This window comes from Rhodoplanes sp. SY1, assembly GCF_046000175.1.
In the GTDB taxonomy this organism is placed as follows: domain Bacteria; phylum Pseudomonadota; class Alphaproteobacteria; order Rhizobiales; family Xanthobacteraceae; genus Rhodoplanes.
In genome coordinates, this window is record NZ_JBEOMB010000003.1 from 1 (window position 1) to 47493 (window position 47493).

Annotated in this window: 31 protein-coding genes and 2 pseudogenes; 11 read left to right on the forward strand and 22 right to left on the reverse strand. The window is 69.6% G+C overall.

The features are described 5' to 3' along the window. The 3 genes and pseudogenes from ABTU92_RS01025 to ABTU92_RS01035 form a co-directional block, all read right to left on the reverse strand. Window positions 1–195, reverse strand: a pseudogene (locus ABTU92_RS01025) (IS481 family transposase); the annotation flags it as partial. A gap of 593 nt (window positions 196–788) precedes the next feature. Then, window positions 789–1659 (reverse strand): annotated as a pseudogene (istA, locus tag ABTU92_RS01030) (IS21 family transposase); the annotation flags it as partial. 1074 nt (window positions 1660–2733) lie between these two features. Continuing rightward, window positions 2734–3714, reverse strand: coding sequence for an NAD-dependent epimerase/dehydratase family protein (locus tag ABTU92_RS01035; protein WP_408086793.1), 981 nt, complete (start codon window positions 3712–3714; stop codon window positions 2734–2736). A gap of 584 nt (window positions 3715–4298) precedes the next feature. Here ABTU92_RS01035 and ABTU92_RS01040 point away from each other — a divergent pair. The 5 genes from ABTU92_RS01040 to ABTU92_RS01060 all read left to right on the forward strand — a co-directional run bounded on the left by ABTU92_RS01040 (window position 4299) and on the right by ABTU92_RS01060 (window position 10432). Further along, window positions 4299–5387 (forward strand): MraY family glycosyltransferase, encoded by a 1089-nt coding sequence (locus ABTU92_RS01040; protein ID WP_408086795.1) that lies wholly within the window; start codon window positions 4299–4301, stop codon window positions 5385–5387. A gap of 608 nt (window positions 5388–5995) precedes the next feature. Beyond that, complete coding sequence (locus tag ABTU92_RS01045) at window positions 5996–6595, forward strand: NAD-dependent epimerase/dehydratase family protein (RefSeq protein WP_408086797.1); 600 nt, start codon at window positions 5996–5998, stop codon at window positions 6593–6595. A gap of 59 nt (window positions 6596–6654) precedes the next feature. Then, on the forward strand, window positions 6655–8025 hold the full coding sequence (locus ABTU92_RS01050) for an O-antigen ligase family protein (protein WP_408086799.1): 1371 nt from the start codon (window positions 6655–6657) through the stop codon (window positions 8023–8025). Continuing rightward, window positions 8025–9008: an NAD-dependent epimerase/dehydratase family protein gene (locus tag ABTU92_RS01055; RefSeq protein WP_408086801.1), complete on the forward strand. Its 984-nt coding sequence runs from the start codon at window positions 8025–8027 to the stop codon at window positions 9006–9008. Before ABTU92_RS01050 ends, ABTU92_RS01055 begins: the two co-directional genes overlap by 1 nt. Continuing rightward, window positions 9005–10432, forward strand: a complete 1428-nt coding sequence (locus ABTU92_RS01060) for a glycosyltransferase (RefSeq protein ID WP_408086803.1) — start codon at window positions 9005–9007, stop codon at window positions 10430–10432. The genes ABTU92_RS01055 and ABTU92_RS01060 overlap by 4 nt, the downstream gene beginning before the upstream one ends. A gap of 120 nt (window positions 10433–10552) precedes the next feature. On the opposite strand, the gene ABTU92_RS01065 is transcribed toward ABTU92_RS01060, so the two are convergent. From ABTU92_RS01065 to ABTU92_RS01090, 6 genes are all read right to left on the reverse strand, one after another. Further along, window positions 10553–11506 carry a TorF family putative porin gene (locus ABTU92_RS01065; RefSeq protein ID WP_408086805.1) on the reverse strand — a complete coding sequence of 318 codons (954 nt, stop codon included), beginning with the start codon at window positions 11504–11506 and terminating at the stop codon, window positions 10553–10555. A gap of 398 nt (window positions 11507–11904) precedes the next feature. Beyond that, window positions 11905–14313, reverse strand: coding sequence for a malate synthase A (gene aceB, locus ABTU92_RS01070; protein ID WP_408086807.1), 2409 nt, complete (start codon window positions 14311–14313; stop codon window positions 11905–11907). 28 nt (window positions 14314–14341) lie between these two features. Beyond that, window positions 14342–15058 carry a histone H1-like repetitive region-containing protein gene (locus ABTU92_RS01075; RefSeq protein ID WP_408086809.1) on the reverse strand — a complete coding sequence of 239 codons (717 nt, stop codon included), beginning with the start codon at window positions 15056–15058 and terminating at the stop codon, window positions 14342–14344. 454 nt (window positions 15059–15512) lie between these two features. Further along, window positions 15513–16850 (reverse strand): glycolate oxidase subunit GlcF, encoded by a 1338-nt coding sequence (glcF, locus tag ABTU92_RS01080; RefSeq protein ID WP_408086811.1) that lies wholly within the window; start codon window positions 16848–16850, stop codon window positions 15513–15515. 7 nt (window positions 16851–16857) lie between these two features. Beyond that, window positions 16858–18090 carry an FAD-binding protein gene (locus ABTU92_RS01085; RefSeq protein WP_408086813.1) on the reverse strand — a complete coding sequence of 411 codons (1233 nt, stop codon included), beginning with the start codon at window positions 18088–18090 and terminating at the stop codon, window positions 16858–16860. A gap of 253 nt (window positions 18091–18343) precedes the next feature. After that, a complete protein-coding gene (locus ABTU92_RS01090) occupies window positions 18344–19837 on the reverse strand; it encodes an FAD-linked oxidase C-terminal domain-containing protein (protein ID WP_408086815.1) in 1494 nt (497 codons plus the stop codon). Between the two features lie 191 nt (window positions 19838–20028). Here ABTU92_RS01090 and ABTU92_RS01095 point away from each other — a divergent pair, with 191 nt between their 5' ends. Further along, the gene (locus tag ABTU92_RS01095) at window positions 20029–20400 is read left to right on the forward strand and encodes a c-type cytochrome (protein WP_408086816.1); all 372 of its coding nucleotides are present in this window, start codon (window positions 20029–20031) and stop codon (window positions 20398–20400) included. A 302-nt stretch (window positions 20401–20702) separates the two neighbouring features. Then, window positions 20703–21533 (forward strand): universal stress protein, encoded by an 831-nt coding sequence (locus tag ABTU92_RS01100; RefSeq protein ID WP_408086818.1) that lies wholly within the window; start codon window positions 20703–20705, stop codon window positions 21531–21533. A gap of 293 nt (window positions 21534–21826) precedes the next feature. On the opposite strand, the gene ABTU92_RS01105 is transcribed toward ABTU92_RS01100, so the two are convergent. The 3 genes from ABTU92_RS01105 to ABTU92_RS01115 all read right to left on the reverse strand — a co-directional run bounded on the left by ABTU92_RS01105 (window position 21827) and on the right by ABTU92_RS01115 (window position 24877). After that, entirely contained in the window at window positions 21827–22114 is a 288-nt protein-coding gene (locus ABTU92_RS01105; RefSeq protein ID WP_378478367.1) for a DUF6455 family protein, read from the reverse strand. 149 nt (window positions 22115–22263) lie between these two features. Continuing rightward, entirely contained in the window at window positions 22264–22929 is a 666-nt protein-coding gene (locus ABTU92_RS01110) for a TetR/AcrR family transcriptional regulator (protein WP_408086821.1), read from the reverse strand. Window positions 22930–23191: 262 nt separating this feature from the next. After that, window positions 23192–24877: a thiamine pyrophosphate-binding protein gene (locus tag ABTU92_RS01115; protein WP_408086823.1), complete on the reverse strand. Its 1686-nt coding sequence runs from the start codon at window positions 24875–24877 to the stop codon at window positions 23192–23194. Window positions 24878–25192: 315 nt separating this feature from the next. On the opposite strand from ABTU92_RS01115, the gene ABTU92_RS01120 reads away from it, so the two are divergent. Continuing rightward, on the forward strand, window positions 25193–26629 hold the full coding sequence (locus ABTU92_RS01120; RefSeq protein WP_408086825.1) for a TolC family outer membrane protein: 1437 nt from the start codon (window positions 25193–25195) through the stop codon (window positions 26627–26629). A 64-nt stretch (window positions 26630–26693) separates the two neighbouring features. Here the strand turns inward: ABTU92_RS01120 and ABTU92_RS01125 are convergent, their stop codons facing one another. The 4 genes from ABTU92_RS01125 to ABTU92_RS01140 form a co-directional block, all read right to left on the reverse strand. Further along, window positions 26694–29855, reverse strand: a complete 3162-nt coding sequence (locus ABTU92_RS01125) for an efflux RND transporter permease subunit (RefSeq protein ID WP_408086827.1) — start codon at window positions 29853–29855, stop codon at window positions 26694–26696. A gap of 166 nt (window positions 29856–30021) precedes the next feature. Beyond that, on the reverse strand, window positions 30022–31260 hold the full coding sequence (locus tag ABTU92_RS01130; RefSeq protein WP_408086829.1) for an efflux RND transporter periplasmic adaptor subunit: 1239 nt from the start codon (window positions 31258–31260) through the stop codon (window positions 30022–30024). A gap of 17 nt (window positions 31261–31277) precedes the next feature. After that, window positions 31278–32525 (reverse strand): efflux RND transporter periplasmic adaptor subunit, encoded by a 1248-nt coding sequence (locus ABTU92_RS01135; RefSeq protein WP_408086831.1) that lies wholly within the window; start codon window positions 32523–32525, stop codon window positions 31278–31280. Window positions 32526–32958: 433 nt separating this feature from the next. After that, window positions 32959–34254: a carbohydrate porin gene (locus tag ABTU92_RS01140; RefSeq protein ID WP_408086833.1), complete on the reverse strand. Its 1296-nt coding sequence runs from the start codon at window positions 34252–34254 to the stop codon at window positions 32959–32961. 572 nt (window positions 34255–34826) lie between these two features. Between ABTU92_RS01140 and ABTU92_RS01145 the strand changes: the two genes are divergently transcribed. Genes ABTU92_RS01145 through ABTU92_RS01155 form a run of 3 tightly spaced genes read left to right on the forward strand, consistent with a single transcriptional unit; the run spans window position 34827 to window position 39222 of the window. After that, the gene (locus ABTU92_RS01145; protein ID WP_408086835.1) at window positions 34827–35840 is read left to right on the forward strand and encodes an efflux RND transporter periplasmic adaptor subunit; all 1014 of its coding nucleotides are present in this window, start codon (window positions 34827–34829) and stop codon (window positions 35838–35840) included. Further along, window positions 35840–38920 carry an efflux RND transporter permease subunit gene (locus tag ABTU92_RS01150; protein WP_408086837.1) on the forward strand — a complete coding sequence of 1027 codons (3081 nt, stop codon included), beginning with the start codon at window positions 35840–35842 and terminating at the stop codon, window positions 38918–38920. Before ABTU92_RS01145 ends, ABTU92_RS01150 begins: the two co-directional genes overlap by 1 nt. Continuing rightward, window positions 38917–39222, forward strand: coding sequence for a DUF3240 family protein (locus ABTU92_RS01155; RefSeq protein ID WP_408086839.1), 306 nt, complete (start codon window positions 38917–38919; stop codon window positions 39220–39222). The genes ABTU92_RS01150 and ABTU92_RS01155 overlap by 4 nt, the downstream gene beginning before the upstream one ends. Here the strand turns inward: ABTU92_RS01155 and ABTU92_RS01160 are convergent, their stop codons facing one another. The 6 genes from ABTU92_RS01160 to ABTU92_RS01185 all read right to left on the reverse strand — a co-directional run bounded on the left by ABTU92_RS01160 (window position 39223) and on the right by ABTU92_RS01185 (window position 47375). Then, window positions 39223–40140, reverse strand: coding sequence for a hypothetical protein (locus tag ABTU92_RS01160; RefSeq protein ID WP_408086841.1), 918 nt, complete (start codon window positions 40138–40140; stop codon window positions 39223–39225). It lies immediately after the preceding gene. 196 nt (window positions 40141–40336) lie between these two features. Further along, window positions 40337–41194 (reverse strand): metal ABC transporter permease, encoded by an 858-nt coding sequence (locus tag ABTU92_RS01165; RefSeq protein ID WP_408086843.1) that lies wholly within the window; start codon window positions 41192–41194, stop codon window positions 40337–40339. Then, window positions 41191–42060: a metal ABC transporter permease gene (locus ABTU92_RS01170; protein WP_408086845.1), complete on the reverse strand. Its 870-nt coding sequence runs from the start codon at window positions 42058–42060 to the stop codon at window positions 41191–41193. The genes ABTU92_RS01165 and ABTU92_RS01170 overlap by 4 nt, the downstream gene beginning before the upstream one ends. Before the next feature lies 1 nt (window position 42061). After that, window positions 42062–42970, reverse strand: coding sequence for a manganese/iron ABC transporter ATP-binding protein (locus tag ABTU92_RS01175; protein WP_408086847.1), 909 nt, complete (start codon window positions 42968–42970; stop codon window positions 42062–42064). Window positions 42971–43016: 46 nt separating this feature from the next. Further along, a complete protein-coding gene (locus ABTU92_RS01180; protein ID WP_408086849.1) occupies window positions 43017–43967 on the reverse strand; it encodes a metal ABC transporter substrate-binding protein in 951 nt (316 codons plus the stop codon). A 270-nt stretch (window positions 43968–44237) separates the two neighbouring features. Beyond that, window positions 44238–47375, reverse strand: a complete 3138-nt coding sequence (locus ABTU92_RS01185; RefSeq protein WP_408086851.1) for an efflux RND transporter permease subunit — start codon at window positions 47373–47375, stop codon at window positions 44238–44240. Between the last annotated feature and the right edge of the window lie 118 nt (window positions 47376–47493).

The following is a 47493-nucleotide window of genomic DNA, read 5'->3' on the forward strand; positions in this document are numbered from 1 at the left end:
TTCCGGATGTCGCTTGACAGGGATTGCGAGGCCCCATCCGGCGTCCGAGGTCGTGGTTCTCACCCGCCATTCCGCCACCGTCGTGCGGCTGAGGCCGTATTGTCGGGCGAGGGAGCTGGTCTTCTCTTGCGACGCTTGGAGCTCGGCTCGAACTCGCGGCGTTGTGCGGGCGCTCCCGTGAAGAACGTCTGCCATAGCGAATCCTCCCCTTCTCGGGTCAAGAATACGCCACGACTCTCCGGGACTGAACACGTAGCGCAGCCCGAGTGAAATGGACCCGGGAATTCGGACCAGGGCGAAAGTTGGAAGTCTGCCGCCCCGTTAGGTAACCGGAGCAGGCCATGACGAAGAGAACGAGACGGAAGATCGACGCAGGGGCCGAAAGCGAAGTTTGCGCTGGAGGCGATCCGCGAGCAGGCAACGGTGGCCGGCCTGGCGCAGCGCTACGAGGTCCATCCCAACCAGGTTTAAGCCTGGAAGGAGCAGCTTCTGGACAACGCGGCGCGGGCGTTCGACCCGAGCGTGGGTGTGGACGCCGAGAAGGTCGCGCAGAAGGCGGTCGACGACCTCTACGCGAAAAACGGCCAGTTGACGGTGGAGCGGGATTTTTTAGCCAGGAGGTCCGGCAGACGAGCGCGGCGGACCGGCGAGAGATGGTCGATCGCGGCGACGAGACGCTGTCGATCCGGCGGCAATGCGCCCTGCTCGGGGTGGCGCGGTCGAGCGTCTATCGGCCCGAGCGGCCGGCCGACGACAACGATCTCGCCCTGACGCGGCGGATCGACGAGCCGCTTCTCGGCGAAGGCCTCGATGACGACGCGCTGGGTGGTGGCGTACAGGCTTGCGTTCGCGACGCCGTCGAGCCACTGCCGAAGCTGCGCGTTGAGATCGTCGAGATTGCGGAACGAGCCGGCGAGGAAGAAGTCCTCGCGGATGTAGCGGAACGGCCGCTCGACCTTGCCCTTGGTCTGGTCGATACGGCCGGCAGGCGCGTGGCTGGAAGCCGTAGTGGCGGGGGAGATCGAGAAGACCGCGGTTGTAGACCACCAGGCCGTCGGGATCCTCGCCGGTCACCGCGGTCTTCATACGATCGTAGAGGATCTCGCGCGGCCCCCCGCCGATTGCTGCGAGCGCCGCCATGTGACAGCGCAGCACGGTCTGCAGGTCCTGGTGGATCACGAACCGCGCCCAGATCAGTCGCGAGAAGCCGAGCTCCAGCGAGAACAGCCAGACGATGCGGGTGATGCCGGGCTCGTCCGTGAAGGTCACCTCGAAGCGTGCCAGGTCGACCTGGCCCTGCTCGCCGGGCGGCGTCTCGAAGCGGACCTCGAACGGCTTCAGCGGCGCCGGCCGCAGGTCCCGAATCGCCCGCCTCACGGCCGTGTAGCTGCCGGCGAATCCCCGTTCACGCAGCTCCCGCCACAGCCGGACGGCGGTCAGCGCCGGAAAGGCCGCCAGGCGCTCCCGCAGGTACGCCAGGAACGGATCGGTGCTGCGGGCCTGCCGCTGCCGCGGCCCGTAGGCGGGCGGCTCCAGGCCGCGGGCGATATAGCGGCGGACCGTCTTGCGGTCGAGGCCGAGCTGGCGGGCGATGGCAGTGACCGTCAGGCCCTGCCGGTGAAGGTCCACAATCATCATGAGTTCCCCGAGTGTGACCACCGTGCCGGTCCCTCCCGCCAAGGGGACCAGCATCGGCGACAACCGCGCCACCCGGCCTCCCGGGGCATGCCCCGGGAGGCCGGGCGGAACGACGAAACTGGGGAAAATTCGACGCCCACAAATCGGGAGGATTCAACGCCCGGTCACAGCCGACGACCATGTCCGCCGGCGCCGCCGCCCCGTGATCACCTCGACCCGCCGGTAGCGCTCGCCTTCGTGACTGTCTTGATGCCTGTCATTATCCATCGCGACACCTCGCATCGGTCCTGCCGACACGACCGTCTACGATGCCCCAGACGCCTGCGACGAGGTGGGCCGCTCACGCCGGCTACGATAGATCTGGAAGGCCCGCAGGTTCGGCCCGACCGGCGAGCCGGCGGCATGTCGGTCGACGCCTCGGCGCGGAACGGCCGGCGGCAGCACGGACACAGGCCGCGATGAAGCGTGACGCGGGTGACGTCCGGCGCGAACTTCGGAAGCTCGATGTGGTCATAGGCGTGGAACGCGTTCTACAGCACGCCCGACACATCGGTCCCGCAGCGCTCCGCCAGAATGTCGCGCCGGCGGGTCGGGTTCGGATAAAGGGCCGGTGCGCCCCGGGGTGCGAGCGGCCCGACCCTTGCTCGTGGTCGGGTCTACATGCCGGGTCACCAGGGCGATCGTCTCGGCTTGCCCCCAGAACCAGCTGGATCAGCGCGTCCTTGTCGAGCGACTCAAGAGCCTCGCGAGTCATCCAATCCTTGAATCAGCACCCGCACATCCTGTCAAAGATCGTCTCCAGACGCGCCTGCAGCGATTAACCCGTGAGCAATTGCCGCGCAAGTTCCGGACCCGCAGGCCAGCAACGCGCAGCACGATCTTGTCGAGATCCTCTTCATCCACTTCGCCGCAAACCAAAACCCAAACCTGTGTTGACCATCGTTCCAGCCCAAAGCGTCGATCACCTTCCCGACCGAATAAGCCAAAGGGTTTTATGTTTTTAGCGAGACGAACGCGACGTCAAACCACCGCCTTAAGCAAAACTTAATTCAATACATTTCCGAACTCGCTCGCAGGATTCTTCTCAAAGATCAACTAAATGTCGCTTATTTGACGCCGCGCCTCTTCCAAGGCCTCTAAGCGTATCCAATCATAAGTCAATCGAATCCCCTCCTGCAGCGATGTTTTCGCTTTCCATCCCAGCGCCTCGATTTGTTCGGAGCTGAAGCGGCGATACTGGACACCGGTTGGCCCTCCTGTAAAACGCGGCTTAATCGTCTTTCCTGCAATTTTCGCAATGACCTGTACTAGTTCATTAATTGTAATGTATTCGCAGGTTCCAATGTTTACTGGCGCGCCTACATCCGATCTCATGATAGCTATTATTGCATCTACGGCATCTTCCACAAAAACAAAATTACGCACTGCAGTTCCGTTTCCGAACACGTTGATCGTGTCGCCGTCGTTGGCGAGAGCGATTTTCCGACAGAGTGCGGCAAGTGAGTTCTCGCGACCACCTTTCCACTCATTTCCCGGACCATAGCAGTTCTGAAACCTGCCGATGCGCGTGTTGGCGCCGAATCGTTTCTGGAAAGCCGACACGACGCGCTCAGAAAATAGTTTTTCCCAACCAAAATCATTGTCCGGCATCGCCGGATAGGCGCTATCTTCCCGAAGCTCTGGCTCCATCCTTGACATATCACGGTACACGGCGACAGAAGATGGAAAGAAGTAACGAGAAACATGCGCTGTCGCTGCGGCGCTGATCATATTTAAATTGATGAGAGCATTAGTGGTTAAAACAGAATATTCTTCGGATTCAATGAACTCTATCCCACCCATTTTCCCTGCAAGCTGATAAACTTCTTTTGGCGAGTAGTTGCCGATTCGTAGCGCTCGCGCGCAATCGATTGGGTCCTGCAAGTCAAGCAATAAGTAGTCGTCGGCAGCCGTCTCTCCGTGAGCTGGAAACCTTACATCAACTCCCCTTACCCAATAACCATCTGATTTGAGGCGATTAACCAAATAATTCCCTATGAAGCCGCCTGCTCCACAAACCACAGCAATATCTCTCATCGATCTCTCGCGCTCGGGCTTGATCGGGCCCAACTATGTGAGTCCAAGCAGACTCAGTGGGTTTCTGGATCGCTTGCTTTATACGACCGATTTACCCGACGCAGCAACGATCCGAGCTAACGCTTGACTCAGAAGCTGCGAGCACCGCCGAGGTCGGGCTCATTTGCACGGCTGATCGGGCTGTATGGTAATGTTGCGAGGGTTGAGACCGCCAGTTGGGGGACGTCATCCGTGACCGCTAGCGCCGACCCGCGTAGTTCCTCCGGCATGTCGTTGGTGAGGTCGTCAGCCTTGAATTCAGCGATGCTGGTTGGGCCAGCGCCTCGCAATGCGAAGTGTCCGGTGCGCCAACATAGCCAAAGCGGACAAAGGCGATTCTCGCATTTTTGTCACCTACTCACCAGGCCGAAACTGGCCAATCTTAGCCGATATCGCTCTGTTGCTGCAACACAAGGTGATCGGCCGCACAGTCGCTGGGCGATGGACATTTCCCCCTCCCACCGGTAGTTCTCCCTCGGTCGAACGTGCCTGCACGTCTGCGGCGTCTCGACAGCGGTCGTGTGAGCCTTCGATCGAGTGGACTAATGGAACCGGCGATCCCGCCTTGGCAGCTTTCGACCGCACCGGGGGTCGGCGTCATGGGCGTCCTCGGGGCCGCGGCACTGACCGCCGGCCTGATCCTGGTGTTGTTCCCGCTGATGCGCCGCTATGCACTGGCGCGCCCTAATGCGCGCTCGTCGCACACCATCCCCACGCCCCAGGGCGGTGGGATCGCCGTCGTCGCGACCACCCTTCTGGTGACGGTCGGGGCCGCGACCTGGTTCGGCGTCGCGCCCTGGACCGACGAGCAACTCCTGGTCGTGACGGGAGCGACGCTGCTCCTCTCGGTCGTCGGGCTGGTCGACGACATCCGTCCGATCCCGCCGGGCCCCCGCCTGCTGCTCCAGGCGATCACGGTCAGCGCCGTGGTGGCGATTCTGCCCGAGCATCTCGACCTCGTGCCGGCGGTGCCGCCCTGGATGGAGCGCGCCGGGGTGGGCTTCGGCCTGCTGTGGTTCCTCAACCTGTTCAATTTCATGGACGGGTTGGACTGGATGACGGTCGCGACCGTGGTGCCGATCACGACCGGCCTCCTGGTCCTCGCCGCCGTCGGGGCATTGCCGCCGCTCGGCGGCCTGGTGGCACTCGCGCTGCTCGGGGCGACGCTCGGCTTCGCGCCGTTCAACAAGCCGGTCGCGCGGCTGTTTCTCGGTGACGTCGGCAGCCTGCCGATCGGCCTCCTGATCGGCTGGCTGCTGGTCATGCTCGCCGCCCGCGGGCATGTCGCGGCCGCCATCCTGCTGCCCCTGTACTATGTCGCCGACGCGACCCTGACGCTGATGCGCCGGCTGGCGCGCCGCGAGCGCGTGTGGGAGGCGCACAAGACCCACTTCTACCAGCGCGCCGTGACGGCCGGCATGTCCGTGCCGCAGGTGATCGGCCGCGTGCTGGCGACCAACACGGCGCTGGCCGTCGCCGCCGTCGTCACGGTGCTGGCCGACCGGACCGCCATCAGCGTCGCCGCCCTCGCGGCCGGCTCGGCCGCAGTCGCGACCCTGCTCCTCGGCCTGTCCGGCGAGCGACGCCCGGCCGAGCAGAGACGCGCGGCCGACGCCGCCGACAACGCGCAATGATCCGTCCCGCCGCGGCGTGCTTCCCGGACCCGTGCCGGCCGATCGACGGTCCGCATGCGGCCCCCGCCGGCCCGGCGCCCGCAGGCGCGGGCCGGGATCGCCATCCCTCGAACGGTCGCTCTTGATGCTCTATCTCGCCTGCCTGCTCGTCACGCTCGTCATGGTCGTCTCGATCACGGTGATCGGGCGACGCATCGCGGCGCTGCTGCCGGAGCAGCACGCCGCGATCGGCCGCTTCGCCCTCGCGCCGGTGCTCGGCCTCGCCGCCGTGACCTTCTACGCGACCCTGCACGGGTGGCTGTGGCCGTTCACGCTCGCAACGACGGCGCTGCCGCTCGCCGCCGCCGTGCTCATCTGCGCATGGTGGGAACGGGATCGCCGCACGCTCGTTGTCGATCTCGCGACGATCGCGGCCGTCACCGTGATCGTCCTCGACCGTGCTGATGCCGCTCCTGCGGTTCGACACCTACGATCCGTTCAACGACACCTTCACGAATCTGATGCACGGCCAGTGGCTGCAGAGCCACGCCTTCTCGGAGACGGCGTCCGACTAGGGGCAGCTCCCGGCGCTGACCCAGGTCCGCCTCTATCAGAACGCCGGGCACCGCATGGGCGCCTCGTTCGTCCTCGCCTTCGTCCAGGCGGCCTTCGACGTCCCGTGGTCGTATCAGGTCTATCCGGCCGTCGTGTCGGTCGCCCTCGCGATCGACAAGGTCGCGATCGAGAAGGAGCTGATGCAGCACGGAAACGCGATCAGCTTCCGGCTCGCGACCGTGTTCGGCATGTCGCCGCGCATGCGCATCGACCTGCTCGTCAACGACTTCACCTACCGGGCCGTGCACGACCGCTTCGTCGTGCTGTTCGAGAGCCACTTCAAGCGCAACTACATCCATGTGCGCGACGTCACCCGCGCCTTCCTGCACGGCATCGTGAACTTCGACGCCATGAAGGGCCAGATTTACAATGTCGGTCTGTCGGAGGCGAACATCTCGAAGTTCGAGCTGTGCCAGCGCATCCAGACGCTGATCCCGAGCTTCGTCTATCTCGAGGCGCCGGTCGGCAAGGATCCGGACCAGCGCAACTACATCGTCTCCAACGCCAAGATCGAGGCGACCGGCTACGCGCCCGCGGTGTCGCTCGACGCCGGCCTCGCCGAGCTGATCAAGGGCTACCGGATGGTCAAGAACACCCGGTACGGGAACGTATGAGCGACAGGTCCATCCTGTCGCGGCATTCGGCGATGTGACTCCGGGGCGGGAGGGGAGGCGTGGCTCCATTGATCGGACGGCTGGCGGCCCGGGGACGGCCGTTCCTCGCCGACGCCGATGCGCTCCGCCGCCGCGTGGCGGACCGGCACGGTGCGTCCGTGCTGATCGCCTGCTTCACGGCGCTGTTTGCCGCGATGTTCCTGACGAACAGCTACTCGACCCCGCGCAACGCCTGGCTGGCGCTGGTCCTGCCCGCGGCGATCCTGATCGGCGGCCCCTACTGGCGCGAGGCGATCCGCTCTTCCCGGATCCTGTGGGCGGTCCTCGTCTATGCGGTGACGCTCCTGCTGCCCGTCGTCCTCGATCCGAGCGGAACGCTGCCGGCCGGCGGGTTCCCGATGGCCTCGCTGCAGCTCGCGCCGAGCGCCTCGTTCGGCGCGTTCACGGGAGCGTTCCTCAGGAACGCGCTGTTCGTCCTCCTCTTCGTGACGGCGACGGGGCTCCTGGTCGCGCGAGGCCCCGCGCGCTGCGAGGATGCGGTGCTCGCCTGCGCGGCGGTCGTCGCGACGAGCGCCGTGATCAACGTCGCGGTGTTCGTGAGCACGCTGCCGACCTGGCACGATCTGTCGGTCGTCCGCCTGATCGCCACCCGCGGCACCCCGAGCTACACGAACTCGACCAACATCAGCGCGACCTACGCGCTCTTCCTCGTCGGCAGCGTCGCGGTCGCCGCGGTCGGGCAGGTCGCCCCCTGGAAGCGCGTCGTCGCCGTGGTGGTCGCCGCCGGGCTGCTGCTCGGGGTCGCAGCGACGCAGTCGCGCAGCGCGCTGGCGGGCGGCGCCGCCGGGCTCCTCGTCGTCCTGATCGTCGCCGGCCCGGTGGCGCGGTGGATCACGCTCGCCGTGGTCGTCGCCCTCGTCGCGACGGTCGCCGTGCATCCGGAGCTGCAGGCGCTGGTGCTGAGCCGGGGCGCGAGCGATCGGCCGGAGGTCTGGTCGAGCTATCTCGACATGCTGTCGTGGTCCCCGTTCCTGGGCTTCGGCGCTCGGGCGGATCTCCGGATCGTCCTGCAGAACGGGATGGTGCTGGACCAGGCGCACAATCTGTTGCTCAACGCGCTGCTGCGCGGCGGGATCCTGGCCTTTGCGGCCCTGGGCTTCGTGATGGCGGCCGGCGTCTACTGGGCCCGCGCATGGCGGCGGCACGGCGGCAGCGCCGTGCCGCTGAGCATGATCGTCGCGATGATCACGTTCGGGCAGGTCGACTACGCGCTCCTGATCACGCCGCCGGCCTGGCCCTGGATGACGTTCTGGTTCCCGGTCGGCCTCTGCCTCGGCGCCGAGGTGTGGACGAGGGCGCGGCGCTCGGGCGCGCCGCTCGATCGGCCCGACACCGCGCCATCCTGCCCGGTCGAGCGGGTGGCCGGCTGATGCGCATCCTGGTCACCGGGGCGTCGGGATTCGTCGGCCGCGGGCTCGTTCCGGCGCTGGTCCGGGCCGGACGCGTCGTCCGGGCGGCGTCGCGCGATCCCGCCGCCCTGCCGCCCGGCGCTTCGGTCGAGCCCGTCTGTCTCACCGATCTCGCCGCATCGGTCGACTGGTCGCCGCTGCTCGACGGCGTCGACGCGGTCGTCCATCTCGCCGGCATCGCGCATCGCACCGGCCTCGCCGGCGACGACTACGACCGGGTCGTCCGCGCCGCCACGGCGGAGCTGGCCCGTGCCTGCGCGGAGCGGGCTCGGCATCTCGTCTTCGTGTCGTCGATCGGCGCCCAGGCCGGCTCGGCCGCCGCCCATGTCGTGCGCGAGACCGATCCGCCGCGCCCCGTCACGGCCTACGATCACGCCAAGCTCGCCGCCGAGGCCGCCGTGCGAGACGCCGGCGGCCCGTTCACGGTGCTGCGTCCGGTGCTCGTCTATGGCCCGGGCGTGAAGGGCAACATGGCGCTCCTGATGCGGATCGCCGCGTCGCCCTGGCCGCTGCCGTTCGGCGGCTTCGAGAACCGCCGCTCGCTGGTCGCCCGCGACAACCTCGCCGAGGCGATCGGCTTCTGCCTGGCCGCGCCGGCGACACGCGGCGAGACCTACGTGGTCGCCGACCGCGAGGCCCTCACGCTCGCCGAGATGATCACGATTCTCCGCGACGCCTGCGGAAGGCCGGCGCGGCTGCTTCCGGTTTCGCCGCCGCTGATCGCCGGTTTGCTGCGCGCGACCGGGCGCGCCGCGACGTGGGACCGCATCGGCGGCTCCCTGGTCGTCGACCCGGCCAAGCTCCTCGCCGCCGGATGGCGGCCCCTGATCGACACGCCGACAGGCCTTGCCGCCATGATGCGCGACCGTCTCGCCGCCCGCCCGTCCGATCCCGGACAGGCGCCGCCGTCCTCTCCTCCGCCGCGGAGCCTGCCCGAGCGATGACGCCCGACGCGCCTCGACACGGCCGTGTCCTGTTCGACTTCTCGACCTCGCTGCGGTGGTCCGGGCCGCCGGTCGGCATCATCCGCGCCGAGCACGAGCTGGCGCGCTTCGGGCTCGACCACGTCGCAGGCTTCGGGCCGGTCGCCTACGACCACGACGCCCGCGCGTTCCGCACGGTCAGCCCGGCCTATGCGCGGCTCTTCCTCGAAGCCGATGCGAGGCTCGATCTGCTCGGCCTCATCGATCCGTCGAAGCGTCACACGATCGACCGCGTTCCGCCGCGCGCCCGCTCCGCGGTGCTCTGGCTCCTGCAGCTTCGCCGCAAGATCCTGCAGACCCTGGAGCGCCGCCGCCTCACGACGGACGATCCCGCCGAGGCCGCGCGGCTGGAGCGGCTGCAGCAGCGCGTGATGTCGAAGCGGCACCGCAAGCTGTTGTTCGGACCGGACGGCCGCCGGCGCCCCTTCGTGCCGGTCGATCTCGTGTGGCAGAAACCGGTCGCCTTCACGCCCGACGACGTGCTCGTCTGTGCCGGCGCCGGCTGGGCCTTCGGCGACATCGGCGTCCTCGCCGAGCGCAAGCGGCAGGACGGGTTCCGGCTCGTTTGCCAGTGCTACGACATCATCCCGATCCTGTTCCCGCAGTTCTACAACGCCCGCGATGCGGCGTTTCGCGACTACATGGAGGCGATGTTCGGGCTCGCCGATCTGGTCGTGGTCAACTCCGAGAAGGTGCGCGAGGACACCATCGCGCATTGCCGGGCGAAGGGGATCCCTCTGGAGGAGATCACCGTGGTGCCGCTCGGCGCCGATTTCTCGCGCTGGTCCGAGCCGCGCGGCGGCACGTTGCCGAGCGGGCTCGAGCCGGGCGGGTACGCGCTCTATGTCAGCACCATCGAGCCGCGCAAGAACCACCGGATGCTGCATGGCGTCTGGCGTCGGCTGGTGGCGGACGGCGTCGTCGCCGCGAACCGCTTCAAGCTGCTCCTCGTCGGCCGTGAGGGCTGGCAGGTCGACGACCTGATGGCCGAGCTGGCCGACGACACCACGACCGGCGGCTCGCTCGTCCACTGCGCCAATCTCGACGACGCGACCATGGCGGCGCTTTATCGCCATGCCGCCTTCTGCTGCTATCCCTCCTTCTACGAAGGGTTCGGGCTGCCGATCCTGGAGTCCTTCCACTTTGGCAAGGCCGTGCTCGCCTCGAGCGGTGGATCGCTGCCCGAGGTGGTGCGCGACTTCTCGCCCTGCCTCGATCCGTCCGACCCCGAGGCGTGGTACCAGGCGCTGCGCCGCTGGATCACCGATCCGCAAGCCCGCCGCCCCTACGAGGAGCGGATCGCCGCGTCGTTCGAGTACCGGAGCTGGACCGACGTCGCAGCAGCGTTCTACGGGCTCGTCGAGGCGCAGCGCGTCGAACCATAGACCCGAGAACCGCCGGCCGCCTGCCCGTTCGGACGCCGCCTCATACCAACGGCCCCGAGGCCCGATAAAAAAAGGGCGGCGCCGAAGCGCCGCCCCGAGGCATTCGATGGAGGAAGAGACTTACTTCAGATTGCTGCCGTAGGTCAGGTCGGCCTTCAGCGAGATCACGTAGGCCTGACCGCACCACTTCGAGCCATAACCGCCGGGGTTGAGCACCGGGATGATGTTGCTCGGGCTGTAGCTGGCGCCGAAGTCGCTGGTGATCGCGTTGCACTCGCCCTGGCTCAGGTCGGTGTCGTAGTAGCGCAGATCGACCGTGAAGACGTTCCAGGTGAGGCCGACGCCGACGTTCCAGGTGTTGTAGTCGGGCAGGCGGAGGTTGCCGTAGAAGGCGTCGGTGGTGCCGAGCCAGTAGCGCCCGAACTCGCCCGAGGCGTAGAGGCCGAAGCCGGTCGGCAGCCAGTTCGACGGCGCCGTCAGCTTGAGGGTGGCGGCGGCGTACTGGGCGTCGAAGCCGAAGTTCAGCCAGTTGTCGTCGTAGTAGAACTGGCCGCCGATCGCCACGTTGTCGTTAACGGTCCAGGTCGCCTTCGCGTAGTACTCGAGGAAGCTCAGGTCGTCCTTGATGACGTTCCCGTTCACCGGCAGGCTCGGATAGCACAGGCCCGGCGAGAACGTGCTGTTGTAGCACTCGCCCTTCGGATAGTAGTAATACCAGATACCGAAGTCGAACGCGACCGGGCCGAAGGTCGGCCGGATGCCGCCGTAGATGTCGATCTCGGCGGTGGCGCGGTTCGAGAAGTCGATGCTCCAGCCGGCGACGCCCGCATACAGCTGCAGGTTCGGGTTGACGTTGTAGCGCGGCTCGAAATACGCGTTGACGGACGGGCCGTTGTTCGACTGCGAGATGCCGCGGAAGATGTAGTTCGAGTAGATGCCGGCGCCGAACGCCACGTCCCACGGATTGGTGACGACCGGCGCGACGATCTTCGGCGCCTTGACGGGCATGTCGGCGGCGAGCGCCGAGCCGGTCAGGCCGAGAGCGGCAATCGTTGCCAGAGCGATCTTCTTCATGTCGAGCCCCCTTATCCCCCTTGCGAGACGCACCGGGCTGCTGCGCTCGCCTGAACCCCACTTTTCCCTGCCCCCGACTTCCCCAAGGCGGGAGCAGATCGTGATTTATAAACTCACACGGGATGGTCGCGCGGCAAGGTAAATCGCGCGGCAATTGCCGCTTAAATAGGCAATCTAATACGGTTCATGACAGGCGTTGCCGTTCTGCCACAATGCGGCCGCACGACCTGTCCTCGGGGAGGATTTTGCTAGTCCGATCAGGCAGGCGGGCCGTTTATGACGGATCAGGACACGGGCCGGACAACGGCGAAACCGTGTCGACACGCGCGTTCCGGCGAATCGAAAAAGGGCCGCCCGAAAGGGGCGGCCCTTTGAATCACGACAGCCGGTCGCCCGGTTCAGGCGAGCAGCTGATAGGCCGGGACGGTGAGGAAGTCCTCGAACTCCGGCGCCAGCGAGAGGCGGCGGAACAGCTCGATGGCCTCGGGGAAGCGGCCGGCGTCGTAGGCCTCGGCCCCGAGCTCGCCGCGCACCCGCTCCATCTCCTCGCCCAGCGCCTTGTCGAAGAGCTCCGGCGTCACCGTCACGCCGTTCTCCAGCACGGCGCCGTACTGCAGCCACTGCCAGATCTGCGCGCGCGAGATCTCGGCCGTCGCCGCGTCCTCCATCAGGTTGTAGATCGGCACCGCGCCGCGGCCGCGCAGCCACGCCTCGATGTACTGCACGCCGACCCGGATGTTGAGGCGGAAGCCCTCCTCGGTCTTGCTGCCCTCGTGGAGTCGCAGCAGATCGGTCTGGCCGACCTCGACGTCGTCGCGCTGGCGGTCGACCTGGTTGGGCTGTGGCATCAGCCGGTCGAACACCTCCTTGGCCACCGGCACTAGGTCCGGATGGGCAACCCAGGTGCCGTCGTGGCCGTCGTTCACCTCGCGCTCCTTGTCGGCCCGCACCTTGGCGAAGGCCGCCTCGTTGGCCGCCGGATCGCCCTTGATCGGGATCTGCGCCGCCATGCCGCCCATCGCGAAGGCGCCGCGGCGGTGGCAGGTCTTGATCAGCAGGAGCGCGTAGGCGCCGAGGAACGCCTTGCCCATCACCACTTGGCCGCGGTCCGGCAGCACGTAGTCGGGGCGCTTCGCCAGCTTCTTGATGAAGGAGAAGATGTAGTCCCAGCGCCCGGCGTTGAGGCCGGCCGCGTGGTCGCGCAGCTCGTAGAGGATCTCGTCCATCTCGAAGCCCGCCGGCAGCGTCTCGATCAGCACCGTCGCCTTGATGGTGCCCTTCGGGATGCCGAGCTTCTCCTGGGCGTGGAGGAACACGTCGTTCCACAGCCGCGCCTCGAGATGCGACTCGAGCTTCGGGATGTAGAAGTACGGGCCCGAGCCCTTGGCGAGCAGCGCCTTGGCGTTGTGGAAGAAGTAGAGGCCGAAGTCGAACAGCGAACCCGACATCGGCTCGCCGTCGACCGTGACGTGCTCCTCGAGCAGGTGCCAGCCGCGCGGCCGGATGATCAGCACGGCCGGGTTGTCGCCGATCGCGTAACGCTTGCCCGAGGTCTCGTCGGTGAAGTCGATCTTGCCGTCCCAGCGGTCGCGCAGGTTGAGCTGGCCCTCGATGCAGTTCGACCAGGTCGGCGAGTTGGCGTCCTCGAAGTCGGCCATGAAATGCGTCGCGCCCGAGTTGAGGGCGTTGACGATCATCTTGCGGTCGACCGGACCCGTGATCTCGACGCGACGGTTCTGCAGGTCGGCCGGGATCGGGCCGACTTTCCAGTCACCCGAGCGGATCTCCGCCGTCTCGGGCAGGAAGTCGGGCAGCTCGCCGGCGTCGAAGCGCGCCTGGCGCTCGGCGCGCGCCGCGAGCAGCTCGCGGCGGCGGCCGTCGAAGCGGCGATGCAGCTCGGCCAGGAAGGCGAGCGCGCCCGGCGACAAAATCTCCGGATAGCGCGGCCCCATGCGGCCCTTCACGACGACGCCCGGAACGGCGCCGCCGCGCGCCCGCGGCCGCTCGGCCCGCGGCTTCTTCTCGGACGGACGCAGCGCCGAGGCGGGCCTTGGCGCGGGCTTGAGCGCCGACGCCGCCGCATCGGCGACGGTCGCGACCACCCGACGCACCGCGCGCTTGACCCGACCGGCGGCGCGCTCGCGGGCGATGTCGAGGCTCGACATCGCCGCCGGCGCTTCGGCGGGCTTCTTCGCAGCCGGGGTCTTCGCGGCCGCCTTGGCGGGCTTCGCCGCGGGCTTGGTGGCGGGCTTGGTGGCGGGTTTGGCGGCGGGCTTGGCGGCCGATTTGGCGGCCGGCTTCGTCACAGGCTTGGCCGACGCGGTCGGCGCCTTAGACGGCTTCGCCGCGGCCTTCACGGCCCCCTTCGGAGCCGCCTTGGCGGCGACCTTGGCAGCCTTCGGAGCCACCGGCTTGGCCGACTTGCCGGCGGGCTTCACCGCCGCGCGCGTCGCAGCGCGCGCGGCCTTTGCCGGCTTTGCAGCCTTGGCGGTCTTGGCCGACGTCACCGGCCGCGATGCCTTCGCAGGCTTCGCCGGCTTGGCGGGCTTCGCGACCTTGGCCGCAGGCTTCACGGCTCGCTTCGCCGGCTTGCTCGCCTTGACCGGCTTCGCCGGCTTGGTCGCAGTTGCCGGCTTTGCCGGCTTGCTGGTCTTGCCGGCACGGCTCCCGGCCGTGGCCGCCTTTGTGGCGGATATCTTGGCGGCTGTCTTGCGCGTCTTGGGCTCGGCGGCAGCCGCGCCTTTCGCCGCCTTGGCGCCCTTCGCGCCCGTCTTCTTCTTCATCGGATTCCGGGATGCCTTGGCCATGGGACCTCTTCGTCGGCCTTCGTCTCGTTCAGGGACTCGGTTGATCGATCTCGCCCGCGACCGCGGCGGCGGCGACGGACGGCGGGGGAACGCTCACGTCGGACGAGGCCGGCGTGGCGATGTCGGCCGGCGGCGTCGGCGCCGGACGACGAACGATGCGGCGCGGCTTCGGCGCCGATTTCGTGGCGGTCGGCTTGGCAGCGGCCGGCTCGGCGGCGGCGGGAGCCGGGGCTTCGGCGGCCGGAGCGGCGACGGGCGCGGGAGCCGGGGCCGGCGCGGCGACGCGCTTACGGACCGCGGCCTTCGCAGCGGGCTGCTTCGCAGCAGGCTTCTTGACCGGGGCCTTCTTGGCCGTGGGCTTCTTGACGGCGACCGGCTTCTTCGCGGCCGTCTTGCTGACGGCGGTCTTCCTCGAGGCGGCCTTCTTGGGCGCGGTCGCCTTCGCGGCGGCCTTGCGGGCAACGGTCTTCTTCGCCGCGGGCTTCTTGGCAGCCGTCTTCTTCACGGCCGGCTTCTTCGCCGCGGCCTTCTTCGCGGCCGGCGCCTTCGCGGTGGTCTTCTTGGCGACCGGCTTCTTCGCCGCGGTCTTCTTGGCCGCCGTCTTCTTGGCGGCCGGCGCCTTGGCGGCGGCCTTCTTGGTCGTCGCGCTCTTGGTCGCGGCGGCCTTGGCGGGCTTGGTGGCGGACTTGGCGGCAGGCTTCTTGGCCTTGGCCTTCGGCGCGGCCTTCTTCGCGGTCTTTGCCATGTGGGATGCTCCCGATCTCGACTGGGCTCGACGTTACGGCGACGGATTGGCCAGGATCATCGAACACCGAGAAGAACCGTGCGGGGACGCGGACGACGTCGCGGCGCTCCTGTCGGGCACACCGGATTCGACCATTCCGCGATGCTCCATGGCCATCGGCGCTGAACCCCGATCGTCCGACCGAGGCGAGGGCTCGGTGTGCGCGACCGGGAGTGCGAAGCCCGCGGCGATCCGTGAGAGGAGCCGACGTCGTCGGCAGATGACCGCATCGGGCGCGTTCTTCTCGATAGTCACGATCTTGCGCTCGCGCAACCGATTCGCCAACCGAGCCGCACGCTTTTCATGTCATGTCGGACGTGAGCTGACGGCAGCGCGCGCTCCATCTTTCACGACGACACCGCGCTTGCAACGCCTTTCGTGCGATGTCTCGCCCGCTGCGTGACGATCGCGATCGTCACGCAGGCCGCGTCCGCGGCGATGCGCCGCCCGCACCGGTGCCGGCGAGCGCCGCCGGGCGCGGGCCGCCGGTGGCCCAGTCGACGAGCTCGACCGGGTGCACGACCGGGATCGCGGTGGCGCCCGCGAGCTGCGTGATGCAGCCGATATTGCCGGCCGCGATCACGTCCGGCGCGAGGCTCTCGAGGTTGCCGATCTTGCGGTCGCGCAGGCGGTCCGACAGCTCGGGCTGGAGGATGTTGTAGGTGCCGGCCGAGCCGCAGCACAGGTGTCCCTCCGGAACGTCGCGCACCGTGAAGCCGAGCCGTGCCAAGACCTCCTTGGGCTGCCGCACGACCTTCTGTCCGTGCTGCAGCGAGCACGGCGCCTGGTAGGCGACCGTGAGGGCCGGCACCGGCGCGCGCGTCACGTCGCTTAGGCCGTGCAGCACCTCCGACACGTCGCGCACCTTGGCCGCGACCCGCGCCGCCGTGTCGGCGAAGGCCGGGTCGGTGCGCAGCATGAAGCCGTAGTCCTTCATCGTGGTGCCGCAGCCGGACGCGGTCGAGACGATCGCGTCCAGCCCGTCGCCGTCCAGCTCCGCCGCGAACGCCGTCACGTTGGCGCGCGCCGCGGCGAGCGCGTGATCCTCGTCGCCCATGTGGTGCGTGACCGAGCCGCAGCAGCCTTCGCCGGCCGGCAGCACGACGTCGAAGCCGTGCCGGGTCAGTACCCGGAAGGCGGCGGCGTTGATGTCGGGCGACAGCACCCGCTGGACGCAGCCGGACAGAAGCCCGACGCGGCCGCGCCGCGTCCCCTCGGCCGGGAACACCCGGCCCGAGGGCGCCGGTGCCGGCAGCAGGCGCGCCGGCGCGAGCCGCAGCATGGCGGCGACGCGCGAGAACCCGGCGCGGGCGAGCAGCGGCGCCAGCGGCTTGCCGAGCGTCGCGGCGGCGCTCGCCAGGCGGAACAGCCGCGGGTTCGGAATGCTGCGGGCGAGCAGCATGCGCAGCAGCCGGTCGTGCCAGGGCCGCCGATAGGTGTCGGCGATGTGGGTGCGGGCATGGTCGACGAGGTGCATGTAATGCACGCCCGACGGGCAGGTCGTCATGCAGGAGAGGCACGAGAGGCAGCGGTCGATGTGCTTGGCCTCCTCGGGCCCCGCCGGCCGGTCGGCCTCCAGCATGTCCTTGATCAGGTAGATGCGGCCGCGCGGGCTATCGAGCTCGTCGCCGAGCAGCACATAGGTCGGGCAGGTCGCCGTGCAGAAGCCGCAATGGACGCAGGCGCGGAGGATCTTGTCGGCCTCGGCGATGGCCGGATCGGCCAGCTGGGCGAGAGAGAACTCGGTCCTCATGACGCGCTCACACCCCCGCCCACATCCGCCCGGGGCACAGCACGCCGCGGGGATCGAAGCTCTCCTTGACCCGCCGGGTCAGCACCGCGAGCGGTCCCGGCTGCGGCTCGAACACGTCGACTGCGGCGCGCACCGCCGCGGGCGCACGGATCAGGGTCGCGTGGCCACCGCAGCGGGCCGTGGCGGTGCGCACGGCCGCCGCGCCCGCGTCCGCGGACGGCGCGACCGCCGCCCACACGAGCCCGCCGGCCCAGTCGAAGAGAACCTCCGCGTCGGTCGCGGCGGCGATCAGGGCGGCGACCTCGGCGCCGCGCGACGGCGCCGTCGAGATGCGCCACACCGGCCGGTCGGCCTCCGGCGTGCCGGAGGAGCGGAACGGCGTGACGTCACGCACGGCCGTCCACAGGGCACGCGAGGCCTCCACGGCGAGGCCCTCGCGGGCGCCGTGCGCGGCGAGCAGGCCCAGGAGCCCGTCGCGGCGATGGGCGACCGACGGCGCGACGCCCTCGAGCCGCAGTGCCGTCACGGCACGGCCGTCCGGCAGGCCGGCGACGCCGGTGCGCCCCGCGACGCCGGCCGGCAGATGGGCGGCGCCCGACACCTCGAAGGGTGAGCCCATGGCGGCCGCCATGGCGGCGACGGCCGCCTCGGGCGACAGCCCGAGGACCAGCACGCTCGCCTCGGTCTCGGCCCGCGGGAGGGTCTTGATGGTCACGTCGGTCAGCGCCGCGAGGGTGCCGAAGGAGCCGGCCATCAGCTTGGAGAGGTCGTAACCGGTGACGTTCTTCACCACCCGGCCGCCCGCCTTGAACGTCTCGCCGCGCCCCGACACGGCAACGAAGCCGAGGAAGTGGTCGCGCGCCGCCCCCGCCTTGATGCGCCGCGGGCCGGACAGGTTGGTCGCCAGCACGCCGCCCAGCGTCCCCTCGCCCGGCGCGCCGCCGAGCAGCGCGGAAAAGTCCATCGGCTCGAAGGCGAGTTCCTGGCCGTTCTCGGCGACCAGCGCCTGCACGGCGGCGATCGCGGTCCCGGCGCGGGCCGAGAGAACCAGCTCCTTCGGCTCGTAGAGCGTGATGCCGGCGAGACCGGACAGGTCGAGCGTGGCGTCGGTCTGGGCCGGCCGGCCGAGCGCCCGCTTGGACCCGCGTCCGACGATCTCCAGGGTCTTGCCGACGCCGAGCGCCCAGCGCACGGCCTCCTCGGCCTCGGCGGCATCGCGGGGAGCGAGGGGGGCGGTCATGGTGCCCTTTCTCGTTCGTTTGCCATTCCCGGATCGGGCATGTGCGTTCCCTCTCCCCGCGCGCGGGGAGAGGGTGGCTCGGACCGAAGGTCCGAGTCGGGTGAGGGGGCGCCTCCGTATCCACGAGAGGCCACCTCACCCGACATCCGCGCTGGACGCGCGAATGTCGACCTCTTTGGCGCGGCAAGAGCCGCGCCCCCGCGCGCGGGAAGAGGTGACGGCAGCGGCGCGAGGCGAAGCGGCCCGACCGGCATCAGAACCTCGGGATGTCGGGAAACGGCAGCTTGCCGCCGGAGACGTGCATGCGGCCGAGCTCGGCGCAGCTGGACAGCTCCGGAAACACCTTGCCGGGGTTGAGAAGGCCCTTCTGGTCGAAGGCACATTTGAGCCGCTGCTGGTGGTCGAGATCGACCTCCGAGAACATGGTCGGCATCAGGTCGCGCTTCTCGACCCCGACGCCGTGCTCGCCGGTGAGCACGCCGCCGACCTCGACGCAGAGCCGCAGGATGTCGGCTCCGAACGCCTCGGCGCGGGCGAGCTCGTCCGCGTCGTTGGCGTCGTAGAGGATCAGCGGGTGCAGGTTGCCGTCGCCGGCGTGGAACACGTTGGCGCAGCGCAGCCCGTACTTCTCCGACAGCTCGCGGGTGCGCTGCAGGACATAGGGGAGCTTGGCGCGCGGGATCGTCCCGTCCATGCAGTAGTAGTCGGGCGAGATGCGGCCGACCGCCGGGAACGCCGCCTTGCGGCCGGCCCAGAACAAGAGCCGCTCCTCCTCGGAGGCCGACACCCGCACCGTGACGGCGCCGCAGTCGCGCGCGATCCCGGATACGGTTTCGACCAGGTGGTCGCACTCGGCCCGCGGCCCGTCGAGCTCGACGATCAGGATCGCCTCGACGTCGAGCGGGTAGCCGGCGTGGACGAACTCCTCGACGGCCGCGGTGGCGAGCCGGTCCATCATCTCCATGCCGCCCGGGATGATGCCGGCCGCGATGATCTTGCCCACGCAGTCGCCGGCCGCCTCCGGGGTCTCGAAGCCGATGAGCAGCGCGCGCGCCGTCTCCGGCTTCTGTAGGATGCGCACCGTGACCTCCGTCACCACACCCAAGAGTCCTTCGGAGCCGGTCACGACTCCCAAGAGGTCGTAGCCGCCGGCGTCGAGATGGCTGCCGCCGAGCCGCACCACCTCGCCGGTCATCAGCACCATCTCGCAGCCGAGCACGTTGTTGGTGGTCAGGCCGTATTTGAGGCAGTGCACGCCGCCCGAGTTCTCGGCGATGTTGCCGCCGATCGTGCAGGCGATCTGCGACGACGGGTCGGGCGCGTAATAGAAGCCGGCGTGCTCGACCGCGCGGGTGATGGCGAGGTTGGTGACGCCGGGCTCGACCACGGCGACGCGGTCGGAAAAGTCGATCCGCCGGACCTTGCTGAACTTGCCCATGCCGAGCAGCACGCCGTCGCCGAGCGGCAGCGCCCCGCCCGACAGCGAGGTGCCGGCGCCGCGCGGCACCACCTTGACGCCGTTGTCGAAGCAGAACCGCAGCACCTGCGACACCTGCTCGGTGGTGCTCGGCAGCACCACGACCAGCGGGAGCTGTCGATAGGCGGTCAGCCCGTCCGATTCGTAGGGCCGCATCTCGCGCGTCGTGGCGATCACCCCCTCGCCGGGCACGATCCGTCGCAACGCCGCGACGATCTCGTCGCGGCGCGCCAGCACGGCCGCGTCGGGCGCCGGCATCCGCACGCTCATGGGGATCCTCCCAGTGATCCTTGTTCTCGTTGGATCCACTCTACAGCCAATTGACCGGCGGCGAACAGGACCGGCATGATCGCACCGGCCGCACCCTGGTGCCGGCCTCGCAGTCTTCCATTCTCGTGTCTCGCCCGGCGCCGGACCAACACGCGCCGTCCCGGGCGACCCGTTCATTCAGGAGTAGAACTTTGGATATCCGTTCGATCATGGTGGCGACGGCCGCGTCCGCGGCCCTCGTCGCGGCGACCACGGTGGCGCCGGCCCAGGAGGCCCCGAAGGCCTTCGCCCAGTGCAAGGCGTGCCACAAGGTGGAGGCCGGCAAGAACGGCGTCGGTCCGTCGCTGTTCGGCATCTACGGCGGCAAGCTCGGCCAGGTGGCCGGCTTCAAGTACTCCGACGCCCACCTGAAGTTCGCCCAGCAGACCGTCGACGAGGCGTTCCTGACCAAGTACCTGGCCGACCCGAAGGGCACGATCCCGGGCAACAAGATGGTGTTCGCGGGGCTGAAGAACCCGGACGACGTCAAGGCCGTGATCGCCTATCTCAAGACCGTGAAGTAACCCGACCAGGCTGCCGCGGCCGGTGCCCCCGGTGCCGGCCGCGGCGCCCCCCCCGATCGACGCGAGGCGCGCCTACGCCACGCGCGTGACGCTCCGAACGCGAGCGCCGTCGCGGCCGGCGGCGGCGCCCAACCCGCGATTGATGGTCGCGGCGTGCCGTCCTAGGCTCCGGGGCGAAGGGCTTTGACCCCCGTCAACATCGGCCCCTGCCCGCCTTCTAGCATCGACAGCTGAAACGAGAGCCCCTGCAACGAGAGGACGCCGGCCGGCCGGGACCGGTCCGCGCGTCACGGGAGTGAAGCATGATCAAGGACATCGTCGTGAACCTCGCGCTCGTCGCCGACCACGATCCGGCGGCGGCCTTCGCGCTCTCGATCGGACGCACCTTCGGGGCGCATGTCACCGGGGTGGTGTTCGTCTACGACCCGGTCATCTCGCCGAGCATCATGGACGGGGTGTCGGCCGAGTGGATCGACGCCCAGCGCGACGAGAGCCTGACGATGGCGCAGACCGCGATCGCGCGGTTCGACCGGGCGGCCGAGCTCGCGGGCGTCCAGGCCGGCCACCGAATCATCGAGGCGACGCTCGGCGGCGCCACCGACATGTTCGGCCGCATCGCCCGGCGCTTCGATCTCGCCGTGGTCGGCCAGCGCGAGCCCGACCGGATGTCGCCGGCCGACCTGTTCGCCGAGGGCGCCCTGTTCGAGTCCGGCCGGCCGGTCGTGATGGTGCCCTACATCCAGAAGGCCGGCCTCGCGCTCGACCGCGTGCTGATGTGCTGGGACGGCAGTCGCACGGCGGCCCGCGCGATGGGCGACGCCCTGCCCTTCCTGGCGCGCGCCGCCCAGGTCGACGTGGTGATCGTCGCCACCGGGCGCTCGAAGAGCGACGAGATCCCCGGCGCCGATGTCGGCCACCATCTCGCCCGCCACGGCATCAAGGTCGACGTCAAGCGCATCGTCGCCGAGGACGTCGACGTGCCCAACACGATCCTGTCCTATGCGGCCGACGTCTCGGCCGACCTCATCGTGATGGGCGGCTATGGCCACTCGCGGCTGCGCGAGTTCGTGCTCGGCGGCGCGACGCGCGGCATCCTCGGCTCGATGACCGTGCCGGTGCTGATGTCGCATTGAGCGCGGCGTGTCGCATGGAGGCCGGCGCCCGCCCGCCCCGGCCGCGATCGACCTGCCCCGGACGAGGCCCATCAGGCCACCGGCTTGATGGGCCGCAGAGCCTGGGCCCAGAGCCACAGAGTTCCGCGTCAGCGCGATCATCGTTTGGCCGCGCTGTTCCGTGCGGCCCTTGGGTTCCGGCTCGCGCTGGCGCGCGTCCGGAACACGGGCGTGTGCAGCAAGGGCAGATACACGGCCCGAAAACACGACGCCCGGCGCGAGGCCGGGCATGTCGTCGACGCGGGAACGCGCGCTCAGTGCACCGTGTGGCGGCGCGGCGGCAGGACCGCCTGGTCGAGGGCGAGGCCGTCGAGGCGCTCGGCATAGGGGCAGAAGGCGGGCGCGCGGCTGACGGCGACCGGTGCGCGGGCCAGCCAGTCGCTGCACAGCTCGGCCGAGCGGCAGGCCTGGCAGGAGCGGATGACGCTGCCCAGCGTGCGGCCGAAATAGCTGTCGACCTCCTCGTCGCACTCGATCCCCAGCCGTTCCATCATCTCGCCGATGTTGGCGGAAAATCGGTCGAATCTGTCGAAATCACGCATCGTCGTCTCCGCGGCGCGGCATCGTTCGGCCGGCACCGTGGGAATACTGGATTGTCCGGACTCGACCGTCCTTGATCTTTGGCAACCGGGTTTTTGATCTGCAGCAAACGCCCTGCCGTCCCCCGCCGCGGTATCCAGGGACGGAGGGGTCAGGCGGCGTCCTCGGCCGGCCACGGCGCCTGGACCACGAGGCCGCGGGCGCGCGCGTCGACCACACCGAGCGCCCGCAACACCAGCAGCACCACGGCCTGGACGGCGTCGCGCTGCTTCGCCGGATCCGCGTCGACCGAAGCGGCCGGGCCGATCAGCGCCTCGACGAGCGCGCCGAGAATCGCGTCGGCGGCGATCCGCACGTCCTGCTCGGGCAGCCGGCCGGTGGCGATCGCGGCCTTGATGCAGCCCTCGATCACGCCCGTGATGGCGCGCCGGCAGGCGAGCCGCTGCGGCTCGATCTCCGGCTCGACCGGCTCGGCCAGCACGGCGAAGACGAGGCGGCGCTGGCGCAGCGCCCGGCCGGCGAAGCTCGTCACCGCGGCGGCGAGCCCGGAGAGCGGCCCCGGCGCGGCGCCGGCCGCCTTGGCCATGGCGGCGACCTCCTGCTCGCTGACCTGCTCGAGCAGCGCGGTGACCAGGTCCGCCTTGGCCGGGAAGTAGCGATAGACCGTCCCGGCCGCGATGCCGGCGCGCTCGGCGACCGGCACGATCTGCACGCCGACGAGCCCCTGCGCACTGGCGACGGCGCGGGCCGAGGCGAGAATATCGTCGCGGCGGGCGGCCAAGCGCTCGATGACCCGTTCGGTGCGGCGGTAAGGCATGGTGTCGGGTCTCGGGCGATGATTTTTGCAGAACAAGATATGAGTCGAGATTCAGACCCTGCCGCGCCGGGCCCGGTCATGCAAGCGAAACCACGCCGGCCGTCGCCGTCTCGGGGACGACCCGGAGACGGCGACGGCAATCGCTTCACCCTCCGCTCATGCCCGCGAAAGCGGGCATCCAGAAGCGTCGTACCGTGTCACCCTGGGTCCCCGCCTGCGCGGGGACGAGCGGCCCCGTGCGCGATCGTCGCAGCCGAAATGGCTATGCGCCCTGGGCGGCCAGCGCCTTCGCGCGGATGCCCTGGAGCGTCGCGGTCGGCGTGATCGCCTCCGGGTCGATCTTCAGATGCAGGATCGCCGGCAGCCCGGACTCCTGCGCGGCCCGGAAGGCCGGCGCGAACTCCGCCGTCGCCGCGACCGTCGCACCGAACCCGCCGAACGCCCGCGCATAGGCGGCGAAGTCGGGATTCTTCAGCGTGGTCGCCGAGACGCGGCCCGGATACTCGCGCTCCTGATGCATCCTTATGGTGCCGTAGATGCCGTTGTCGCAGACCAGCACGATGATCGGCAGGCCGTACTGGACAGCGGTCGCGAGCTCCTGCCCGTTCATCAGGAAGTCGCCGTCGCCGTTGATCGAGACGACGGTGCGGTCCGGATGCAGCCGCTTCATCGCGACGGCGGCCGGCACGGCGTAGCCCATCGAGCCGGAGATCGGCGCCACCTGGGTGGCGAAGCGGCGGAACCGGTAGAAGCGGTGAATCCAGCCCGCATAATTGCCGGCGCCGTTGGTGACGAACGAGTCCGCCGGCAGGGTGTCCCGCAGCCACAGCATCACCTGGCCGAGATTGACGCCGCCCGGCACCTCGGTCGGGGTCTCCGACCAGGCGAGGTAATCCTCATGCGCGGCTACGGCGGCACCGGCCCACGGCACACGATCGAGCGGCGCGAGCCCCGCGGCGGCGGCCGCGAAGGCCGCCGGCGTCGCGTTGATGGCGAGATGCGGCCGATAGACCTTGCCGAGCTCCTGCACGCCCGGATGGACGTGCACGAAGCTCATCTGCGGACCCGGGATGTCGATCAGCTCGTAGCCCTGCGACGGCAGCTCGCCGAGCCGCCCGCCGACCAGCAGCACCAGGTCTGCATCCTTCACCCGCGCCAGCAGCTTCGGGTTCGGCCCGATGCCGAGGTCGCCGGCGTAGCAGGGATGCAGGGCGTCGAAGAGATGGGCGCGGCGGAACGTCGTGGCGACCGGCAGGTCGAAGCGCGTGGCGAAGTCGGCGATCGCCCGGCAGCCCTCCGCGGTCCACCGGCTGCCGCCGAGCAGCATCACGGGCCGCTGCGCGCCCGCGAGCATCTCGCGCAGCCGGGCGAGATCGGCCGCGCCGGCCGCGATGTCGACCGGCGCGAAGGGCGGCGCCGGCGGCGCCGCGATGCGCTCGACCAGCACGTCCTGCGGCAGCGCCACGACCACGGGGCCGGGCCGGCCCGCGGTCGCCTCGTAGAAGGCGCGCGAGACGAGCTCCGGCATGCGGGCCGGATCGGTGATCTCGACCACCCACTTCGCCATGCCGCCGAACATCGCCCGGTAATCGACCTCCTGGAACGCCTCGCGCTCCTTCTGGTCGCGCCCGACCTGACCGATGAACAGGATCATCGGGCTCGAATCCTGCTGGGCGATGTGGATGCCGGGCGAGGCGTTGGTGGCGCCGGGGCCGCGCGTCACGAAGCAGACGCCGGGCCGGCCCGTCGCCTTGCCGACCGCCTCGGCCATCATGGCGGCGCCGCCTTCCTGCCGGCACACCGTGACGGCGATGTCGCGATCGTGGAAGGCGTCGAGCACGGCGAGATAGCTCTCGCCGGGGACACAGAACACGTGCTGCACGTCGTTGACGACGAGCTGGTCGACCAGCGCTTCGGCGGCCGTGCGCAGATTGCCTTGCGGACGCATGTGAGAACTTTCCCGGGATGGGGGCGACGGAGGCCCGGCACGCCCCGCGGGCGTGCGAGGCGATCTTCGCGGCCGGCGCGGAGCTGTCAACGGCTCCCGTAAGCCGGGTGTAAGTCGCTGCCGCTAATACGTCTTTCGATGCGGCCTTCCGGTCACGTCGGTGTGGATTCGCGACGCGACCGACGGTCGCCCTGACGACCGACCGGTTAATTCGTAGTAAAGACCCGACGTGGCGCACGGCACGCGAAGAACACGTCGCATCGAACCGGATGCGAGGCCGCACGCCCGGGGTGTCGGACGAGAGTGCAGGACGAGATGGTTGCAACGACGAGGCAGCGCGCCGCGGGCGCGGACGAGCGGCCGATCCGCCGGACGCGGCTCGGGCCGATGCTCGGCCTGACGGCGCTCGCCCTGGTGCTGACGGCGGCGCCGCGGGCGCATGCCGACACGCTGCAGACCGCGCTGGTGCGGGCCTATCAGACCAATCCGGTCCTCAATGCCGAGCGGGCGCGCCAGCGCGGCACCGACGAGGACGTGTCGATCGCGCTGTCCGGCTATCGGCCGCAGATCAACGCGGCGCTGAGCCCGAGCCTGATCGCGCTGCGCGATCTGCTGCCCGGCGGCAACACCGAGCGGGCGACGCTGCGCGGCTACACGGCGCAGCTCACCATCACGCAGGTGCTGTTCAACGGCTTCCGCACAGGCAATCAGGTGCGCCAGGCCGAATCGCAGGTGCTTTCGGGACGCGAGGCGCTGCGCGGGGTCGAGCAGTCGGTGCTGCTCGACGCCGTGACGGCCTACATGAACGTGGTCGCCAACCAGTCGCTGGTCGAGGCGCAGCGCACCAACGTGACGTTCCTGCGCGAGACGCTCGGCACCACCCGCAAGCGGCTCGACGCCGGCGACGTGACGCCGACCGACGTCGCCCAGGCGGAGGCGCGGCTCGCCCGCGGCAATGCCGACCTCAATGCTGCCGAGGTCGCGCTGGCGATCGCTCAGGCGACCTACGAGCAGGTGATCGGCGCGCCGCCCGGCCGCCTCGCCGCGGCCGAGCCGATCGACCGGCTGCTGCCGCGCGGCCGCGACGAGGCGGTCTCCCTCGCCCGCCGCGACAACCCCGCCGTCAAGGGTGCCCAGTTCGACATCGACGTCTCGCAATACGCCATCAAGATCGCGGAAGGGGCACTCTACCCGACCCTCACGGCGCAAGCCGGCCTGCAGCGCGACCGCAACACCGACACGACGCTCGGCTCGAAGGGCACCGACCAGGCGTTCCTGACCGGCAGCCTGCAGGTGCCGATCTACGACGGCGGCCAGGCGGCCGCGCAGGTGCGCCAGTCGAAAGAGGTGCTGACCCAGGCCCGCATCGTGCTCGACCGGGTGCGCACCCAGACCAACACGGCGACGGTCGCGGCCTGGGTGACGAACGAAGGCGCCAAGATCGCGCTGTCGGCCGCCGAGGCCGAGGTGCGGGCCGGCACCATCGCGCTCCAGGGCGTGCAGCGCGAGGCGCAGGCCGGCCAGCGCACCACGCTCGAGGTGCTGAACTCGCAGCAGGACCTGACCCAGGCACGCTCGCGCCTGATCCTGGCGCAGCGCGACCGCGTCGTCGCCTCCTACACGCTCCTGTCGACCATCGGCCGCCTCGACCACAAGACGCTGGCGCTGGCGACGCCGAGCTACGAGCCGCAGGTGCATTATCAGCAGGTGCGCGACGCCTGGCACGGCCTGCGGACGCCGGACGGTAAGTAGCGAGCGCCGTCCTCGTGGCTCCTGGCGCGCGCCGGAGCTTGCGCCGGGAGGGCGCGGTCCTTTCTCAATGCGCCGGGGTCGGCGCCGGGGTCGCGCCCGGCAGGGCCTCGCGCGGCTTCACCTCCGGCATCACCAGGCGGGAGAGGCTCGGAATCACCAGAAGGCTGCAGATCGGCGAGAGCAGCATGCCGCCGACGATGACGGCGGCGAGCGGCTGCTGCACCTGGGCGCCGATGCCGGTCGAGATCGCCGCCGGCACCAGGCCGATGCAGGCCGAGAAGCCGGTCATGAAGATCTGTCGCATGCGGGTCTCGGCGGCGCCGACGATCGCCTGCTCGGTGCCCTCGCCCTGCTCGAGGGCGCGACGGATGTAGGAGACGAGCAGGATGCCGTCCATGGCCGAGACGCCGAACAGCGAGATGAAGCCGACCGCCGCGGACACCGATGCGTTCAATCCGGCGACGTAGAGCCCGATGATGCCGCCGGCGACCGCGAACGGGATGCCGGAGAGCGCCAAGAGGCTGTCGCGCACGCTGTTGAACAGGCTGTAGAGCAGCATCAGGATCATCAGCAGGCTGAGCGGGATGATCAGCGCGAGCCGCGCCTTCGCCTCCTGCAGGGCGCCGAACTCGCCCGACCACTCCATCTTGTAGCCGCCCGGCAGCGGCACCTTCTCGGCGATCTTCTCCTGCGCCTCCTCGACCGTGGAGCCGAGGTCGCGGCCACGCACCGAGTACTTGAGCGGCACGAAGCGCTGGCTGTTCTCGCGGTAGATGTAGGCCGCGCCGGTGACGAGCTTCACCTCGCCGAGCTCGCCGAGCGGCACATAGGAGGTCGGCAGCTTGGGATCGGCGTTCGGCAGTGCCACCGGGATCGAGCGGATGGCGTCGACATTGGCGCGATATTCGGGCGCGAGCCGCACCGTCAGGGCGAAGTTCATCTCGCCCTCGTAGACGCGCGCCACCTGCTGACCGCCGATCGCCGCCTGCACGACGGCGTTGATGTCGGCGATCGAGAAGCCGTAGCGGGCCGCCTTGGCGCGGTCGATCCTGATGATCAGGTTGGGCTGGCCGAGCAGGCTGAAGGCGGCCGGGTCGGTGACGCCCGGCACCTTGCCGATCTCCGACTTGACGCCACGCGACAGCCGCTCGAGCTCGACGAGGTCACGACCGAAGATCTTGATCGAGTTCTCGCCTTTCACGCCCGAGACGGCTTCCTCGATGTTGTCCTGGATGTACTGCGAGAAGTTGAAGTCGATGCCGACGAACTCGCGGTTGAGCCTCTCGGACAGCGCCTTGACCAGGTCTTCCTTGGTCATGCCCTTCGGCCACTCCTCGAACGGCTTCAGCGGCACGAAGAACTCGGCCAGGAACGAGCCGTCCGGATCGGTTCCGTCGTCGCCGCGGCCCTGCTCGGAGAACACGGTGCGGACCGGTGGGTAGCTTCTGATCACGTCGCGGATGCGAGCCACCGTGTCGATGCCGGCCTCCAGCGTGATGGTCGGCGGCATCATGGCGCGGACCCAGAGATTGCCCTCCTCGAGCTTGGGCAGGAACTCGGTGCCGAGCCGCATGCCGGCGACGCTGCACAGCGCCAGGAACGCGACCGCCGCCGTGACGGCGATGCGGTAGTGGCGGACGGCGCGCGGCAGGACGCCCATGTAGACTTTGCGCAGGCCGCGCACCAGGAGCGTCTCGACCTCGGCCACCCGCTCGGGCAGCAGGATCGAGGACAGCACCGGCGTCACCGTGAAGGTGGCGATCACGGCGCCGAGCAGCGCATACGCGTAGGTGCGTGCCATCGGGCCGAAGATCTGGCCCTCGACGCCCCGCATGGTGAACAGCGGGATGAAGGCCGCGATGGTGATCAGCACCGAGAACAGGATCGCCTTGTCGACCTCGACGGCGGCGACCAGCACGCGGTGCAGCTTGTCGCCGAGCCGCTGGCTCGTCCCCGAGCCGGACGGCACCGACGGATGGTGGTGCGCGAGATGCCGGTAGATGTTCTCCAGCATGATCACGGTGGCGTCGATGATGATGCCGAGATCGATGGCGCCGACCGACAGGAGGTTGGCCGATTCGCCCTGCAGCACCGTGATCATCACGGCGAGGAACAGCGCGACGGGAATCGTCCCGGCGACGATCAGGGCGCAGCGCAGGTTGCCGAGGAACACCCACTGGATCAGGAAGATCAGCGCGATGCCGAACAGCATGTTGTGCAGCACCGTGTTCACGGTCACGGCGACGAGATCGCCGCGGTCGTAGAACGGCACGATCCTGACTCCGGGCGGCAGGCTGCCGTCGGTGTTGATCGTCTCCACCGCGGCGCGCACCCGCTTCACCACGTCCATGGTGCGCTCGAACTTCTGCATCAGCACGATGCCGGTGACGACGTCGGTCTTGTCGTCACGTCCCGCCATGCCGAGGCGTGGCGTGTAGCCGATCTGGACGTTCGCCACGTCGGACAGCATCACGGGCGCGCCGCCCTGCTGGGTCAGCACGATGTTGCGAATGTCGTCGAGCGAGGTGGCGACGCCGATGCCGCGCACGTTCACCTGCTGCTCGCCCATCGCGATGGTGCGGCCGCCGACGTTCGAGTTGCCGGCCGCGATGGCCTGGATGATCTGCGGCATGGTGATGCCGTGCGCCATCATCCGCACCATGTCGATCTCGGCCTGGATCTCCTTGGTCTTGCCGCCCAGCACCAGCACGTCGGCGACGCCAGGCACGATGCGCAGCCGCCGCTCCACCACCCAGTCCTGCAGGGTCTTGAGCTCCATCACGCTCATGCCCGGCGGGCCGACCAGCTCGTAGCGGAAGATCTCGCTGATGGTGCCGGCCGGCGAGATCACCGGCTGCACGCCGTCCGGCAGCTCGGCGTCCTTGAGCCGGTTGAGCGCCTGCTGGCGCACGAAGTGATAGTCGCGGCCGTACTCGAACTGCAGGCGGATGAAGGAGAGCGCATAGACCGTGTTGGAGCGGATGAACTTCAGCCCCGGCGTGCTCGCCACCGCCACCTCGATCGGGATGGTGACGTAGCGCTCCATCTCCTCGGGCGACTGGCCGGGCCGCTGCGCGATGATCTCGATGATCGGCGGAGCCGGATCCGGATAGGCCTCGATGTTGAGGTTGAGGAAGGCGACGAAGCCGATACCGAGGAACGCCGCATAGGCGATCATCACCAGGGGCCGGCGCGAGAGACAGAACGCGATGAGTTGCCGCAACATGGGACCGCCGAATCCGTTCAGTGCTGTGAGGACGAAGGCCGCCCCGTAGACCGCTCATCCCCGCGCAGGCGGGGATCCAGAGTCCCTCGCCGTGTCGCCCCTTCGTCCCCGCCTTCGCGGGGACGAGCGATGTCCTTGTCCAGATGAGCCACCGACGTCGCTCTCGCTATTGCTGCCACTCGTTCTCGACGAAGATGGCGCCGACCGTCACCACGCGGTCGCCGACCGCGACGCCGTCCTTGATCTCGAACCGCCCGTCCTGCTCCATGCCGAGCGTCACGGCGCGGCGCTCGAAGATCATCGGCTCGGTCTCGATCCACACCACGTCGCGGCTGCCCTCGCGGATCACCGAGCGCACCGGCACGGCCGGCGCCACGCGCCCCGCGCCGGTCTCGATCGTGACGGCGGCGAACATCTCGGCCTTCAGGGCGCCGTCCGGATTGGGCAGCACGGCCCGCACCACCACCCGGTGGGTGACGGCATCCGACACCGCGCCGATGACGGCGACCTTCGCCCGGACGATGCGGCCGGGCAGCGCCGAGATCTTCACGTCGACCCGGTCACCGATCCGCACCGCGGCGAGGTCCGCCTCCGGCACCTGCGCCTTCAGCCACATGGTCGAGAGATCGCTGATCGCGTAGAGCGGCTCGGACAGCTCGCCGCGCACATGCTGGCCGACCGCCACCTTGCGGGCCGTCACGGTCCCGGCGATCGGCGCCTTGATGATCACGCTGCGGCTGGTGACGCGGCGCACCGCCAGCTCGGCGATCTCCTCGTCGCTGCGCCCGATGATGCGCAGCCGCTGCCGCGACGCCTCCACGGCCGTCTCGGCCGCCCGCGCGTCGCTCTCGGCGGCGACCAGCAAGGCCTGCGCCTGCTGCCAGTCCTTCAGCGCCCCGGCCTTCTGTTCGTAGAGGGCGCGGGCGCGCGTCTCCGCCGTGCGGGCGAGCTCGAGCTGCGCCTTCGCCTTGGCGAGTGCGCCGACCGCGGCGACGTGATCGTTCTGGGGCGGCAGCACGTCGACGCTGTCGAGCTCGACCAGCGGCGCGCCGGGTTCGACCCGCTCGCCGAGCCTGGCGATCAGCCGCGCCACCCGGCCCGAGAAGGGCGACGAGACGACCGTGGTCGCGTCCTCGTCATAGGCGACCTGCCCGATCGCCAGCTTGCGGACCCGGAAGTCGCGCGGCTCGATCCGCTCGACGACGATCTGATGCTCCTGGTCGGGCGTCACCCGGACCCGGTTGCCCTCCTTGCTCGGCACGAAGGCCGCCGCGGCGAGCGGCGCCAGAACGAGTGCGGCGGCGACGGCGGCGGCGAGCAGACGAGCGATGATCGGGGAGCCCTGGCCCGTGCGGCACTGGGTCCCCGCCTTCGCGGGGACGAGCGGAATTAAGGTCTGATCCATCGCGACTGAGAACCGCCCTAGCGTCCGCTCGCGATGCGATCGATCAGCAGGCTGCCGCCGGCGACGATGCGCTCGCCCGGCTTCAAGCCGTCGACGATCTCGACGATGCGGCGGTCCGTCATGCCGGTGCCGACGCGGCGCAGCTCGATCCCGCTGTCGTCGCGCACGACCCAGACCTTGGCGACGTTGCCCTCGACGACCAGCGCCTCGCGCGGCACGCCGGCCGCCAGCACGGTGCCGTTGGTGTCGATGGTGACGCTCGCCAGCATCTCCGGCTTGAGGTCGCCGCCGGTGTTGTCGACCGTGGCGCGCACCATCAGGCGGCGGCTGCCCGCATCGATCTCCGGCGCCACATAGTCGACCACCCCGTGGAAATGACGGTCGGGCCAGGCCGGCACCGTGAAGGTGAGCGGCTGGCCGACCCGAATGGACGCGGCCTCGGTCTCGCGCACATGTGCGACGAGCCGCACCTTGGAGAGGTCGGCGACGACCAGGACGGGCTCGCCCGAGGCGCCGACGTATTGACCGGGGCCGATCTTGCGCTGCACCACCGTGCCGGCGAGCGGCGCCGGGATCGGCATGTCGGGATCGATGCGGCCGCCGGCGGCGAGGTTCGCCACCGTCTCCTCGGCGGCGCCGAGCCGGCGCAGCCGGTCGCGGGCGACGTCGAGCGCCGTCTCGGCCGAGGCGAGGTCGCTCGTCGCGGCGGCCAGCGCCGCCTGCGCCTGCTGCACCTCTTTGAGTGGCACCGCCTTGGCCTCGTAGAGGTCGCGGCTGCGCTTGTCGCCGATGCGAGCGAAGTCGGCAGCCGCGCGGGCCTTGGCGAGGCCCGTGACGGCGGCGACGAAATCGTTCTGCGCCTGCACCATGTCGCTCGCCTCGACGACGAACAGGGTCTGGCCGCGCACGATCGGGTCGCCCGCCTTGACGAGGATCCGGTTCACCCGGCCCGCATAGGGCGAGACCACCGGCGTCGCGTGGTCCTCGTCGATCTGGATCTTGCCTTCGGTGACGTGCTGGGAGCGGAAGGCGTGCTCGGCGACGGGCTCGACCGCCACCGTGCTCCATTCGCTGTCCTTCGGCCGATAGAAGCCGCTGCGCTGCGGTTTTCCATGCGGCGCCGCGTCGGCCGCGGAGGTCGTGGTCGGAGCCCCGGGAAGCTTGCCGCGGCCGGCGAGCGTCCAGCTCGCGCCGGCTCCGGCCGCCAGCAGGAGCAACGCCCCGATCGCGACGATGCGCCCGCGCCAGCCCAAACGTCCCGCCATGTCCAACGCCCTCCGCTCGCGGTCCGGCTCACGACCCGGACGGCGCGGCGGGGCCGCGCCGTCGGCGCACTCTGCAGGGAGACGATGTCATCGCAGAGCCGTGCTGTCGGGGGTGCGAGCGTCTGTTGTTCTCGGTCGGTGTCCCGCCGTCGATGTGTCCCGCCCGTCGATGTGCCCCGCCGGTCGTGCCCGGCCGGGCGTGTCGGAATGGACCTGATCACTCTCGCATTTCCCGCTTACAGCAACCTTACAGCGCCGCTGCACACGGCGGTTCCGCTCCCGTGTCATGATGGTTTTAGAGGGGTGTCACCCGGGTTTCGCGGATCAGCACGAGATCCCGCGATGCACCGCGGAGCCGATCTGAACAGACATTCAGGACCCGGCGTGACAGACCGCTGTTCGAAACACGCCGTGAGCCCGGTCGCCGAGCTGATCAGAACTGCCACAGGGACCGGACGCCGGTGACGAGCGCGTTCCGGCTGGCGTTCCCGGCCGGGTGCCACACCCGCGTCAGCACCGGCTGCACCACCCAGCCCGGCACGATCTGGGCCGTGTAGTTGATCTCGAGATTGGCCTCGAAGTCGCGCACCACGCCGGGCGCGCCCTTGACCGCGATCACATCGCGGTCGAAGGCGCGCAGCGCGTCGGAGAACCTTGCATAGATGGCGCTCGCCCCGAACTTGTCGTCGGGTCGGCCCGGCACCAGGCCGGCGAACACGATGCCGCCGTCGGCATAGAAGTCGATCGGGCTGCGGTCGGAGGGGCTCGCCGAGACGCGGCCGAACAGCGAGATGCCGTCGTCCCAGGCGCCCCCTTGTGGGCGCCAGAGCTGCTGCTCGACGACCGCGTAGACGCCCCAGTCGCCGCGATGCTTCAGCGCCACGCCGGAGCCGTTCGACGCGGCGAGCAGAGCGAGGTCGGCGGCGAGGCGCAGGTCGTCGAAGCGGCCCGTATGGGCCCAGCCGCCGAGCTTCAGTCCACGGGCGAGGCCGGTGTCACGCGCGCCGTGGTTCCAGGTCAGCTGCACCTCGCCGATGAACAGCGGCGGATCCTGGACCCGGAAGTTCAGGCCGTAGCGGTTGCGGATCTGCTCGTCGGCGGGCGGCGGCGGACCGGCCGGGTCGCCGTTGAACATCGCGACCAGCACGGCGAGCCAGTCGGTCGGCTCGACCTTCACCCGGAGGCCCGGCGTGGCGAGCGGATAGGCCGGACCGCCGCTCGGCTGGTTCAGCGCCGTGATGGTCGGCCAGTCGCTCTGCAGGAACATGAAGCTGAGCGACGAGTAGAAGAACTCGACGTCGGCGGCGAGCTGGCCGACCCGCAGGCTCGCTTTGTCGTCGAAGAAGGTCTGCTGCAGCCACAGCTCGGCCAAGCGCGTCGACGGCACCGCCTCGATCGCCGCGATGGTGTTGACGCCGCCGACATACTCGCGCCGGAACTGGCCTGTGTTGTGGATCTGATAGCCGTCCGTGTAGAACGTCAACCCGTGCCAGCCGGTGAGCGGCTCGAAATCGTAGCTGACCTGCAGCTCGAGCTTGCCCTGGTCGATCGTGCCGGTCTTCAGGCCGCCCTTGACGTTGGACAGCACGTCGTTGGTGTAGATCAGGTTGAAGGTCAGCCCCTTGGAGGCGAGCCGGGCGCGCGCTCCGGTGGGGTCGCCGTTGGACGGCAGGCTGGTGGCGATCGACGGAGCGGTCCAGCCGCCCGGGGCCGGCGCCTGCTGAGCCACAGCGTCATTCCCGGACGCCAACGCACCGACGAGCAGCAAAGGCGCGACGAGGCGCAGCACGAGCCAGCCATGCCGGCGACGCTCCCGCCCGCACTTCGCCGACAGACCGCTCGCGACCGGCACTCCCACCTCTCCTCACGATCGCTCTGGCCGACCGACGACGGCCCAGCCTCGGGATAGGGTCAATTTATGACAAACGAGCAAAACGCGATCCACCGGCGACGGTCGGCACCGGTGCGCCGTTCGTTTCCCTGACCGATTGTGGATTTCGGGTCGCAGCCAGGCGGCCCACGGAGCCGATGCGCCACGCCCCGTCAGCGTCGTATCAGCCGCGGCGCGCCATGACATGCCGGGAAGCAACCTGGAAAGCCCTCATGCCGGTGTCGCACCGTCCGCCCTCGGCGCGCCTGCTCGCGCCCGAACCTGCGCCTCGATCCTCTCGGCCCTACGGCCCGAGAGGGGGCCGGCAAAGACGTGCCGCGCTCTGGCTCGCCTACGGCCTCCTCGCCCTCGTGGTCCCGGCATCCGGGGCTGCCCCGGCCCGCGCCGCCGAAGCGTTGCCGGTCACGGCCGTGCAGGCCGAACGGGTGGGCATCGAGACCGCCCGCATCGAGGAGCGACCGGCCACGGCGGGCCTGCGCTTCCCGGCCCGAGTGATCGTGCCGCCCAATCGCAGCCGCATCCTCAACGCGCCGCTCGGCGGCCGCATCGAGACCATGACGGCGACGCTCGACCAGGCGGTCCGCGCCGGCGCGGTGCTGGCCGAGCTGCAGAGCCCGGCACTCGCCAAGGCGCAGGCCGACTTCCTGGTCGCCAACGGCAAGGAGCAACTCCTGCGCGAGACCTTCGAGCGCGAGCAGTCGTTGTCGCCCTACGGCGCCGTGCCGCGCAAGCAGGTGATCCAGACCGGCAGCGAGTACGCCCAGGCCCGCGCCACCACGGCCGAGCACCGGCAGGCCCTGCGCCACTACGGCATGAGCGAGGCCGCAATCGACAGGCTCGTCGCCGGCCAGGCCCTCGATCCGCGCCTCACCGTGACGGCGCCCGTCGACGGCACCGTGATCGAGACCATGGCGGCGCCGGGCCAGACCGTCGAGGCGCTGGCGCCGCTCTATCGGCTCGCGCAGCTCGACCCGCTGTGGATCGAGATCCAGGTGCCGGCCGGACGCGCCGAGAAGATCGCGGTCGACGTCGCCGTGACGATCGAGGGATTCGACGTCGCCGGCCGGGTGGTGTCGGTCGGCACGACCGTCGACCCGACCTCGCAGACGATCGCGGTCCGGGCGGAGTGCAGCCGCGCCTGCAGCCGGCTGCGACCCGGCCTCGTGGTCGAGGCCGTCGTCGTGCCGGCCAACGGCAGCACGGCCGAGTGGCGGGTGCGCAACGGCGCCGTCGTCCGCCGCGGCCCCGACGCCTTCGTGTTTGTGCAGACCGACGACGGCTTCGTCCCGACCCCGGTGACCGTGCACGAGGAGATGCCGGACTTCGCCGTGGTGAGCGGCGACTTCCAGGGCGGCGAGCGTGTCGTGGTGCGGGGCATGGCGGCGCTCAAGGGCGCGTGGCAGGGCCTCGGAGGGGTCGACTGATGCTCGACCGTCTGGTGGAGTTCTCGCTGGCACACCGCCTGCTCGTCGTGCTGGCCACGCTGCTGCTGGTCGGCGCCGGGGCCTGGGCGTTCACCTTGCTGCCGATCGACGCGTTTCCGGACGTCTCGCCCGTTCAGGTGAAGATCATCGCCAAGGCGCCCGGGATGACGCCCGAGGAGGTGGAGACGCGCGTCACCGCGCCGCTCGAGCTCGAGCTGCTCGGCATCCCCAACAAGAAGATCCTGCGCTCGGTCACCAAGTACGCGCTGGCCGACGTGACGATCGACTTCGAGGACGGCGTCGACATCTACTGGGCCCGCAACCAGGTCGCCGAGCGTCTCGCCGGCGTCGTCAAGGACATGCCGCCCGGCGTCACGGCGGGGCTCGCGCCGATCACCACGCCGCTCGGCGAGATGTTCATGTTCACGATCGAGGGCGGCACGCTGTCGCTCGCCGAGCGCCGCACCCTGCTCGACTGGACGATCCGCCCGGCGCTGCGCACCTTGCCGGGTGTCGCCGACGTCAACTCGCTCGGCGGCCATGTACGGTCCTTCGAGATCGTGCCCGACAATCTCGCGATGGCGGCGCGCGGCGTCTCGATCGAGATGCTGCAGAAGGCGATCGAGGCCAACAACCGCAGCGGCGGCGCCGGCCGCCTCGCCGACGGCGAGGAGGTGCTGCTCGTGCGGGTCGACGGCGGCGTGAAGGCGCTCGACGACCTGCGCACCATCGTGGTCACGGTGCGGGACGGCAAGCCGGTGCGGATCGGCGATCTCGCCGAGGTGCGGATCGGCAGCATCACGCGCTACGGTGCCGTCACCCGCGACGGCGCCGACGAGGCCGTGCAGGGCCTCGTGCTCGGGCTGCGCGGCGCCAACGCCCGCGACGTCGTCGACGGCGTGCGCAAGAAGCTCGCCGAGCTCGCCCCGACACTGCCGCCCGGCGTCACCTTAAGGATCTTCTACGACCGCGGCGATCTCGTCTCGCGTGCCGTCGGGACGGTGTCGCGCTCGCTGATCGAGGCGATCGTCCTCGTCGTCGTGCTGCTGGTGCTGTTCCTGGGCGACTGGCGCGCCGCCCTCGTCGTCTCGGTGACGCTGCCGCTGTCGGCGCTCGCCACCTTCGTGCTGATGCGGCAGGTCGGTATGTCGGCCAACCTGATGAGCCTCGGCGGGCTGGCGATCGCCATCGGCATGCTGATCGACGCCTCGGTCGTCGTGGTGGAGAACATCGTCGCGCATCTGGCGCACGATTGGCACCACGGTCGGGTGCCGTTCCTGCATCGGATTTTCCACGCCATGCAGGAGGTCGCCGTGCCGGTGACGTCCGGCATCGCCGTGATCGTCATCGTGTTCCTGCCGCTCCTGTCGCTCCAAGGGCTGGAGGGCAAGCTGTTCATTCCGGTGGCGCTCGCCATCGTGTTCGCGCTGACGAGCTCGCTGCTGATCGCGCTGACCGCGATTCCCGTGCTCGCCTCGCTGCTGTTGAAGCCCGGCGGCCATGGCGACACCTGGCTGGTGCGCCGCATCGGCGCCGCCTACGCGCCGGTGCTGGACTTCGCGCTTCGCCGCGAGAAGACCGTGCTCGCCGTCGCCGGCGTCGCATTCGTCGCCACGGGCTTCGCCTACGCCCAGCTCGGCAAGACCTTCATGCCGGTGATGGAGGAAGGCTCGCCGATCGTCAGCGTCGAGAAGGTTCCGTCGATCGGCCTGGAGCAGAGCCTCGCCCTCGACCTGCGCATCCAGAAGGCGATCATGGCCGATGTGCCGGAGGTGACCGGCATCGTCGCCCGCACCGGATCGGACGAGCTCGGCCTCGATCCCATGGGCCTCAATCAGACCGACACCTATCTGCTGCTGAAGGCGCCGGAGGACTGGCGCCATCCGGGCGACAAGGAGTGGCTGATCGGCGAGCTACGCAAGGCGCTCGCCCAGCTCCCCGGCATCGGCTTCAGCTTCACCCAGCCGATCGAGATGCGGGTGCAGGAGATGATCATCGGGGCGCGCGGCGACGTCGTCGTCAAGATCTTCGGCCCCGAGATCGACACCCTCAACCGCCTCGCCGAGGAGATCACCGGCATGCTGCGCGGCATCGCCGGCAGCGAGGACGTGCGCACCACGCTCAACACCGGCAGCCAGTATCTGGGCGCCCGCATCGACCGGCTGCGGGCCGGCCGGCTCGGCCTCGACGTCGACGGGCTGACCGAGGCGCTCCGCACCCAGATCGAGGGCAAGACGCTCGGCGTCGTCGTCGAGGACGGAAGGCGTACGCCGGTGCTGCTGCGCGGTACCGATTCGCTGCGCGAGCAGCCCGCCCGCTTCGCCGATCTCAGCCTCGTCCTCGACGACGGCAAGGCGGTCCCGCTCACCAGCGTGGCGAAGCTGGAGCGGGTCGACGGACCGGTGAAGATCGACCGCGAGAACGGCCGCCGTCTCGCGCTGGTGCAGAGCAATGTCGGCGGGCGCGATCTCGTCGGCTTCGTCGACGAGGCGAAGCGGACCGTCGCCGACAAGGTGCCGCTGCCGGACGGCTACACGCTCGTCTGGGGCGGACAGTTCGAAAACCAGCAGCGCGCGGCCGCAAGGCTCGCCGTCGTGGTGCCGCTCGCGCTGGTGCTGATCTTCCTCCTGCTGTTCGCCACCTTCGTCTCGGTGCGCCAGGCGCTGCTGGTGTTCGTCAACATCCCGTTCGCGCTGGTCGGCGGCGTGTTCAGCCTGCTCGGCTCGGGCGAGTATCTTTCGGTGCCGGCGTCGATCGGCTTCATCGCGCTGCTCGGCATCGCGGTGCTCAACGGGCTCGTGCTGGTGTCGTGCTTCAACCAGCTCCGCGACGAGGGCCTGCCCGTGGAGGAGATCGTCGTCACCGGGGCGCGCCGCCGGCTGCGGCCGATCCTGCTGACCGCCAGCATCACCGCCTTCGGGCTGGTGCCGCTCTTGTTCGCCCAGGGGCCGGGCTCGGACGTTCAACGGCCGCTCGCGATCGTGGTGATCGGGGGGCTGGTCAGCTCGACCGCCCTCACCCTGCTGATCCTGCCGATCCTCTACCGCCGCTTCGGCCTGCCGAAGGTATCGCCGGCATGACCCAGACGTCCCTCGTCCTGCAGATCCCGGCCGCGCTGGAGGAGGCCGTGATCGACGTGATGCTCGACAACGAGGCCGCCGCACGGGCCGGCTTCGTGTCCCGCGACGTGCGATTCCACGGCGACGCCGCGATCTATCACAGCGTCATCGAGCAGATCCGCGGGTACACGAAGGTCGTCGAGATCACCCTGACGCTGCCGGAGGCGGCGATCCGCGAGCTCCTGGCGACGCTCGCGGCGGAGCTACCCGGACGCGGGCTCGGGTGGAAGATCGTGCCGATCATCGAGACCGGCACGATCTGATCAGAAGTGCGACGTCAGGCGCAACAGAATCTGGTTCTTCTCGTAATTGGTGAGATCGAGCGATCGCGGATCGCCGACCGCCTTGCCGGCGACCTGATAGTTCCAGGTGCCGGACAGGCCGATCGTCTTGGACAGCATCATGTGGAAGGTCGGGCCGACATAGAGCGCCTCGCCTTTGAAGTCGGAGAGGCCGAGCGTGCCGTAGGAGCGCAGATACCGGGTCTCGATGCCGATCAGGGTGAGCGGCCGGAATTGATACGACAGCGCGCCGTGGATCGCCCATTCGGAGTCGCGCGCCCAGTCGCGGGTGCCGAGCTCGCGCGACGTGCCGCCCGACCAGCCGACATTGACGGCGCCGAACAGCTTGTCCTTGACGATCTCCTTGTCCATCAGGAGCGAGAGCACCGTGCCCCAGGCCTCGGTGCGCCGCCCCGAGGTCGGATCGACGCCGGCCCAGCCGGGCTCGAGGTTGACCGTGAGGCCGAACGGGTCCTTGTGCCGGTCGAGCACCTTGTAGCGCATCTCGACGGACGCCTCGTGGAGGTTCGCCTCGCTCAGATTGTCGAGACCCTCGACGCCGCGGATTCGGTGCGAGCCGAACGTGAAGCCCGGCGCCACCCGGAAGTTGTCCGTCACCGTGTACTTGAAGTGGGTGTGGGTGGCGGTCGAGAAATAGGTTCCATAGCGCTTGGCGATGCCCGAGAAGGTCTCGAGCTCCATCTCGAAGTCACCCTTCTCGCCGATGTCGGAGCCCATCGTGATGCCGAAGATGTGCTCGGTATCGAGGCCGTCGCCGTGAGACGGCTCGGAGGCGCCGGCCGGACCGCCGAGCGCGACGGTCGCTCCGAACAGGACGGCAGCGAGCAGGCTGCGCCGAGGCGACGAGAAACGCGCGACCGCGCGACGATCCGGTGTCATGACAAACCCCCTTTGGCCACCCCCGCGGCCGCAATGGCCGCACCGTGCAGTTGCAAGTCGTTCGCGTCAAGTAAGTTTGACAACGAATTCAATATGTTAGAACCATTCGAAAGTGCGACTTGAGCCTCTGTCGCAAGGGCTTTGCGGTTGGCTGTTGCCGAACCGTCACGTGGCCGGTTTGTTTAGGCATCGCGGTTCAGCCCACTGCGGCCGGGCGGGCGCGGCGCGCCAGCACGCCGTGGCGGGGGGCGAACAGGAAGGCGAGGCCGAACAAGGCGGCCTGCGTGAGCACGATGCAGGCGCCGGGGGCGCCGTCGATATGGAAGCTCGCCAGCGTGCCGACCACGGCCGAGGTCACGGCGCTCGCGGTGGCGATCGCCAGCATGCGGCCGAACCGGTCGGTGAGCAGATAGGCGGTGGCGCCCGGGGCGATCAGCATGGCGATCACCAGGATGATGCCGACCGCCTTGAGGGCGGCGACGATGGTGAGCGCCAGCAGCACCAGCAGGCCGTAATGCAGCAGGCGCACGGGCAGGCCGATGGTGCGGGCGTGACCCGGGTCGAAGCAGTAGAGGAGGAGGTCGCGGCGGAACACCAGCACCACGAGAAGCGTGCCGCCGGCCACCACGGCGGTCTCGATCACGTCGCGCGCCGTCACGCCGAGCACGTTGCCGAACAGGATGTGGTCGAGATGCTGGTCGGTGTCGACCCAGGTGAACAGCACCAGGCCGAGGCCGAACATGCCGGAGAACACGATGCCCATCACGGTGTCCTCCTTCACCCGGCTGTTTTCCTTCAGGTACCCGGTGAGGAGCGCGCAACCGAGCCCGGCCGCGAAGGCGCCGAGCGCCAGCGGCAGGCCGGCGACATGGGCGAGCACGATGCCGGGCAGCACGGCATGCGAGATCGCGTCGCCCATCAGCGACCAGCCCTTGAGCACCAGGAAGCACGACAGCACCGCGCAGACCGCGCCGACCAGCACGGCGACGACGAGCGCCCGCTGCATGAACGGATAGGCGAGCGGCCCCGTGATCCAGTCGACGATCAAGCTCACGGCACGGCCTCCAGGGTCGCGGCGCGGCGGCGGCGCGCGGCGAGCAGGCCGTGCTTCGGCGCGAAGACGAAGGCAGCGAGGAAGACGAGCGTCTGCAGCGTGACGATGACGCCGCCCGTCGCCCCGTCGAGGAAGTAGCTGAGATAGGCGCCGACCGCGCTGGTCGTCACGCCGAGCACGACGCTGATCGCGATCAGCCGGCCGAACCTGTCGGTGAGCAGATAGGCGGTGGCGCCCGGCGTCACCACCATGGCGATGACCAGGCAGGCGCCGACCGCCTGCAGGGCCGCCACCGTGCAGGCACTGAGCAGGGTAAAGAAGACGATCTTCAGCGCGCCGACCCGGATGCCGATGGAGCGCGCATGCGCCTCGTCGAAGAACGTCACCATCATGTCCTTCCAGACGACCGCCATCACGAGCAGCGACACGGCGGCGATGATCACGATCTGCACCACGTCCTCGTCGGCGATGGCGAGGATGTTGCCGAGCACGATGGTCTGGATGCTCACCGCGGTCGGCCGCAGCGAGGCGATCAGGAGGCCCGCCGCGAACAGCGTGGTGAAGACGAGGCCGATGACGGCGTCCTCGCGCAGCCGCGACTTCTGCCGCACCACCACCATGGCGAGCGAGGCGAGGAGGCCGGCCGCGAAGGCGCCGGCCGCGAAGGGCGCCCCGACGATCGCCGCGACCGCGACCCCCGGGACGATGGAGTGCCCGAGCGCGTCGCCCATCAGCGACCAGCCCTTGAGCATCAGGTAGCTGGAGAGAACCGCGCAGGTGCCGCCGACGAGCGCGCTGACCCACATGGCCTTGCGCATGTACTCGTAACCGAACGGGACCAGCAGCTCGGCGACGAGCGTGTCCATGTCAGCCCCGCCCCCCCGCGCCGCTGCCGGGAGCGTCCTCGGCTTCGTCGTCGCCGTAGATCACCAGCGGCCGCTCGTCGTCGGTGAGCACCGTCAGGCTGCGGCGGTCGGCGTCCTGGTGCAGGGCGGCGGCGCCCAGCCGGAAGTTGCGCAGCGCGCCGCCGAAGGTGCGCTCCAGGTTCCTCTGCGTGAACACCTGCGCGGTCGGGCCGGCCGCCAGGACGGTCCGGTCGAGCAGCACGACGTGGTCGCAGAAGTCCGGCACGCTGCCCAGATTGTGGGTCGAGACCAGCATCACGTGGCCGGCGTCGCGCAGCTCGCGCAGCAGCGCGACGATCGCCGCCTCGGTGGTCACGTCGACGCCGGTGAACGGCTCGTCGAGCAGGATGATCCGCGCCTCCTGGGCGAGCGCGCGGGCGAGGAAGACGCGCTTCTTCTGCCCGCCGGAGAGCTCACCGATCTGGCGCTTGCGGAACGCCGTCATGCCGACCCGGTCCAGCGCAGCGTCCACCTGGCGGCGGTCCTCGCGCGAGGCGATGCGGAACAGGTTCATGTGGCCGTACCGGCCCATCGTCACCACGTCCTCGACCAGGACCGGAAAGTTCCAGTCGACCTCCTCGCTCTGCGGCACATAGGCGACGATGTTCTTCTTCAACGCCGCCCCGACCGGCAGGCCGGCGAGCCGCACCCGGCCGGCGGAGGGCCTCACGAAGCCCATGATCGCCTTGAACAGCGTCGACTTGCCGGAGCCGTTGACGCCGACCAGCGCGCAGATGGTGCCGGGATCGAGCGCGAAGGAGGCGTCGCGCACCGCCGTCAACCCGTTCTGATAGGTGACGGACACGCGGTCGACCAGGATGCCGTCTCGGCCCGGCGTGGCGCGTGGCGCTTGCGCTTCTGGGTCTGCCATGACGATGCGATCGCGCGTCACCGGGGCATGCATGTGCGGACCCTCGTCACTGCCCGAAGCCCTTGGCGATGGTCTCGACCGTGACCTTCAGGAGATCCAGATAGGTCGGCACCGGGCCGCCGGTCGCGCTGAGCGAGTCGACATAGAGGACGCCGCCGTAACGCGCCCCGGTCTCGCGGGCGACCTGCCTGGCCGGCTTGTCCGAGATGGTGCTCTCCGAGAAGACCACCGGGATCTTGCTCTCGCGCAACAGGTCGATGACCTTGCGGACCTGGCGCGGCGTGCCCTGCTCGTCGGCGTTGATGGGCCACAGATAGGCCTCGCGCAGCCCGTAGTCGCGCGCCAGATACGAGAACGCGCCCTCGCTCGTCACCAGCCAGCGCTGCGGCTCGGGAATCGCGGCGAGCCGCGCCCGCAGCGGCACGTCGAGCGCCTTGATCTTCTCCGCATACGCCGCGGCGTTGCGGGCATAGGCCTCGGCATTGGCCGGGTCGCGCGCCGAGAGCGCCTTGCGGATGTTCTCGACATAGACGAGGGCATTGGTCGGCGACATCCAGGCGTGCGGATTGGGCTTGCCCGTGTAAGGCCCCTCGCGAATGCCGAGCGGCTCGATCCCCTCGGTGACGATCACGCTCGGTACCTCGCGCACGTTCGCGAGGAACTTCTCGAACCAGCGCTCGAGATTGAAGCCGTTCCACAGCACGAGGTCGGCGCCCTGCGCCCGCACGATATCCTGCGGGGTGGGCTGGTAGTCGTGGATCTCTGCGCCCGGCTTGGTGATCGACTCGACCACGGCGCGGTCGCCGGCGACGTTCTTGGCGATGTCGGCGATCACCGTGAAGGTGGTGACGACCTTCAGGGGCTTGCCGGCCGGACGATCCGGTCCGGCACCTTGCGATTGCGCGAGCGCCATGGCCGGCGCGAGCGCCGCCGCGACCACGGTCGCGATCAAGGCCGCACGTCCGAGGATCCGCGCCAGCCGGGGGCCGGTCGTCATCCTGCTTGTCCCTCCCGCGGCGTCGTGCGCCACATGCTCGCAACTGCGAATTATTTGCATAATAGAATGGAGAGTGCGCGACGCACTGTCAACCGTTGTTGCGAACGAATTGCAGCTAGTGGCAGCGGCCGCTTGTCGCGGCGGAGCGTCGCGGACCGGACGGACGCCGGGACCTCCCGGACGCCCAGCATCGCACCGCGAGCCGGAGCCCGGAGCGATTCAGAGAAGCTATCGGCCGTGCTGAGTCAGGCCCGCGCTCGGTGGGCGGGCCTACTCGGCCGGCACCGGCCTCGCCGCGTCGCCCGGGCCGTCCGCCCGGCCGCCGTCGCGGCTCGCCTGGCCCCGGCCCCACCAGCGGCGATGCAGGCGGTCGAGCAGCAGATAGATCACCGGAGTCGTGTAGAGCGTCAGCACCTGAGAGACCACCAGGCCGCCCATGATGGTGATGCCGAGCGGGCGACGCAGCTCCGAGCCCGGGCCGGTTGCGAGCACCAGCGGCAGCGCGCCGAGCAGCGCCGCGAAGGTGGTCATCAGGATCGGCCGGAACCGCACCACGCAGGCCTCGTGCACGGCCTGCGCCGGGGTGAGCCCGCGCGAGCGCTCGGCCTCCAGCGCGAAGTCGACCAGCATGATGCCGTTCTTCTTGACGATGCCGATCAGCAGGATGATCCCGATGAAGGCGATCACGGTCAGCTCCGCCTTGAACATGTTGAGGGCGAGGAGCGCGCCGAGCCCGGCCGAGGGCAGCGTCGAGATGATGGTCAGCGGGTGGGCGAGGCTCTCGTAGAGCACGCCGAGCACGATGTAGACGGCGAGCAGGGCGGCGAGCAGCAGGAGCGGCTGGGCGCCGGCGCTCTGCGCGAAATTCTTGGCGTCGCCGGCGAAGTCGGTGCGGATCGAGTCCGGCAGATGCATCTCGTCGACCGCCTTGCGGATCTCGGCCGTGGCAGTGGCGAGCGGCATGTCGGCGGTGAGGTTGTACGTGATGGTGACGGCCGGGAACGGCCCCTGGTGATTGATGACGAGCGGTGCGAGCCCGCGCTCGAAGCGCGCCACCGCCGAGAGCGGCACCTGCGTGCCCTTGCTGGCCTGCACATAGACGCGGTCGAGGTCGGAGGGGTCGCGCTGCCAGCGCGGATCGATCTCCAGCACCACCCGGTACTGGTTGCGCTGGGTGAAGATGGTCGAGACCTGGCGCTGCGAGAAGGCGTTGTTGAGCGCGTCGCTGATCTCCTGCACGTCGACGCCGAGGCGCGCCGCGGCGACGCGGTCGATCACCACGTCGGCCTGCAGGCCGCCCTGCTCGCGGTCGGTCGACACGTCGATGACGCCCGGCACCTTGCCGATGCGCTCCTGCACCTTCGGCACCCACGCCTGCAGCTCGTCGAAGTTCGGGCTCCACAGCGTGAACTGATACTGCGAGCGACTGGAGCGGCCGCCGACCCGCACGTCGGAGGCCGGGAACATGAAGACGCGCACGCCCGGGATGCCCATCAGCTTGCCGCGCAGGCGGTCGACGACGCGCTGCGCCGTCACGCCGCGCTCGGCGAGCGGCTTCAGGCTGATGAACAGGCGGCCGTTGTTGACCGAGCCGCTCCAGCCGGAGCCGCCGACCGACGAGCCGACGCCCGACACGGCCGGGTCCGATAGCACGATCTCGGTCGCCCGCTGCTGGAGCTGCAGCATCTCCTGATACGAGACGTCGGTCGCCGCGACCACGCCGCCGAAGATCAGGTTGGTGTCGTCCTGCGGGATGAAGCCTTTCGGCGTGACGACGTAGAGATAGACGGTGAGGCCGATGGTGAGGAGGAGCGACAGCACCGCCATGAAGCGGTGGCGCAGCACCACGTCGAGGCTCCTGGCGTAGGCGCGCACCAGGGCGCCGAGGACGCCGTCGACGATCCGGTCGAACCGCCCGCTGTGTCCCGGCGCGCGCTTGACGAAATGCGCGCAGATCATCGGCGTCACCGACAGCGACACGATGGTCGAGACCACGATGGCGGCGGCCAGCGTCATCGAGAACTCGCGCAGGAAGCGTCCGACGATGCCGCCCATGAACAGGATCGGGATGAAGGCGGCGATCAGCGACAGGCTGATCGAGATCACCGTGAAGCCGATCTGGCGGGCGCCCTCGCGGGCCGCCTGCAGCGGCGTCAGCCCTTTCTCGAGGTTCCGGAAGGCGTTCTCGATCATCACGATGGCGTCGTCGACGACGAAGCCAACCGAGACGATCAGGGCCATCAGCGACAGGTTGTTGATCGAGTAGCCGAGCGCCCACATCACGGCGCAGGTGCCGGCCAGCGACAGCGGCACCGTGATGCCGGCCGCGACGGTCGCGGCGCCCTGGCGCAGGAACACGTAGACGACCAGCATCACCAGCACGATGGTCGCCGCGAGCGTGAACTTCATGTGCTGCACGCTCGCCCGGATCGTCTCGGTGCGATCGGTCAGGACCGAGATCTCGAGATCGGCCGGGATCCAGCGCTGCAGCTCGGGGATCAGCGCCCGGATGCGGTCCACCATCGTTATCACGTTGGCGTCGGCCTGCTTGGTGATGATCAGCAGCACCGAGGGGTCGCGGTTGAACCAGGCGGCCGAGCGGCTGTTGCGGGTGCTCTCGTCCACGGTGGCGATCGCGCCGAGCCGCACCACGGCGCCGTCCTTCGACCGGACCACGATGTTCTCGTAGTCGCGCACGGCGCGGAGCTGGCCGTTGGTGCCGATCGTCTCGCCGAGCCGCGCGCCGTCGAAGGTGCCGAGCGGGCCGGTCGCGTTGGCGTCGACGATCGCCTTGCGCACGTCCTCCAGCGCCAGTCCCATGGCGGCGATCGCACCGGGGTCGACCCGCACCCGGATCGCCGGCTGCTCGGCGCCCGAGACCGATACCTCGGCGACGCCGTCGACCTGGGCGATGCGCTGGGCGATCACCGTGTCGGCGACGTCGTAGACGGCGCTCGCCCGCATCGTCTTGGAGGTCAGCGCCAGGATCAGGGCGGGCGCCGCCGCCGGGTTCATCTTGCGGAAGGTCGGCCGCGCCGGCAGGTCGCCGGGCAGATCCGAGAGCGCCGCGTTGATGGCGGCCTGGACGTCGCGCGCCGCGCCGTCGACGTTCCGCGACAGGTCGAACTGGACGACGATCGAGGTCGAGCCGAGCGACGAGGTCGAGGTCAGCTCGGTGACGCCGGGGATCTCGCCGATGCGCCGCTCCAGCGGCGCCGCGACGGTCGCCGCCATGATCGCCGGGTCGGCGCCGGGCCGGCTCGCCGAGACGCGGATGGTCGGCAGATCGACGGCCGGCAGGCTCGCCACCGGGAGGTTGTCGTAGGCGACGAGGCCGACCAGGAACAGCCCGATGGCGAGCAGCGTCGTCGCGATCGGCCGGGCGATGAACGGGCCGGAGAAGTTCATGGCGGGGGCCCGCCGGCGCGACACGCACGGCCCTCACCTCTCCCCGCGCGCGGGGGCGCGGCTCTTGCCGCGCCAAAGAGGTCGACGTTCGCGCGGTCAGCGCGAATGCCGGGTGAGG

What these genes read in the sequence shown, in the direction of transcription:
- ABTU92_RS01035 (WP_408086793.1), bottom strand. Translation starts at nt 3,714, where the DNA reads ATGAGAGATATTGCTGTGGTTTGTGGAGCAGGCGGCTTCATAGGGAAT.
- ABTU92_RS01040 (WP_408086795.1), top strand. Translation starts at nt 4,299, where the DNA reads ATGGAACCGGCGATCCCGCCTTGGCAGCTTTCGACCGCACCGGGGGTC.
- ABTU92_RS01045 (WP_408086797.1), top strand. Translation starts at nt 5,996, where the DNA reads ATGGGCGCCTCGTTCGTCCTCGCCTTCGTCCAGGCGGCCTTCGACGTC.
- ABTU92_RS01055 (WP_408086801.1), top strand. Translation starts at nt 8,025, where the DNA reads ATGCGCATCCTGGTCACCGGGGCGTCGGGATTCGTCGGCCGCGGGCTC.
- ABTU92_RS01060 (WP_408086803.1), top strand. Translation starts at nt 9,005, where the DNA reads ATGACGCCCGACGCGCCTCGACACGGCCGTGTCCTGTTCGACTTCTCG.
- ABTU92_RS01065 (WP_408086805.1), bottom strand. Translation starts at nt 11,506, where the DNA reads ATGAAGAAGATCGCTCTGGCAACGATTGCCGCTCTCGGCCTGACCGGC.
- aceB (WP_408086807.1), bottom strand. Translation starts at nt 14,313, where the DNA reads ATGGCCAAGGCATCCCGGAATCCGATGAAGAAGAAGACGGGCGCGAAG.
- ABTU92_RS01075 (WP_408086809.1), bottom strand. Translation starts at nt 15,058, where the DNA reads ATGGCAAAGACCGCGAAGAAGGCCGCGCCGAAGGCCAAGGCCAAGAAG.
- glcF (WP_408086811.1), bottom strand. Translation starts at nt 16,850, where the DNA reads ATGAGGACCGAGTTCTCTCTCGCCCAGCTGGCCGATCCGGCCATCGCC.
- ABTU92_RS01085 (WP_408086813.1), bottom strand. Translation starts at nt 18,090, where the DNA reads ATGACCGCCCCCCTCGCTCCCCGCGATGCCGCCGAGGCCGAGGAGGCC.
- ABTU92_RS01090 (WP_408086815.1), bottom strand. Translation starts at nt 19,837, where the DNA reads ATGAGCGTGCGGATGCCGGCGCCCGACGCGGCCGTGCTGGCGCGCCGC.
- ABTU92_RS01100 (WP_408086818.1), top strand. Translation starts at nt 20,703, where the DNA reads ATGATCAAGGACATCGTCGTGAACCTCGCGCTCGTCGCCGACCACGAT.
- ABTU92_RS01105 (WP_378478367.1), bottom strand. Translation starts at nt 22,114, where the DNA reads ATGCGTGATTTCGACAGATTCGACCGATTTTCCGCCAACATCGGCGAG.
- ABTU92_RS01110 (WP_408086821.1), bottom strand. Translation starts at nt 22,929, where the DNA reads ATGCCTTACCGCCGCACCGAACGGGTCATCGAGCGCTTGGCCGCCCGC.
- ABTU92_RS01115 (WP_408086823.1), bottom strand. Translation starts at nt 24,877, where the DNA reads ATGCGTCCGCAAGGCAATCTGCGCACGGCCGCCGAAGCGCTGGTCGAC.
- ABTU92_RS01120 (WP_408086825.1), top strand. Translation starts at nt 25,193, where the DNA reads ATGGTTGCAACGACGAGGCAGCGCGCCGCGGGCGCGGACGAGCGGCCG.
- ABTU92_RS01125 (WP_408086827.1), bottom strand. Translation starts at nt 29,855, where the DNA reads ATGTTGCGGCAACTCATCGCGTTCTGTCTCTCGCGCCGGCCCCTGGTG.
- ABTU92_RS01130 (WP_408086829.1), bottom strand. Translation starts at nt 31,260, where the DNA reads ATGGATCAGACCTTAATTCCGCTCGTCCCCGCGAAGGCGGGGACCCAG.
- ABTU92_RS01135 (WP_408086831.1), bottom strand. Translation starts at nt 32,525, where the DNA reads ATGGCGGGACGTTTGGGCTGGCGCGGGCGCATCGTCGCGATCGGGGCG.
- ABTU92_RS01150 (WP_408086837.1), top strand. Translation starts at nt 35,840, where the DNA reads ATGCTCGACCGTCTGGTGGAGTTCTCGCTGGCACACCGCCTGCTCGTC.
- ABTU92_RS01155 (WP_408086839.1), top strand. Translation starts at nt 38,917, where the DNA reads ATGACCCAGACGTCCCTCGTCCTGCAGATCCCGGCCGCGCTGGAGGAG.
- ABTU92_RS01160 (WP_408086841.1), bottom strand. Translation starts at nt 40,140, where the DNA reads ATGACACCGGATCGTCGCGCGGTCGCGCGTTTCTCGTCGCCTCGGCGC.
- ABTU92_RS01170 (WP_408086845.1), bottom strand. Translation starts at nt 42,060, where the DNA reads ATGGACACGCTCGTCGCCGAGCTGCTGGTCCCGTTCGGTTACGAGTAC.
- ABTU92_RS01175 (WP_408086847.1), bottom strand. Translation starts at nt 42,970, where the DNA reads ATGGCAGACCCAGAAGCGCAAGCGCCACGCGCCACGCCGGGCCGAGAC.
- ABTU92_RS01180 (WP_408086849.1), bottom strand. Translation starts at nt 43,967, where the DNA reads ATGACGACCGGCCCCCGGCTGGCGCGGATCCTCGGACGTGCGGCCTTG.
- ABTU92_RS01185 (WP_408086851.1), bottom strand. Translation starts at nt 47,375, where the DNA reads ATGAACTTCTCCGGCCCGTTCATCGCCCGGCCGATCGCGACGACGCTG.